Here is a 56,656-nt window from a genome sequence, read left to right as displayed (position 1 = left end):
AACAGCTGACTTTTTGAGAGCCCGCTCATGTCCCGTTCCGAAACCCTGTTCGCCAATGCCCAGAAACACATCCCCGGCGGCGTCAACTCGCCCGTTCGCGCCTTCAAGAGCGTGGGCGGCACCCCGCTGTTCTTCAAGCACGCGGAAGGCGCCTACGTCACCGACGAAGACGACAAGCGCTATGTCGATTATGTCGGTTCCTGGGGCCCGATGATCCTTGGCCACAGTCATCCGGACGTACTGGATGCGGTGCGCAAGCAGCTGGAACACGGCCTGTCCTACGGCGCACCGACCGCCATGGAAACCGAAATGGCCGATCTGGTGTGCTCCATCGTGCCGTCCATGGAAATGGTGCGCATGGTCAGCTCCGGCACCGAAGCCACCATGAGCGCCATTCGCCTGGCCCGGGGCTTTACCGGCCGCGACAGCATCATCAAGTTCGAGGGCTGCTACCACGGCCACTCCGACAGCCTGCTGGTCAAGGCCGGTTCCGGCGCCCTGACCCAAGGCGTTCCCAGCTCCGCCGGAGTACCGGCGGCCTTCGCCAAACACACCCTGACGCTGCCCTTCAACGACATCGCCGCCGTGGAGCAAATGCTTGCTGAAGTCGGCCAGGAAGTGGCCTGCATCATCGTCGAGCCAGTGGCCGGCAACATGAACTGCGTACCGCCGGCACCCGGCTTCCTCGAAGGCCTGCGCCGCCTCTGCGACCAGCACGGCGTGGTGCTGATTTTCGACGAAGTGATGACCGGCTTCCGCGTCGCCCTCGGCGGTGCCCAGGCTCACTACGGCGTGACACCGGACCTGTCGACCTTCGGCAAGATCATCGGCGGCGGCATGCCGGTGGGCTGCTTCGGCGGCAAGCGCAAGATCATGGAGCACATCGCGCCCCTGGGCCCGGTCTACCAGGCCGGCACGCTGTCCGGCAACCCGCTGGCCATGGCCGCTGGCCTGACCACCCTGCGCCTGATCAGTCGCCCGGGCTTCCATGCCGAACTGAGCGACTACACCAGCCGCCTGCTCGAAGGCTTGCAACAACGCGCGGATGCCGCGGGCATTCCGTTCGTCACCACCCAAGCCGGCGGCATGTTTGGCCTGTACTTCAGCGGCGCCGATGACATCGTCACCTTCGACGACGTGATGGCCAGCGACGCCAACCTGTTCAAGCGTTTCTTCCACCTGATGCTGGAAGGCGGCGTGTACCTGGCGCCGAGTGCCTTCGAGGCAGGTTTCACCTCGATCGCCCACGGCGAAGCCGAGTTGCAACTGACCCTGGATGCCGCCGAACGCGCATTTGCCGCCTTGAAATAAGTGCAAGCGGGCTGGCGTGGTGATCAACCGCGCCAGCGGGAGGCTTTACTCGAACTTTCCCTGCCAAGGGTACAAATGCCCAGCAAGGCGACGGATATCGCGGCCACGCAGCAGAAAAACGAGTAAAGACTTTGTAAGGTTGGCCCTGCTTATTTCATAATGCGCGCTTATTGGACCCCTTGCTGGGTCCGCGCGCCCCTCAGAGGTAAGTCGATTCCCATGAACCGCACCGGCCGCGCCCTGACACTGGGCTGCCTGTTGCTCCTTCAGCCCCTGCTCGCGCACGCACAAGCAGGCGGCAACTCGTTGTTGATCCCGGCGATGGGTCGCTGCACCCTCGATCCCCAGGCACAGGAACAGGCCGAGGCGCTGGCCGCGTGCCAGAAAGCCGCCGATGAAGGCGACGCCGAGGCGCAATACGAGTTGGGTGAGTTCTACTACGAAGGCAAAGGCGCGCCGCGTGACCTCAATCAAGCCCTGAGCTATTTCGAAAAAGCCTCCTTGCAAGGCCACGCTCAGGCGCAATTCAAACTCGGCACCATGTTCTTCCACGGTGAGGGCGTGCCGGCCAACAATGTCCAGGCCTATATCGTGCTGAAGATGGCTGCGGTCAACGGTGCCGAAGACGCGCTGGACACCGCCGATGAAGTCGCCGAGCACATGCAGCGCGACGAGCTGGAAGTCGCGACCCAGGTGCTGGGACAGATTTTCCGCAAATACCTGATGGAACTGCAAAGCGCCGATGGGCGCTCGCCTTTCTCGCCATTGCCGTAAAAGCCTGCATGCCCTTCGCTGGCAAGCCAGCGCCTACCGACACGAACCCGCCCCTTGCGAAGAAGTGGCCAGCCAGGCTTATTTTTCGGGCATCGGCATCGGGAACGGCATGACGTTGCTCACACCACGGGCTTCGCTGATCTTCGGCGTACCCAGGCGCTCCACTTCGTCGATGCGCACAATCGAATGCATCGGCACAAAGCTGCGCACCACGCCTTCGAATTGAGCCTTGAGCTTCTCTTCGCTCGGATCGACGACCACTTGCGTGCGCTCGCCAAAGACGAACTCTTCCACCTCCAGGAAACCCCACAGATCGCTCTGATAGATCTGCTTGGCGTACATTTCGAACACCTGGCCCTGGTTGAGGAAAATCACCTTGTAGATTGGGGCTTCACGTTTGGTCATGGTGGGCGGGCAACACATCGGGGGATAAAAATAGGGCGCGAACTATAGCATAGCTACCCGATGCACAACGCTAGGAACCTGTGGGCATGGCCCCTATAATGCGCGGTTGTTTGAATCACGTGAGACTGAGGTCCATGGCCAAGAAGCTTTACATCGAAACCCACGGTTGCCAGATGAACGAGTACGACAGCTCGCGCATGGTGGACCTCCTGGGTGAACATCAGGCCCTGGAAGTCACCGCACGTGCCGAAGACGCGGATGTCATCCTGCTCAATACCTGCTCGATTCGTGAGCGCGCCCAGGATCGGGTGTACTCCCAGCTGGGTCGCTGGCGCGAGCTGAAACTGGCCAATCCGGAGATGGTGATTGCCGTCGGCGGCTGCGTGGCCAGTCAGGAAGGCGCGGCCATCCGCGATCGCGCGCCCTATGTGGACGTGGTATTCGGCCCGCAGACCCTGCACCGCCTGCCGGAAATGATCGATGCCGCGCGCATCAGCAAGCTGCCGCAAGTGGATGTCTCGTTCCCGGAAATCGAAAAGTTCGACCATCTGCCCGAGCCGCGCATCGACGGCCCCAGTGCCTATGTCTCGGTCATGGAAGGCTGCAGCAAGTACTGCACCTTCTGCGTCGTGCCCTACACCCGGGGCGAAGAGGTCAGCCGGCCATTTGACGACGTGATTGCCGAAATCATCCACCTGGCGGAAAACGGCGTGCGCGAAGTCACCCTCCTTGGCCAGAACGTCAATGGCTACCGGGGCCAGACCCATGACGGTCGCCTGGCCGACCTGGCCGAGCTGATCCGCGTAGTTGCCGCGGTGGATGGCATCGAGCGGATTCGCTACACCACTTCGCACCCATTGGAATTCTCCGACAGTTTGATCCAGGCCCACGCCGAAGTGCCGGAACTGGTCAAGCACCTGCACCTGCCCGTGCAATCGGGCTCGGATCGGATTCTGGCGGCGATGAAACGCAATCACACGGCTCTGGAGTACAAGTCCAAGCTGCGCAAACTGCGAGCGGCGGTACCGGGAATCTGCATCAGCTCGGACTTTATCGTCGGTTTTCCTGGCGAGACGGAAAAAGACTTCCAGCAGACCATGAAGTTGATCGAAGACGTCGGTTTCGACTTCTCCTACTCCTTCGTCTACAGCCAGCGCCCGGGCACTCCGGCCGCCGACCTGGCCGACGACACGCCGGAAGCACTGAAGAAGGAGCGCCTGAACGCGCTGCAACACCGCCTGAACCAGCAAGGGTTTGAAATCAGCCGACAAATGGTCGGGTCGACCCAGCGCATCCTGGTGACCGACTACTCCAAGAAAGATCCGGGCGAATTGCAGGGCCGCACCGAGAACAATCGGATCGTCAACTTCCGTTGCGACGATCCCACCCTGATTGGCCAATTCGCCGACGTGCATATCGACTCGGCGCAACCCCACTCACTGCGCGGCTCGCTGTTATCGTAAGAACTGACTTGTGCAGAAGCCAGCTTGTGTAGGGGCTGGCTTGTGTAGGAGCTGGCTTGCCAGCGAAAAGACCTTAAGACCGCTTCGCCGACAAGCCGGCTCCTACGAAGAAAGCATCACCGGCCCACGCTCCGCATAAGAGCTTTCGCACCCAGGCCGCTGGCGTTATCCTTGAATCCATCTTAATTGCCGTTGGGCGGCTAAAAAACGACCTTGAACGCACCCATAGAACCTCATCGTTTCATCCTCGAGCCCTTCGAGGCTCGCCGCTTCGCCAATCTGTGCGGGCAATTCGACGAGCATTTGCGCTTGATCGAGCAGCGCCTGACGATCGAGATCCGCAATCGCGGCAATCAGTTCGAACTGATCGGCGAACCCAAGCACACCACCTCCGCGGAAAATCTTCTGCGCCGCCTCTATCGGGAAACCAAGGGAACCGAGCTGTCGCCGGACCTGGTGCACCTGTTCCTTCAGGAGTCCGCTGTGGAAGAGCTGGATAACCCGTCGGTGGCTGACGCCGCCATCGCCCTGCGTACCAAGAAAGGCATGATTCGCCCACGCGGCTTGAATCAGCAACGCTACGTCAAGGAGATCCTGGGCAACGACATCAACTTCGGCATCGGTCCGGCCGGCACCGGCAAGACCTACCTGGCCGTCGCTTGCGCGGTGGACGCCCTGGAACGCGAGCAGGTGCGGCGCATCCTGCTGGTGCGTCCGGCGGTGGAAGCCGGCGAGAAGCTCGGTTTCCTGCCAGGTGATCTGGCGCAAAAAATCGACCCTTACCTGCGCCCACTGTATGACGCGCTGTATGAAATGCTCGGCTTCGAACAAGTGGCCAAGCTGATCGAACGCCAGGTCATCGAGATCGCGCCCCTGGCCTACATGCGTGGCCGAACCCTGAACAACAGCTTCATCATCCTCGACGAAAGCCAGAACACCACCGTGGAACAAATGAAGATGTTCCTCACCCGGATCGGCTTCGGCTCCACCGCGGTGATCACCGGTGATATCACTCAGGTCGACCTGCCCAAGGGCACCAAGTCCGGCCTAGCCCAGGTGATCAAGGTGCTCCAGGATGTGCCCGGTATCAGCTTCACCCACTTCATGCCCAAGGACGTAGTGCGCCACCCGCTGGTGCAACGCATCGTCGAAGCCTATGAGCGCTTCGAGTTGCGAGCCGACGACGAGGCCGCCAAGGGTTCTGCCGACAGAGGCCAGCGCCACGATGCTTGAGCTCGATCTGCAGCGCGCCAGCCAACAGCCGGCCCCTAGCGACGAACAGTTCCGCCAGTGGTGCGAGCTGGCCCTGCGCCAGCGCACAGCCGACTCGGAAATGACCATCCGCCTGGTGGACGAAGCCGAAGGCCGCGAGCTGAATCACACCTGGCGTCACAAAGATTACGCCACCAATGTGTTGTCATTCCCTGCCGACGTGCCGGATGAGTTGCTGGATATCCCCTTGCTGGGGGATCTGGTGATCTGCATTCCGGTAGTCGAACGCGAGGCTGCCGAACAAGGCAAGGAACTTCAGGCCCACTGGGCCCATCTGGTGATTCACGGCTGCTTGCATCTGTTGGGTTACGACCATATAGATGATGACGAAGCCGAGGAAATGGAAGCACTGGAACGAACGTTGCTTGCAGAACTGGGTCATCCCGACCCGTATGCAGACGACGAAAGTTGATCAACAACCCCCTGTAACAACCAAGGATTCAGAGCAATCGCTATGAGCGAAGATCGATCGAGCAACGGGCAAAAGTCATGGCTGGGCAAACTGACCCAGGCTTTTGCCCATGAGCCGAAAAACCGCCAGGAGCTGCTGGAGCTGCTGCGCGAAGCCCATCAGAACAAATTGCTGGACAGCGAAGCGCTGGCCATCGTCGAAGGCGCCATCCAGGTGGCTGACCTGCAAGTCCGGGACATCATGGTGCCGCGCTCGCAGATGATCAGCATCAGGGCGACCCAGACACCCCGGGAGTTCCTGCCCGCGGTCATCGACTCCGCGCATTCGCGCTACCCGGTGATCGGCGAAAGCCATGACGACGTGATGGGCGTCCTGCTGGCCAAGGACCTGCTGCCGCTGATCCTCAAGGAGAACGGCGACAGCTTCAACATCAAGGACCTGCTGCGCCCGGCGACCTTCGTCCCCGAGTCCAAGCGCCTGAACGTGCTGCTGCGCGAGTTTCGCGCCAATCACAACCACATGGCCATCGTCATCGACGAGTACGGCGGCGTGGCCGGCCTGGTGACCATCGAAGACGTGCTGGAGCAGATCGTCGGCGACATCGAAGACGAGCATGATGTCGAGGAAGACAGCTACATCAAGCCCCTGCCCAGCGGCGACTTCCTGATCAAGGCGCTGACGCCGATCGAGAACTTCAACGAGTTCTTCGACAGCACCTTCTCCGATGACGAATTCGATACCGTCGGCGGACTGGTAATGAGTGCCTTCGGCCACTTGCCAAAACGCAACGAAATCACTGAAATCGGCGCCTATCGCTTCCGCGTGCTCAATGCCGACAGCCGGCGGATTCATCTGCTGCGCCTGACACCCGTTTCCCGCTAGGGGCCAGGGGCATCAGCTCTCCTGCACACAGAATCGTCGCCCCGAAACCGGAACCCCGGGCTCGGGGCGACGGCTCTCGGGGACAGGCTACTGAGCCGCACGGCGCGATGCCCAGCTAAATCCAACCCACCCATCTCCTCGTGCCCTGCCCGGTGCGAAACAGGAAAGAGCTGATGAAACGCCTCTTGCAGCGCTCAACCCGACCCGGCTGGCCCGGCAACCTGCTGGCCGTGGCAGCCGGTGCCATCACCACCCTGGCGCTGGCACCCTACAACATCTGGCCCCTGGCTCTGCTGGCGGTAGGGTTGTTCTATGCCGGCTTGCGAGAACTGACACCACGCCAGGCCCTGGGCCGGGGCTGGTGCTTCGGCTTCGGCCTGTTCGGCGCCGGTACCAGCTGGATCTACGTCAGCATCCATACCTACGGCGGTGCATCGGCCTTGCTCGCCGGCCTGCTGATGCTGGCTTTCATTGCCGCCATTGCCTGGTTCTTTGCCCTGCCCGCCTGGCTCTGGGCCCGCTGGCTGCGGCGCAATGAAGCACCGCTGGCGGATGCTCTGGCTTTCGCTGCCCTGTGGCTGGGCCAAGAGGCGTTTCGCGGCTGGTTCCTCACCGGTTTCCCCTGGCTTTACTCCGGCTACAGTCAGCTCGACGGCCCCCTGGCCGGACTCGCGCCAGTGGGCGGTATCTGGCTGATCTCCTTCTCCCTGGCCCTGACCGCCGCGCTGCTCTACAACCTGCCGCGCCTGATCAAGGCCGGGCGCAAAGGGTTCATTGTTGCCGGACTGCTACTGCTGGCCGCTCCCTGGGCCATCGGCCTGGCGCTCAAAGGCCATGCCTGGACCAGCCCGTCGGGAGAGCCCATGTCGGTCGCGGCCGTCCAGGGCAACATCGAACAAAGCATGAAATGGGACCCTGCCCAGCTCAACGCCCAACTGGCCCTGTACCGCGACATGAGCTTCAGCAGCAAGCGGGTGGACCTGCTGGTCTGGCCGGAAACCGCGGTTCCGGTGCTCAAGGAGTCCGCCGAAGGCTACCTGACGATGATGGGCAACTTTGCCGCAGACCGTCATTCCGCGCTGATTACCGGGGTTCCAGTGCGCCAGCTGGTGCGCCATGAAAAGCGCTACTTCAATGGCATTACCGTGACCGGCGAAGGCGACGGCACCTACCTGAAACAAAAGCTGGTGCCCTTCGGCGAGTACGTGCCCCTGCAGGAAGTGCTGCGCGGCCTGATCGACTTCTTCAACCTGCCGATGTCGGACTTTGCCCGTGGCCCGGCGGACCAGCCGTTGCTGCAAGCCAAGGGCTATCAGATTGCGCCGTTCATCTGCTACGAAGTGGTCTATCCCGAGTTCGCCGCCGGTCTTTCGGCCCGCAGCGACCTGCTGCTGACCATCAGCAACGACACCTGGTTCGGCACCTCCATCGGCCCCCTGCAGCATCTGCAGATGGCACAGATGCGGGCCCTGGAGGCAGGACGCTGGATGATCCGCGCCACCAACAACGGCGTCACCGGGCTGATCGACCCGTTCGGCAAGATCACCGTACAGATTCCACAGTTCGAGCGCGGCATCCTGTATGGCGAAGTGGTGCCCATGCACAATCTGACGCCTTACCTGAAATGGCGCTCATGGCCGCTGGTGGTGCTCTGCACTCTGCTGTTCGGTTGGGCCCTGCTGGCCAGTCGCATTGCCAAGACTGTGTGAAGCCCTTCCCCGGCCAGCCGGCTCCTGCGGGAGCCGGCGCGCCACTCAGCGATAGAAAAGTCGGTACCCGAGCTGTCCCACCGCCTCGTTAAGCAACTGGCCGCTCTGCCAGATCGACTTGAACTCTGGCATCCAACCGCTCAGCGGACGGGCGTTGTCCACCCCTAGAAAGCCCACCGGAGCCGGCACCACGTCAAATCCCGCGTGCTCGAAACTCCAGACGGCGCGAGGCATGTGCCAGGCTTGGGTCACCACCACCACGCGCCTGATGCCCAAGGGTTGCAAGACTTCGGCGCTGAACTGTGCATTCTCCCAGGTGGTGCGACTGCGACCTTCCTGCCAGCGTACCGTCACGCCAAAGTCATTGAGCAACGACTCGGCCATCAGCGCCGCTTCGGTGGGCGGCGTGCCGTAATGCAAGCCGCCACTGGTCAGCACCGGCAGCCCGGAAGCCTTGGCCAAACGCGCGGCATAGCGCTCACGCTCCAGCCCCACGCCGGTGGGCTGATCAGAACCCCAGGCCGGATCGCCGCGCTCGCGGCCTGAACCCAGGACCACAATCGCATCCGCCTGCTGGGCCAGGCTTGCCCACTGACTCTGGGACAAGGGAGGCAACTGTTCCAACCCGCGAGCCCCCCACTCCACCATCACCGGCAAGCTCATCAGCCAGAAACCGCCCAACCCCAGGACAAAACAGCAACGCGCCAGCCGCGGACGGGAGTGACGCAGGCACCAGGCGAACAGGAGCAACAGCAAAAGAATGCCGGGCGGCAACAGCAACTGCTTGATGAAATAACGAACAGGCATCGGGCATCTCCAAAAGATGCCCGAAGCCTAAAGGGCAAAGCCCTGCCGCAACAACCAACGCCGAGTACTTTTGCTCATGAACGCCTCGGCTACGACCGCATTCGCCCCAGGCGGAGCCCGGGGCCTACTTGCACTGATGTGATCGGACTTTCACTGACTCCTTGACGGGGGCCTGATCCTTCAACCAAATGATCTTGGCTGAACGAGGCATTTCCTGCTGCTGCCGATCACCCGGCATGCTGATCTGCATTTCATGCTGGCTGCGAGCCAGATAGGCCCGGATCAGTTCGAATTCAGCACTGCTTAGCCCCCGCAACTCCAACTCGACAGGCCGCTCATCACGCAGTCGATCCGCAGTCTTCAGTGCATCCAGGGCCAGAGCCAGTCGATTCAGCAGCCTTTCATACACCTCTGGTTCTGTAACTTTTCGCTGCGACTCAAGCATCCGTTCACCTCATCGAAGAATAAGACTCACTCCCCTTTTTGAGCTTAGTCGGACGACCGCAAGCGTCGCGCCGCCGCGACCAACGGCCCGGCCGAGCAATCAAGGTTTCCCTCGGCAGAGTGCGGTCATGTATGCTACGGCGCTTCCTGTAACTCCACTTCCAGCTCCATCGGGCACTGAAAATCGCCGTATTTGGCGTCATCGCTCCCCGTGGTTGCATTGAAGAGGATTAGGCCACCCCTATTCAGTACAAAAGTAGCCATGCACGAACACTATCAGCCCCGTGAAATCGAAGCCGCCGCCCAGTCGTTCTGGGACGAGCAAAAGTCCTTTGAAGTCAGTGAACAGCCAGGCAAGGAAACCTACTATTGCCTATCCATGTTCCCTTACCCCAGCGGCAAGCTACACATGGGGCACGTGCGCAACTACACCATCGGCGACGTGATCTCCCGCTACCAGCGCATGCAAGGCAAGAACGTCCTGCAACCCATGGGTTGGGACGCCTTCGGCATGCCGGCGGAAAACGCCGCGATGAAGAACAACGTGGCTCCCGCCAAGTGGACCTACGAAAACATCGCCTACATGAAGACCCAGCTACGCAGCCTGGGTTTGGCGGTGGACTGGTCCCGCGAGGTCACCACCTGCAAGCCGGACTACTACCGCTGGGAACAGTGGCTGTTCACCCGCCTGTTCGAAAAAGGCGTGATCTATCGCAAGAACGGCACCGTGAACTGGGACCCGGTCGACCAGACCGTACTGGCCAACGAGCAAGTGATCGACGGTCGCGGCTGGCGCTCCGGCGCGCTGATCGAGAAGCGCGAAATCCCGATGTACTACTTCAAGATCACCGCCTACGCGGATGAGCTGCTGGAGAGTCTGGACGAGCTGACCGGCTGGCCCGAGCAGGTCAAGACCATGCAACGCAACTGGATCGGCAAGTCCCGCGGCATGGAAGTGCAGTTCCCCTACGATCAGGCATCGATCGGCGAAACCGGCACCCTGAAGGTGTTCACCACCCGTCCGGACACCCTGATGGGCGCGACCTATGTCGCCGTCGCCGCCGAGCACCCGCTGGCCACCCTGGCCGCGCGGAACAACCCCGAGTTGCAGGCATTCATCGCCGAATGCAAAGGCGGCAGCGTCGCCGAAGCGGACATGGCGACCCAGGAGAAAAAAGGCCTGCCCACCTCGCTGTTCGTCGAACACCCGCTGACCGGTGAGAAGCTCCCGGTGTGGGTGGCCAACTATGTGCTGATGCACTACGGCGATGGCGCGGTCATGGCTGTCCCGGCTCACGACGAGCGCGATTTCGAATTCGCCAGCAAGTACGACCTGCCGATCAAGGCCGTGGTACGCACCAGCGCCGGCGATGAAACTCCGGCGCCATGGCAGGACGCTTACGGCGAGCACGGCGAACTGATCAACTCCGGCGAATTCGACGGCCTGGATTTCCCTGGCGCCTTCGACGCTATCGAAGCGGCCCTGCTGAAGAAAAACCTCGGTCAATCACGCACCCAGTTCCGCCTGCGGGACTGGGGCATCAGCCGCCAGCGCTACTGGGGCTGCCCGATCCCGATCATCCACTGCGACAGCTGCGGCGATGTGCCGGTGCCGGAAGACCAATTGCCGGTCGTGTTGCCGGAAGATGTGGTGCCGGACGGCGCCGGTTCGCCCCTGGCACGCATGCCCGAGTTCTACGAGTGCAGTTGCCCGAAATGCGGCGCACCGGCCAAGCGTGAAACCGACACCATGGACACCTTCGTCGAATCGTCGTGGTACTACGCTCGCTACGCGTCGCCGCACTTTGAAGGCGGCCTGGTGGAAAAATCGGCAGCCGACCACTGGCTGCCGGTGGACCAATACATCGGCGGTATCGAACACGCCATCCTGCACCTGCTCTACGCGCGTTTCTTCCACAAGCTGATGCGTGACGAAGGCCTGGTGAGCTCCAACGAGCCATTCAAGAACCTGCTGACCCAAGGCATGGTGATCGCCGAGACCTACTACCGTCGTGAAGCCAACGGTGCCTACACCTGGTTCAACCCGGCGGACGTCGAACTCGAACGCGACAGCAAGGCCAAGGTCATCAGCGCCAAGCTGATCGCTGACGGCCTGCCGGTGGAAATCGGCGGCACCGAGAAGATGGCCAAGTCGAAGAACAACGGCGTCGACCCACAGTCGATGATTGACCAGTTCGGCGCAGACACCTGCCGCCTGTTCATGATGTTCGCCTCGCCACCTGACATGAGCGCCGAATGGTCGGACTCCGGCGTCGAAGGTTCGCACCGTTTCCTCAAGCGCGTCTGGCGTCTGGCTCAAGCACATGTCACACAAGGCCTGCCGGGCAAACTGGACATCGCCAGCCTGAACGACGAGCAGAAAGCCATTCGCCGCTCGATCCACCAAGCCATCAAGCAGGCCAGCCACGACGTGGGCCAGAACCACAAATTCAACACCGCAATCGCCCAGGTGATGACGCTGATGAACGTGCTGGAAAAATCCCCGCAAGCTACCGAGCAGGACCGCGCACTGGTTCAGGAAGGTTTGGAAACCGTAACCTTGCTGTTGGCGCCGATCACCCCGCACATCAGCCACGAACTTTGGAATCGCCTGGGTCACGCCGACCCGGTGATCGACGCAGGCTGGCCGGTATTGGACGAGAGCGCTCTGGTTCAAGACAGCCTGCAACTGGTCATCCAGGTCAACGGCAAATTGCGCGGCCAGATCGAGATGCCAGCCAGCGCCAGCCGTGAAGAAGTCGAAGCCGCGGCTCGCAGCAACGAGAACGTGCTGCGCTTCACCGAAGGCCTGACCATCCGCAAGGTCATCGTGGTGCCGGGCAAACTGGTCAACATCGTCGCCAGCTAATTGGATCAGGCGCCCGATCCGGGATCGGGCGCCGAACAAAACCTCCAGGGCCACGAGGTGGCCCATTTGGTTTCAAGGGGAGCAATACATGATCAAACGTAACCTGCTGGTGATGGGTCTGGCCGTACTACTGAGCGCCTGTGGCTTCCAGTTGCGCGGAACGGGAACCCATGAGCTGAGCATCAAGGAACTCGACCTGAGCGCCCGGGATGCCTACGGCACCACCGTGAAAATGCTCCAGCAACAGTTGGAAAGCAGCGGTGTGCGGGTCCATGCCGGCGCGCCTTACAAACTGGTGCTGCTGAACGAGGAAAACTCCCAGCGTACCCTCAGTTACACAGGCGGTGGCAACTCGGCCGAATACGAGATCGGCACCACGCTCAGGTACGAAATCCTGACCCACGACAACCTGCATCTGCTCGAAGACAAACTGGAAGTGCAGAAAGTCTTCGTACATGACGGCAACAACATCACCGGCTCCGATCAGGAATCGTCTGAAACACGCAAGGAAATGCGCCGCGACCTGATCCAGCGCATGCTGGTCCGCCTGCAATTGCTGACCCCGGACCAGCTTGCTCAACTGCAGGCCACCGCCGAAGCCAAAGCCAAGGCCGAAGCCCAGGCTCTGGAAGCTGCACGCAAGGCTGAGGCGGAAACTCCGCAACAGTCCCCCCTGGAGCTGCCGAACCAGTAAGCCCTGTGGGGCGCTCACGCGCCCCCATTGGCCCCGCCTATGAAACTCGCACCCGCCCAACTCGGCAAACACCTGCAAGGTCCTCTCGCGCCGGTCTACGTGATCAGCGGCGATGATCCCCTGCTCTGCCAGGAAGCCGCCGATGCCATCCGCTCTGCCGTACGCCAGCAGGGTTTCGACGAGCGCCAGGTATTCAGTGCCGATGCCAGCTTCGACTGGGGCACCCTGCTGCAAGCCGGGGCCAGCATGTCGCTGTTTGCGGAAAAACGCCTGCTGGAACTGCGCCTGCCCTCGGGCAAGCCCGGAGACAAGGGCGCCGCAGCACTGATCGAATACTGTTCGCGTCCGGCCGAGGACACAGTGCTGCTGATCAGCCTGCCCAAGCTCGATGGCAGCGCACAGAAGACCAAGTGGGGCAAGGCCTTGGTGGAAGGTGCCCAGACCCAGTTCGTACAGATCTGGCCGGTGGACGCCAACCAGCTTCCACAGTGGATTCGTCAGCGACTGTCACAGGCCGGGCTGTCCGCCAGCCAGGACGCGGTGGAGCTGATCGCCGCGCGGGTCGAGGGCAACCTGCTGGCCGCCGCCCAGGAAATCGAAAAACTCAAGCTGATGGCCGAAGGTGGACAGATCACCGTCGAAACGGTCCAGGCCGCAGTGGCCGACAGTGCGCGTTTCGATGTGTTCGGGCTAGTGGATGCCGTTCTCAACGGTGAAGCCGCCCACGCCCTGCGCATGCTGGAAGGGTTGCGCGGTGAAGGCGTCGAACCTCCCGTGATTCTCTGGGCCCTGTCCCGAGAACTGCGGCTGCTGGCCAACCTGGCCCTGCAATTCAGCCAGGGCGTGCCATTGGACAAGGTGTTCAGCCAGGCCCGGCCTCCCGTCTGGGACAAACGCAAACCCCTGATGAGCAAGGCTCTGCAACGTTACTCTGCGCAGCGTTGGGGGCAATTGCTGCTGGATGCCCAGCGCATCGACGCGCAAATCAAGGGGCAGGCCAGCGGTTCGCCCTGGAGCGGCCTGAGCCGCCTGTCGCTGCTCATGGCCGGCCAACGCCTGGCCCTGCCGGCCGAGTAAGTACGCCGCTCATCTCCCACCAGGCAGCTGCATGCCCCGGAATGCTGGACAGCCGCCCCACTCTGGCCGATGATGCGCGCCGCAACCTCTCTACAAACCGCGAGTACAGAACCATGAGCAAGCCATCCAAGCATGGCCCCAACAAGGCCAAATCCATTGTCGCCCAGCCACTGTTCCGCAGCCGTCAGGAACGCCCGGCCAAGGGCAAAGGCAGCTACCGCCGCGAAGCCTTCCAGTCTAAAAGCTGGGAGGCTTCTTACTTTCTGGCCGCCTGAAGCCCTGAACCCCGTCGGCATGATAAGGTCTGCACCTGATAGTTATTCTCTCTGGACCTGTGCATGCCCTTTTGTCTTTCCCGTCGTTGGCACATGCGCCAACTGATCGCTGCCTCCAGCCTCGTTTTGCTCGTCGCCTGCGCGGAACAACCTACCGCCGCCGATGCCCAACCGCTGCCCACCCTCCAGGCAGCCCCCCTCGCCGCACCCGCTACTGTCGCACCGCTGACCGCCGACAATCTGGACATCCAGCCCGCCCAGACCTTCGATGAATGGCTGAACGCATTCCGTACCGAAGCCCTGAACGCCGGCATTCGCGCCGACGTCTTCGACCGGGCCTTCGCCGGTATCACCCCGGACATGAGCGTCATCAAGGCTGACCGCAGCCAGCCGGAGTTCACCCGCCCGGTCTGGGAATACCTGGATGGAGCCCTGTCTCCGGTCAGGGTACGCAAGGGCCAGGCCCTGCTGCTCCAGTACAGCTGCGGATTTCGGAGCACCGTGACCGGCCGTTTCGGTTGATCGTGACCGGTCATTTCGCTAACGCGTGACCGCTCATTTCGGTAGCAACGTGACCGATTTTCCGCCTGTTCCGAAACAGGTGGTCACGGCTTACCGAAATCGCCGGTCACGACTTAGCGAAAGCCTTCCCCTTCGTTGCGCATGACCTGATGCGCCGCCATCCTCGACCGATTTCGGGAGAGGAAGATGGCGGCGCCGCGAGTAGCCATGCGAAACATCAAAGAATGTCTGCGCCTCAAGTTTGAGGCCGGCTTGTCCCACGAGAAGATTGCCCGTGCCTTGCAGCTGTCCAAGGGCGTGGTTAGCAAGTACATCGCGGCGGCGCGGGTGGCCGGGCTGGACTGGCCGGCGCTGGTGGCCATGGACGAGGCCGCGCTGGCGGCCGCCTTGTTTGCACCGACGTCGACGAACAAGCCGCGCGGTGAGCGAGTGCTGCCCGATGTGCTGAGCATCCACCGCGAGTTGCGACGCAAGGGCGTGACCTTGCAGCTGCTGTGGGAGGAATATCTCGCCGCGCATGCGGGCCAGCCGACCTACCGCTACACCCAGTTCGTCGAGCACTACCGGCGCTACGCCCAGACGCTCAAACGTTCGATGCGTCAGCTGCACCGTGCGGGCGAGAAGCTATTCATCGACTATGCCGGGCCGACGCTGCCGGTGGTCGACCCGGCCACCGGCGAAGTGCGCCGGGCGCACATCTTCGTCGCCGCCCTGGGCGCCTCGAATTACACCTATGCCTGCGCGACGCCAGGCGAAACCCAGGTGGACTGGCTGACCTCGCTGGGCCAGGCTCTGACCTACTTTGGCGGCGTGCCGGAAATGGTTGTGCCGGACAATCCGCGCGCCCTGGTCGCCCAGCCGGATCGCTACGAGCCGGGCCTGAACCGGGCCACGCTGGAGTGCGCGCGTCATTACCAGACGGTGATCCTGCCGGCACGGCCACGCAAGCCTCAGGACAAGGCCAAGGCCGAGGTGGCGGTGCAGGTGGTCGAGCGCTGGATCATGGCGCGGCTGCGCCATCGGCAGTTCTTCAGCCTGCATGCGCTTAACCAGGCCATCGCCGAGCTGCTGGAGGATCTGAATCGGCGCCCGTTCAAGCGGCTCGATGGCTGCCGGCGCGACTGGTTCGAGCGCCTGGATCGCCCGGCCTTGCGAGCGCTGCCGGTGCATCCCTACGAGGTCGCCACCTTCAAGCGCTGCAAGGTCAGCATCGACTACCACATCGAGGTCAATGGCAGCTTCTACAGCGTGCCCTCCGCCCTGGCCCGGCAGAACGTGGACGTGCGACTGACGGCACACACCCTGGAAGTGCTGCATGGCAACCGGCGGGTGGCCAGCCACCTGCTGCTGGGGCGACGCGGCGCTTACAGTACCCAGCGCGAGCACATGCCCGCGGCGCACCAGGCGCATCGCGAATGGACGCCACAACGCCTGCTCGACTGGGGCGCGCGGATCGGCCCCTACACGCGCCAACTGATCGATCACCAACTGACCCACAAGCCGCACCCGGAGATGGGCTACCGCGCCTGCCTCGGCCTGCTCTCGCTGGCCCGGCGCTATGGCAATGCACGCCTGGAAGCCGCTGCCGAACGTGCCGTACACCTGCGCGCCTTCACCGGGCGCAGCGTGCGCAACCTGCTCCAGCAAGGCCTGGATCAACAGCCGCTGCCCCAGCGTGCCGCCGAAACGACCTTACCCGGCGACCACGAGAACGTCCGTGGCGCCGACTACTACCAACCCCCGCAACAGGAGCTGTTCGATGATGCCGCAACACACCCTGAATCAACTGCACCAGCTACGCCTGGACGGCATGGCCCGCGCCCTGGAAGAGCAATGGACGCTGCCGGCCAGCCACAGCCTGAGCTTCGATGAACGCCTCGGCCTACTGCTCGACCGCGAACTGGCCTGGCGTGACAACCAGCGCCTGGTACGGCTGCGCAAGAAGGCCAAGCTCAAGTACGCCAACGCCTGCCTGGAAGATCTCGACCGCCGCACCGGACGCGCCCTGGACGAGCGTCTGATCGCCACCCTGGCCAGTGGCGACTGGATCCGCCAGCAGCACAACCTGCTGCTGACCGGCCCGACCGGTGCCGGCAAAACCTGGCTGGCCTGCGCCCTGGGCAACCAGGCCTGCCGCCAGGGCTATAGCACCCTGTACCTGCGCACCCCGCGCCTGCTGGAACAACTGCGCATCGCTCATGGCGACGGCAGCTTCGGCCGTACCCTGCAACAGCTGGCAAAGGTCGACGTCCTGGTGCTGGACGACTGGGCGCTAGCCCCGCTGGAGGAAGGAGCCCGGCATGACCTGCTGGAGGTGATCGACGACCGCGCTGGCAGCCGCTCCACCATCCTGACGAGCCAACTGCCCATCGAGCACTGGCACGGCTGGATCAACGACCCGACCCTGGCCGATGCCATCCTCGACCGCCTGGTGCACAACGCCTACCGACTGACGATGAAAGGCGAGTCGCTGCGCCGAAAAAAAGCCGAGGAACAAGCCGCATCGTGACCGATGCGATTACAATCCAGAACCCGCGCAACCGGGGTGGAAGCACCGGTCACGTATTAGCGAAACGCTCGGTCACGTTCACCGAAATCCGCATACAGCGACATCCTGCAACGCATCGAACAGCGCTATGGCGTGGATCGCCAGGCATTGGTAGCGGTCTGGGGCATGGAGAGCAATTTCGGCGACTTCCAGGGCAACAAGTCGGTGATCCGCTCCCTGGCCACCCTGGCTTATGAAGGACGCCGCCCGGCCTTCGCCAACAGCCAGTTGATTGCCGCCTTACAGATCATCCAGCACGGCGACATCCAGCCAGAGAAGATGCTTGGCTCCTGGGCCGGCGCCATGGGCCAGACCCAGTTCATTCCGACCACCTACAACACCCATGCCGTGGACTTCGACGGCGACGGTCGCCGAGATATCTGGAACAGCCCGGCCGACGCCCTGGCCTCCACAGCCCATTACCTGCAGAGCTCAGGCTGGCAAAAAGGCCAGCCCTGGGGCGTTGAGGTCCAGCTCAAGAGCGGCTTCGACTACGCCTTGGCCGACGCCTCCACCCGCAAGACCATGGGCGAGTGGCTGAGCCTGGGCATGACAACGAGCAACGGCAAGGCATTGCCATACGGTTCCGAGCAATTGTCTGCCTCATTGCTGTTGCCTGCGGGCTACCGAGGGCCGGCGTTCCTGATTCTGGATAACTTCCGGGCCGTGCTCAAATACAACAACTCATCGTCCTACGCCCTCGCAGTCAATCTGCTGTCCGAACGGTTTGGCGGCGCTGGCCAGATCGACGGCAGTTGGCCCAAGGACGATCTGCCCCTGAGCCGCTCCGAACGCATCGAATTGCAGACCCTGCTCAGCACCCACCAATATGAAGCCGGCAACCCCGACGGCATCATCGGCGCCAATACCCGCAAGGCCATTCGCAGTGCCCAACAGGCACTGGGCTGGCCCGCAGATGGCTACCCGACCCACAAATTGCTGGAAAGCCTGCGCAGCCGCTAGATAGGCATTGGCGAAGGAGCTGGCTCCTTCGCACGCGCCTTACTTGAACACCACATCCTGAGCCAGGGTCAACTCCCTGGCCCCTGCATCCAGCTTGACCAGCGCCCCGATCGGCAAGGTCAGGTTCGGATCGCAATGACCGCTGCGCCATCCCGCCAGCACCGGAATCCGCAAGGGCTCGAAGACCTGCTTGAGCAACGCGCACAACGCGGTGAAATCCACACCGGCCACATCCCCGACCAAGACCCCGCGCAGCCCCTCCAGCTTGCCGGCCAGGCGCAGGTGATTGAGCAAGCGGTCGATGCGGTACAGCGGCTCGTTGACGTCTTCGATAAACAGAATCACGCCGCCGGTGTTGATTTCGTAAGGCGTGCCCAAGGTACTGGCAATCAGTGACAGGTTGCCACCCACCAGCGGCCCTTGGGCGATTCCCGGCTCCACCGTGGTCAAGGGAAAAGCTACCGGATGGGGGAGCAGGCTGCCGCTCTTGACCTGTCCTCTGAGCATGTTGAAAAACGCCGCCTCGGTTGGCGCCTGCTTGCCGCCCAGCAGGTCGGCGTTGAGCATGGGTCCGTGAAAGCTGACAAAGCCCGCATGGCGATTGATCGCCAGGTGCAGGGCAGTGATGTCGCTGTAGCCGACAAATGGCTTGGGATTGCGTCGCAACAGCTCGAAGTCGATCTTGTCCAGCAAGCGCGGGCTGCCATAGCCCCCGCGCAAACACACAATGGCGTCGATTTCGCTATCGGCAAAAGCCCCGTGCAAGTCATCGAGACGGACCTGATCACTGCCTGCCAGGTAGCCATCCTGTTGACCTACGCCAGGGAAGATCCGCAGCGTATAGCCCCTGGAACGCATCCATTGGCAGGCTTTTTCGGTATCCAGAGCAGCAGGACCGGCGGGGGCGATAAGACCAATGACGCCTTCCGCCGTCAATGCCGGCACCGGCAGATGAGCGTGAAGGGCAGCAGTGGGTTGGATGGGCATGCAGATTCTCCCTGTGTGAATTCACCCCAGCACAGTAGCCATGAATGCCACTAAACAGAAGAGGGGAAATCACCCACGGAGAATACAAGGGAGGCGCAGCGCAGAAAGCGTGCCAAACCGCGGCAAAATTGCCCGCAAGGCCTGAACCTTGCGGGCGGGGGACATCAGGAAACCAGGCCTTCCTTGGCCAGCTTCGCTTGTTCGTCGGCGTGATACGAGGAACGTACCAGCGGGCCGGAAGCGACGTTCTTGAAGCCCATCTTGTACCCTTCCTCGGCGAACCAGGCGAAGGTGTCCGGGTGCACGAAGCGTTGCACCGGCAGGTGGTTGCGCGACGGCTGCAGGTACTGGCCGAGAGTCAGCATATCGATGTCGTGCTCGCGCATGCGCTTCATGACTTCGATGACTTCATCGTCGGTTTCGCCCAGGCCCAGCATCAGGCCGGACTTGGTCGGCACATGGGGTACCAGTTGCTTGAACTTCTGCAGCAGGGTCAGCGACCACTGGTAGTCCGAGCCTGGACGCGCCGCCTTGTAAAGGCGTGGCACGGTTTCCAGGTTGTGGTTGAACACATCCGGCGGCGTGGCGGCGGTAATTTCCAGGGCGATGTCCATGCGACCACGATAATCGGGAACCAGGGTTTCCAACTGAACGTTAGGCGACAGTTTGCGAATCTCGCGAATGCAGTCGGCAAAATGCTGGGCACCGCCATCACGCAGGTCATCACGGTCTACCGAGGTGATCACCACGTACTTCAGGCGCAGGTCGGCGATGGCCACCGCCAGGTTCATCGGCTCATCGACATCCAACGGTTTTGGACGGCCGTGGCCAACGTCACAGAAGGGGCAGCGACGGGTGCAGATGTCGCCCATGATCATGAAGGTCGCGGTACCGCCGGAGAAACATTCGCCCAGGTTCGGGCAGGACGCCTCTTCGCAGACGCTGTGCAGCTTGTGCTTGCGCAGCAACTGCTTGATCCGGTCGACTTCCGGCGAGACTGGAATACGTACGCGAATCCAGTCCGGCTTCTTCGGCAGCTCGGTGGTCGGAATGATCTTCACCGGAATGCGCGCGACCTTTTCCGCACCGCGCAATTTGACGCCGGTTTCAACTTTCGGACGGGCCGCCCGCTCGGATACATCCAGCGTCGGGATCAGGGTTTCAACAGCGTCTTGCGCAGTAGTCATATCAGTCGATTCCGCCCGTTAGGGTCGTCTGCTCAGCATAGTCGAGGTGTTTGACGAGCTGCGCACGCAGCCGGGCACTTACCTCGGCAAATTCAATCGGCCCTGCATGGTCGCTCAGTTGGGTCATCGCCAACCCGGCATAGCCACAGGGGTTAATCCGTCGAAACGGCTGCAAGTCCATGTCCACGTTCAAGGCCAGGCCGTGAAAGGAGCATCCGTGGCGGATACGCAGACCCAGCGAGGCAATCTTCGCCCCGTCGACGTAGACCCCCGGTGCATCGGGCTTGGCCGCCGCCGGCACGCCATAGCTGGCCAGCAACTCCACCAGGCATTGCTCCATGCGGCTGACCAGGTCACGCACGCCGAATCCCAGCCTGCGTACATCCAGCAGCAAGTAGGCCACCAACTGGCCTGGGCCGTGATACGTCACCTGCCCGCCGCGGTCGGCCTGCACCACCGGAATATCTCCCGGCAGCAGCAGATGCTCGGCCTTGCCCGCCTGACCCTGGGTAAACACCGGAGGATGCTGCACCAGCCAGACTTCGTCCGGTGCGCTGGTGCCGCGTTCATTGGTAAAGCGCTGCATGGCCTGCCAGACCGGTTCGTAGGCCATCAGGCCAAGCTCACGAAAGCCCAGCGTCTGCGGCATCACAGCACCATGTGGACGACACCGGTAGCACGCAGGGCACTATTGATATCACGCAGTTGGTCTTCGCCGGTGGCGGTGATGTGCAGTTGTACCGTGGTGTACTTGCCGTTGCTGCTCTGACGCTCGGCCAGGGACTTGATGTCCAGAGTGGCGTACTTGGCAAGGATCTCGATCACGGTGTCCTTGAAGCCGACAACCGTGTCACCGATCACCTTGATCGGATAGTCATCGACGGGAAATTCAATCTTGTGCGACTTAACGTCAGTGTCTGTCATGGCAGTAACGGCCTCGTAAGCCGGACGACGGACATGGCCCTCGATCCACTTCGGAGCGAGGGCCATGCAGGTCGACAATATCAGTTGAACAAGCCGTAGAAGAATAGGCGGATGCTATCCCACATGCGGCGGAAGATACCACCTTCGTCGACCGCTTCCAGAGCGATCAGGTCGGCGCTGTGCACCACCTTATCGTCCAGCTTCACTTCGACTTTACCAATCACGTCACCCTTGGCGATCGGCGCGACCAGGTGCGGGTTCATGGTCATGCTGGCCGCCAGCTTTTTCAATTGGCCTTTAGGCATGGTCATGGTCAGATCTTCGGCCAGACCGGCCTTGACCTGATGAGTGGTGCCTTTCCAGACCTGGGCCTGGGCCAGCTCGGTGCCCTTCTGGTAGAAGGTCTGGGTTTCGAAGAAGCGGAAGCCATAGGTCAGCAGCTTCTGGGTTTCGGCGGCGCGGGCCTGTTCGCTGTTGGTGCCGAACACCACGGCGATCAGGCGCATGCCATCACGCACAGCAGAAGACACCATGCAGTAGCCAGCCTCGTCAGTGTGGCCGGTTTTCAGACCGTCGACGGTCTTGTCGCGCCACAGCAAGAGGTTGCGGTTGGGCTGCTTGATGCCGTTCCAGAAGAACTCTTTCTGCGAGTAGATGGCGTAGTGGGCCGGGTCTTCGTGGATGATCGCCCGCGCCAGCACCGCCATGTCGTGAGCCGACGAATAGTGCTCAGGATTCGGCAGACCGGTAGGATTCATGAAGTGGCTGTTGCTCATGCCCAGGTCGGCCGCGGTCTTGTTCATCATGTCGGCAAAGGCGTCTTCGCTGCCGGCGATGTGCTCGGAAACCGCGACGCTGGCGTCGTTACCCGACTGGATGATGATCCCGTGCAGCAGGTCGCTGACGGTGACTTGCGAGCCCACCTTGATGAACATCCGCGAACCGCCGGTACGCCAGGCGTTCTCGCTGACGGTCACCGGATCGTTCTCGCCGATCTGACCGCGACGGATCTCCAGGGTCGCGATGTACGCGGTCATCAGCTTGGTCAGGCTGGCCGGTGGCAGGCGCTGGTCACCATTGTTCTCCACCAGCACGTTACCGCTGCTGGCGTCCATGAGCACATAGGATTTGGCGGCCAGTTGCGGTGGCGACGGCATCGCTTCGACCGCCCAGGCGGCGGGCGTGATGATCAGCGGGACAAGCAGGCACAGGCGTTTGGCAAAGGTGGTGATGTTCATCCGTCTCTCGAAGTTGCTAATGGAAACTTGCCCGGGAGGGCAAAACTATTTCAGACAGCCTTCTAACAGGGCTGTCGCGTGTGCAGTTGTTCACTCACTGACCCTTGCCGGGCTTTTGTTGTTCGTCGAGCCAACAACCAGGGCCCGCCCCCCAATACCGCAAGCGGACCTTCAATCTTCAATATTCCTACTCGGCAGTGACCACGCTGGGCTGCCCAAGGTTGGCCAAGCGCACGCTGTTCTGTGCTTGCTGGGCCTCACCCGGCGTGCCAAATGGCCCCAGGCGGACCCGATGCAGCGTCTGCTGGTTGCGCACGATCGAGCTGATGAACACCGGAGCGCTCACCATGCTGCTCAACTTCGACCTCAACAGCTCGGCAGCATCGGGGTTAGCGAACGCGCCCACCTGCAAATACTGGCCCGAAGCCGCTGCAGGAGCGTTCTTCACTTGTACCGGAACCACTGCGGCCGCGTGCTGCTGGGGCGGCGGGGTCCATTGCTCGACTGTGCCGGTGGAAGCCGTGACCACCGGCGCGCTATTTTGCGCCACTTGCGGCTCGTTGAGCATCAACGGCGCCGGACGGCCACGCTGAGCCCACCACTGCTGCGGATCGATGCCCTCGACCTTGACCCGGGCGGTGCCGGTTTCGGCATAGCCGAGTTTCTTCGCCGCCGCGTAGGACAGGTCGATGATCCGGTCGGAATAGAACGGACCGCGGTCGTTAACCCGCAGGATCACGCTGCGGTTGTTGTCCAGATTGGTGACCTTGACGTAGCTGGGCAATGGCAGGGTTTTGTGTGCGGCACTCATGCCATACAGGTCATAGACCTCGCCATTGGCAGTGTTCTGGCCATGGAACTTGGTGCCGTACCAGGAGGCCGTGCCGGAAGCCACGTAGTTCTTCGACTCCTGGATGGGGAAGTAGGTCTTGCCCAGCACCGTGTACGGATTGGCCTTGTAAGGGCCGGTATGCAAGGTCGGGGTCGCATCGGGGATCCGCGAAACGTCTACATCCCACCAAGGCGCGCCATCCTTGTGGGCACGGTTGACGTCCAGCCCAGGCATGGAGCGCACGCCATTCGAGGATTTCTGCTGCGGCGAGCGGCTCGTCGAGCAACTGACCACCAGCAAGGACAACGCGGCAAAAGCCACCAGCTTCAGGGGTTTGCGGATTGGCATTGCCAGCATTACTTGACGCCCCGTGCTTGGACCAGCTGTTCAGACAACTGATGTACGGCCATGGCATACATCACGCTGCGGTTATAGCGAGTGATCGCGTAAAAATTCTTCAGGCCCATCCAATATTCCGGGCCATTGTCACCTTCCAGGCGGAAAGCGGTGACCGGCATATCATCGCGCAGCGCATCATGACTCGACCAGCCCAGGGCTCGCAACTCCCCCACCGTCTTGGTCGGTTCGATCCCCGTGGTCAGGCCTTCGTCCACGCGATCGCCACGCACATCGGCGCGACTGACCACCGGCTCGCCGGCGACCCAGCCATGGCGCTTGAAGTAACTGGCCACGCTACCAATGGCATCGTCCGGGTTGGTCCAGATATTGATGTGCCCATCGCCGTCAAAATCCACCGCATAGGCGCGAAAACTGCTGGGCATGAACTGCGGCAGCCCCATGGCCCCGGCGTAGGACCCCTTGAGGCTCAGCGGATCGAGCTGCTCTTCGCGGGCCAGCAGCAGGAACTCGCGCAACTCCTTGCGGAAGAACTCGGCCCGCGGCGGATAATCGAAACCCAGGGTCGATAATGCGTCGATTACACGGTAATTCCCGGTATTTCGACCGAAAAAGGTTTCAACCCCAATGATCGACACTATGACCTGGGCCGGCACGCCGTATTCCTGTTCAGCGCGGGCCAGGACCGCCTCGTGCTGACGCCAGAAGTCCACTCCGCGGGCAATGCGCGCGTCGGTGATGAACATCGGCCGGTATTCCTTCCACTGCTTGACCCGCTCGGCAGGCCGCGAAATGGCGTCAAGAATCGACTGCTTGCGCTCGGCCTCGCGGAACACGCCCATCAGCTGTTCCCCGGCGAAACCATAGTCCCGAGTCATTTCGCCAACGAATTCGGCCACTTGCGGCGAACCTTCGTAATCACCGGCGAACGCGGTTTGCGCTGCACCCAGGATGCCTACCAGACCGACCCACGGCGCATACCGAGCGGCCCAGCCACGCATTGCTTGCATTGAATTCTTCACCTTAATCAAACCTGCGCGATCCACTTGCGATGGGTATGGATCGACATCAAAACCCCAAACGCTGACAGTAGTGTCACCAGCGAAGTTCCTCCGTAGCTAATGAACGGCAACGGCACGCCCACCACCGGCAACAAGCCACTGACCATACCGATGTTGACGAAAACGTAAACAAAAAACGTCATGGTCAGGCTGCCTGCGAGCAACTTGCCGAACAGTGTCTGCGCCTGGGCAGTGATCACCAGCCCGCGCCCGATCAACAGCAGGTAGATCAGCAGCAGCGCACAGATGCCCACCAGGCCGAACTCCTCCCCCATGACCGCAATGATGAAGTCGGTGTGGCTCTCCGGCAGAAAGTCCAGGTGCGACTGGGTACCCAGCAACCAGCCCTTGCCGAAAACCCCACCGGAACCGATCGCCGCCTTGGACTGGATGATGTTCCAGCCAGTGCCCAGGGGGTCGCTTTCAGGGTCGAGGAACGTCAGGATCCGCTGCTTCTGGTAGTCATGCATGATGAAGAACCACATGGCGATCGCCACTGGCACCGCGGCCGCCAGCACGCTGAGGATCCAGCGCCAGCGCAGGCCGCCCATGAACAGTACGAAAGTGCCGCCGGCCAGGATCAGCAAGGCCGTCCCCAGGTCCGGTTGGCGCACGATCAGGATGAACGGAATGCCGATCAGGATCAGGCTGATCCCCACATGCTTGAGATGCGGCGGCAGCGTGCGCTTGGACAGGTACCAGGCGATGGTCGCCGGCATGATGATCTTCATGAACTCCGACGGCTGGAAGCGGATCACCCCGGGAATGTTGATCCAGCGGGTAGCCCCCATGGCGTTGTGGCCCATGACGTCCACCACCACCAGCAACACCACGCCGAACACATAAGCCAGGGGCACCCAGCGCGCCATGAATCGCGGCTCGAACTGGGCGATGACAATCATCGACACCAGGCCGATACCAAAGGACGTGGCCTGCTTGGCCAAAAGATCCCAGCTCTTGCCGCTGGCCGAATACAGCACGAACAGGCTACCGGCGGCCAGCGTCAGCAGCAGCACCAGCAACGGGCCGTCGATATGCAGGCGCTGCAGCAGCGTCGCGCGGCGACGCATCACATCCTCACTGGAGAGGATGCGGTCAAAATTACTCTTCACGGGCCGTAGCCTCCGCGCTGATAGGGCTGGCGAACTCGGGCTTGAGCTGGCCATCCTGGCCGAGAAGCCAGGCGTCCATCACCTGACGCACCACCGGAGCGGCGACCCCAGAACCCGACTCACCGTTCTCGACCATGACCGAAACCACGATTTTCGGGTTTTCCGCCGGGGCGAAACCGACAAACAGGGCGTGGTCGCGGTGCCGTTCCTGAACCTTGGAGCGGTCATACTTCTCGCCCTGCTTGATGGCCACCACCTGGGCCGTACCACTCTTGCCGGCAATGCGATAAGGCGATCCGATTGCAGCCTTGCGCGCCGTGCCCCGGGCACCGTGCATCACCTGCTGCATGCCGTGATTGACCTTCAGCCAATCCGACTGATCGCGCAGGACGATGTCCGGCATCGGATTGTGATCCACCGGCTTCTCGCCTTCGATGCTCTTGGCCAGGTGCGGCCGGTTCCACTTGCCCTTGCTGGCAACCAGCGCAGTGGCCTGGGCCAGTTGCAACGGCGTGGACTGCATGTAGCCCTGGCCGATCCCGAGGATCAGGGTCTCCCCCGGGAACCAGGCCTGGCGCCGGGTCGCGCGCTTCCATTCACGAGTCGGCATCAACCCTGGCGACTCCTCGAACATGTCCAGGGAGACCTTCTGGCCGATCCCGAACTTGCTCAGGTAGGCCGAGAGCCGATCGATGCCCAGCTTGTGGGCCAGGTCGTAGAAATAGGTGTCATTGGACCGCATGATCGCGGTATCCAGGTCGACATAACCGTCACCGGTACGGTTCCAGTTACGGTACTTGTGGTCGTAGTTGGGCAACTGGTAGTAACCCGGGTCGTAGACGCGGGACGAGGCCGTCACCACCCCGGCATCCAGCCCGGCAATGGCTACCGCGGGCTTGATGGTCGAGCCCGGTGGATACAGGCCGCGCAGCACCCGGTTGAACAGTGGCCGGTCGATCGAGTCACGCAACTCGGCATAGGCCTTGAAGCTGATGCCGGTGACGAACAGATTGGGATCAAAGCTCGGCTGGCTGACCATCGCCAGCACTTCACCGGTGTTCGGATCCAGCGCCACCACCGCACCACGGCGCCCGCCCAAGGCCAGCTCCGCAGCTTCCTGCAGTTTGATGTCCAGGCTCAGGACAATGTCCTTGCCGGGAATCGGATCGGTGCGCTTGAGTACCCGCAGCACCCGCCCACGAGCGTTGGTTTCCACCTCTTCATAGCCTACCTGGCCGTGCAGTTCCGGCTCGTAGAAGCGCTCGATGCCGGTCTTGCCGATGTGGTGGGTGCCGCTGTAGTTCACCGGGTCCAGGGACTTCAGCTCTTTCTCGTTGATCCGCCCCATGTAGCCCACGGAATGCGCAAAGTGCGCGCCCTGAGGGTAATGCCGGACCAATTGGGCCACCACTTCCACCCCGGGCAGACGGAACTGGTTCACCGCGATTCGGGCGATCTGCTCTTCGGTCAGCTCGAACAGGATCGGCACCGGCTCGAAGGGACGCCGCCCCTGCTTCATGCGCTTTTCGAACAGCACGCGATCTTCCGGAGTCAGCTCCAGCACCTCGACGATCACATCGAGGACCTGCTGCCAGTCACCGGAACGCTCCCGGGTCATGCTCAGACTGAAGCTGGGCCGGTTATCAGCCACCACCACGCCGTTGCGGTCGAAAATCAGCCCGCGAGTCGGAGGAATCGGCTGCACATGCACCCGATTGTTCTCTGAAAGCGTGGAGTGATAGTCGTACTGGATCACCTGCAGGTAATACAGCCGGGCAATCAGCACGCCAATCAGGCAGATCACCATAATGGCGCCGAACACGACCCGGCCACGCACCAGACGGGCGTCTTTTTCGTGGTCCTTGATACGGATCGGCTGGGACATGAGGGGCGCGGGCTACTTGTGGTAAGGGTGCCCGGACAGCACGGTCCAGGCGCGATACAGCTGTTCACCGATAAGAATCCGCACCAGCGGATGCGGCAGGGTCAGCGGCGACAGCGACCAGCGCTGATCGGCTCGCGCACAAACTTCCGGCGCCAACCCTTCCGGGCCGCCGACCATGAAGTTCACCGTGCGCGAATCGAGGCGCCAGCGATCCAGTTCCACCGCCAGTTGCTCGGTGCTCCAGGGCTTGCCATGGACCTCAAGGGTGACGATGCGCTCGTTATGCCCGACCTTGGCCAGCATGGCCTCGCCTTCCTGACGGATGAAGCGAGCCACGTCGGCGTTCTTGCCCCGGGTATTGAGCGGAATTTCCACCAGTTCCAGCGCCAGTTCGGAGGGCAGACGCTTGGCATATTCGTGCCAACCCTCTTCCACCCACTTGGGCATGCGTGAACCGACAGCAATCAGACGCAGGCGCACAGCCGTCCCTTATTGCTGGTCTTTGTTGAGCTTGGTGAAGTGCTCGTGGCCATGCTCCGGGCTGTGGTGCTTGCCATCGGCCGCGCGGCTCTGCTCGGCGCCCTGCCACAGGCGCTCCAGGTCGTAGAACTGACGAGCCGAGGCGGTCATCATGTGCACGATCACGTCGTCCAGGTCCAGCAGCACCCAGTCGCTATCGCCCTTGCCTTCTTCACCCAGTGGGCGCACGCCCTGGGCCTTGACCATTTCGCGGACCTTTTCCAGCATCGCGCCGATCTGGCGGTTGGAAGTACCGGTGGCGATGATCATGTAGTCAGTGATGCTCTGCTTGTCGCGAACATCGATCACCAGGACGTCCTGGGCCTTGACGTCTTCCAGCGCGGCAACAGCCACCTTGACCAGATCTTCGCCTTTCATTACTTGGTTAGTCATATAAAACTCGTTCAGCTCGTATGTTTGGAACGCCGCTCAGCACAGGCCGGCAGCGTTCCTTCAGTTCGGCGCACGGTAAAGTCCGTGAGCATCGATATAGGCCAGGACCGCGTCAGGCACCAGGAAACGTACCGACTTACCGCTGGCCAGCAGTTGACGGATCTGGGTGGCGGACACCGCAAGCGGCGTCTGCCAGACGAATGCAATGTGTCCCCCCGGCCCTTGCAGGGCCAGTGGGTCGCTCACCGAGCGCGCGGCCAGAAGGTTGCGCAAGGCATCCGGAGGCTCGCTGTCGGCATCCGGGCGTTGCAGCACCAGGATGTGGCAATGCTGGAGTAATTCTTCCCAACGATGCCAGGTGGGCAGGCCGCAAAACGCGTCCCAGCCCAGTAACAGAAACAACTGGTCATCCGCGGCCAACTCGGCCCGCATCTGCTCCAGGGTGTCGATGGTGTAGGACGGTTTGTCCCGCTTCAGCTCACGGTCGTCCACCACCAAGGGAGAAACGCCCGCCACCGCACACTCGACCATCGCCAGACGATCGAGCGCCGACACCTGCGGTGTATCCCGATGCGGCGGCCTGGCACTAGGCGTCAGGCGCAGCTCATCGAGTTGCATGGATTCCGCCACCTCCAGTGCGCCACGCAAGTGGCCGATATGCACTGGATCGAAGGTGCCGCCCAGCAGACCGATACGTTTGCCCATCAAGTGCGCACGTGACCGTCGCCGAAGACTACGTATTTTTCACTGGTCAGGCCTTCCAGGCCCACTGGGCCACGGGCATGCAGCTTGTCGGTGGAGATACCGATCTCCGCGCCCAGGCCGTATTCAAAGCCGTCGGCAAAGCGCGTCGAGGCGTTGACCATGACCGAACTGGAATCCACTTCGTTGAGGAAGCGACGGGCATCACTGAAGTTCTCGGTGACGATCGAGTCGGTATGGTGCGAGCCATAGGTATTGATGTGCTCGATGGCCTGCTCCAGGTTGTCCAGCACCCGGATCGAGAGAATCGGCGCGGTGTACTCGGTGCGCCAGTCTTCTTCGGTGGCTTGCAGCACGTCGGCCCCCAGGATCGCGCGGGTTTGCGCGCAGCCGCGCAGTTCGACGCCCTTGTCGCGATAGATCGCGGCCAGCGGCGGCAATACACGTTCGGCAATGGCGGCGTGAACCAGCAGGGTTTCCATGGTGTTGCACGGGGCGTAGCGCTGGGTCTTGGCGTTGTCGGCAATGCGGATCGCCTTGTCCAGGTCCGCCGCCACATCGATGTACACGTGGCAGACGCCGTCCAGGTGCTTGATCACCGGCACCTTGGCGTCACGGCTGACCCGCTCGATGAGGCTCTTGCCGCCACGGGGCACGATCACGTCGACAAATTCGGGCATGGTGATCAGCGCACCCACCGCAGCGCGGTCGGTGGTTTCCACCACCTGCACCACGTGGGGCGGCAGGTCGGCCGCCGCCAGGCCCTGCTGAATGCAGGTGGCGATGGCACGGTTGGAATGGATCGCCTCGGAACCGCCACGCAGGATGGTGGCGTTGCCCGACTTCAGGCACAGGCTGGCAGCATCGATGGTCACGTTCGGACGCGATTCGTAGATGATGCCGATCACCCCCAGGGGCACGCGCATCTTGCCCACCTGAATGCCCGAAGGCAGGTAGCGCATATCGCGGATTTCACCGATGGGGTCAGGCAGCTTGGCCACTTGGCGCAAGCCTTCGATCATCTCGTCGATACGCACGGGCGTCAGCGCCAGACGATCCAGCAGAGCCGGCTCCAGACCATTGGCCCGGCCGTTGGCCAGGTCCTGCTCGTTGGCCGCAGTCAGCTCCGGTCGCGCCGCGTCCAAGGCATCGGCAGCCGCCAGCAGCGCACGATTCTTCTGCGCGGTGGTGGCACGGGCGATCACCCGGGAAGCTTGGCGGGCAGAGCGACCCAAACGGGTCATGTAGTCAAGAACGGACTCAGTCATGGTCTGGTGTGGTCTTGGCAAAGAGGAAAGCGGCTGATTATAGCTGTCGCGCCCGTTCACGGACAGCGGTCACGGGCGGATGGTCGAAATGGAGTGTAAATACTTGTGCTTCAGCCTGAATTAAGCCTGGAGTTGTTACCATTGCGTCACTTTTTTTCGCCATAACCCTCGCCGCCATGCCCATTCCAACCTCCGCGCAGCCGCCCAAAGCCTTGCCTGACGGCTTTTTCGACCGTGATGCACAGTTGCTCGCTCGTGAACTGCTGGGCAAAGTCATCCGCCACAAGGTTGGCGAACTCTGGTTGTCCGCGCGCATCATCGAAACCGAAGCCTATTACTGCGAGGAAAAAGGCAGTCACGCCTCCCTCGGCTACACAGAAAAGCGTAAGGCTTTGTTTCTGGATGGCGGCCACATCTATATGTACTACGCCCGCGGCGGCGACTCGCTGAACTTCAGCGCCCAGGGCCCCGGCAACGCGGTGCTGATCAAGTCCGGCTACCCCTGGGTCGACTCGCTCTCCGGCCCGGCCAGCCTGGCGCAAATGCAATTGAACAACCCGGACGCCAGCGGTCATCCGCGCCCTGCGCAAAAGCTCTGCGCCGGCCAGACCCTGCTGTGCAAGGCCATGGGCCTCAAAGTCGCGAATTGGGATGCAAAACGTTTCGACCATGAAATCCTGTTCGTCGAGGACGTCGGCAGTAGAGTGCCGCACATCATCCAGACCACGCGCCTGGGCATTCCCCATGGCCGTGACGAACACCTGATGTACCGTTTCGTCGATGCCGCCTTCGCCCCCTACTGCACTCGGAACCCGCTGCGACGCGGTCAGGTCGAAGGGTGCGACTACCTGATCCTCGGCTGAAGCAACGACATCCGCCTCCCCACCGCCATCCACAATGGAGTTGAATTTATGGGCCCATGGCTCGACAGCGTGACTGCCTGGCTGACCACCCACCCGCAATGGCTGGCCGCCGCCGTGTTCATCGTCGCCTGCGTGGAATGCCTGGCCATTGCCGGCCTGATTGTCCCAGGCACGGTGCTGCTGTTCGCGATTGCCGTGCTGGCCGGCAACGGCGCGCTGTCACTGGGGGAAACCCTGCTGCTGGGCCTGTTTGGCGGCCTGTTCGGGGATCTGGTGTCCTACCTGCTGGGACGCCACTTTCACCAAAGCATCCGCCGCCTGCCGGGCCTGCGGCAGCATCCGGAATGGATCAGCGGCGCCGAGAACTACTTCCAGCGCTACGGCATCGCCAGTCTGTTGGTGGGACGCTTCATCGGTCCTCTGCGCCCCATGCTCCCCATGGTGGCGGGCATGTTCGACATGCCCTTCCCGCGTTTCATGGCCGTCAGCCTGCTGGCCGCGGCGGGCTGGTCGGTGGCATACCTGCTGCCGGGCTGGGCCACCGGTGCGGCGATCCGCCTGCCGCTGCCCGAAGGTTTCTGGCCACAAGCGGGTGTCGTCGCCGGCGGCCTGGCGCTGCTGATCGGCTTGAGCATCACCAGCAGCCTGCGCCGCCACCGCCGGGCGACCCTGCTGATGTCCGGTGCCAGCCTGCTGGCTCTGGCCGGGCTGTTCATCGGCTATCCCTATCTCAGCGCATTCGACCAGGGGCTGATCGCGCTGGTGCAGGAACACCGGGACCCGACCCTGGACAAGATCATGGTGATGATCACTCAGGTCGGCGAGTTTCGCGCCATGTTCATCACCAGCGCCGTGTTGACCCTGCTGCTTCTGGCCCTGCGGCAATGGCGCCACGCGGTATTCGCTGGCGTGACGCTGATGTGCACCGCCCTGGCCAATACCGGCAGCAAATGGTTTTTCGCCCGCCTGCGACCTGAAGTCCTGAGCGATCCGCTCACCAGCTACAGCATGCCCAGCGGCCACGCCTCGGGCTCCTTTGCGCTGTTCCTGACCTTGGCGGTGTTGGCCGGACGTGGCCAGCCGCCGCGGATGCGCCTGACCTGGCTACTGCTGGGTTGCCTGCCGGCGGCCTCGATAGCCCTGTCGCGGGTATACCTGGGGGCTCACTGGCCCAGCGACATCCTCGCTGGCGCGATGCTCGCGACCTGCGTCTGTGCCGCCAGCCTGACCCTGATTCAATGGCAGGCCCCGCTCAAGCCGATGCCGGCCAGGGCCTGGTGGATAGTACTGCCGGTGATGCTGCTGATGTGCGGCTTCATGGCCACCCGGCATTTGCCTCACGCGCTGTTGCGCTACGCCTATTAACGAATCGCAGGGCCGCCTGCAGCGACCGCTCATGGTGCCAGCTCAGGCGAACAGCTCGCCCTGCAGTTCGTCTAGCAATTGCTGGATGGCATCGAGCCGCTGCTGCGGATCATCCAGTTGCAGCAGGTCGATCTTGTCCTGCTCGGAGAAGGGCAGCAGGTAGGCCAGTTGATTGGCCAGGGACAATTGCCCCTCGGCCTCGCTGCCCATGTCCAGCGCCTCCACCATCGGATGCTCGGCCAAGGCCTTGAGCAGGGCGATCAGGTCGGCGTCCTCCTCCTTCAGCGGCTGCTCGCTGGCCTCTTGCAGCCACTGGACCTGGGCCACGGTCAATTGATCCTTCTGCACTTCACTGCTGAGCACGCGAAAACGCCGGCCACCCTTGACCCTGATGCCCAGCAATCCATTGTCCTGCTGGTGGAAATCGGTGATCAGCGCCTCACAGCCCACTAGGGCATAGCCGGGCGCTGCTGGGCCGACCTCCTCGCCCTCGAGAATGCATACCACCCCGAAACCGCAGCCCTGCTTCATGCAACGGCCGATCATGTCCAGGTAGCGCGCCTCGAAAATCTGCAGATCGAGGATGCAGTCGGGAAACAACACGGTATTCAAGGGAAACAGTGCCAGGCTCATACACCCATCCTCAAACCAGCAAAGACACCGCCAACGGCAGCAGCACCGCCGTGGCCACGCCCATCAGACTCATCGCCAGCGCCGCAAAGGCGCCGCACTCCTCACTTTCCTGCAACGCCACCGAAGTGCCCACGGCGTGGGCGGTCATGCCCAGCGCCATGCCCCGCGCCTCGGGGCCATGCACCCCCAGGCGATCGAGAATGGCCGGACCGAAGATCGCCCCGATCACCCCGGTGATCAACACGAACACCGCCGCCAGCGCCGCCACCCCGCCGATCTGCTCGGCCACCAGCATGGCGATAGGCGAAGTCACCGACTTGGGCGCCATGGTCATGAGGATCATGTGCTCGGCGCCAAACCACCCTCCCAGCACTACCCCCAGACTGGTAGCCAACACCCCACCCACCACCAGCGTAGTGAAGATTGGCCAGAACAATTGACGAATGCGCCGCAGGTTGAGGTACAGCGGCACCGCCAGGGCCACCGTGGCCGGGCCCAGCAGAATGCTCAGGATCTCGGTGCTCTTGCGGTACTCGGCGTAACTCAGGCCACAGCCGAGCAACACACCAATCACCAACAGCATGGATACCAGCACCGGCTGCAGGAACATCCAGCGGGTCTTTTCGAACGCTGCCAGCACCAGTTGATAGGCCGCCAGAGTGATGCCGATGCCGAACAACGGGTGATGGATCACCGCCGCCCAGGCACCTTGCCAATCGAAGATCATTGGCTGTCCTCCCGGCGAGCCTGGCGCTTGACCAGACGCTGCATCAGCACGCCGACAAAGGCCATGGAAATGATCAGCGACAACACCAGCGCACCACTGATGGCCCAGAAGTCCGCGGCGATATCCCGGGCATAGACCATCACGCCCACGGCAGGCGGCACCAGCAGCAGCGGCAGATAACGCAGCAGGCTGCTGGCTGCCTGGCTCAACGGCTCTCCCACTTCACCGCGCAGCACAAGGAAAACCAGGAGCAGCAACAGGCCGATGATCGGCCCGGGAAGCACGGGCAACAGCAGGTGATTGAGCGCCGTGCCGAGCAATTGGAACAGCACCAGCCATGTCAAACCGCGTAACAACATACCGCCTCTCCAGCCAGATCCCGTTGCGCATTATAAGCACGCAGCCGCTATGAACCGGCATTCGCCAAAAGCATGGATGTTTACCGGGAAGGATCGCCATGATGATCTAAAGTGGATATTCCGGAGCGCAAAGTACTGCGTCCAATACTCAAAAAACGTTGATCCAAGGAGAGTCTCAATGCCTTATGTTCCTGTTGCAGAGCTCAAAGATTATGTCGGGAAGGAACTCGGACGCTCCCAGTGGCTCACCATTGACCAGGAGCGAATCAACCTGTTTGCCGAAGCCACCGGCGACTTCCAGTTCATTCACGTCGATCCGGTCAAAGCGGCCAAAACCCCATTTGGCACCACCATTGCCCACGGTTTCCTGACCCTGTCGCTGATCCCCAAACTGATGGAAGACATCCTCGTGCTGCCCGAAGGCCTGAAGATGGTGGTCAACTATGGTCTGGACAGCGTGCGCTTCATCCAGCCGGTGAAAGTCGACTCCAAGGTACGGCTCAAGGTCGAACTGACCGAGGTCACCGAGAAAAAACCCGGTCAATGGCTGCTCAAGGCCACCGCCACCCTGGAGATCGACGGCGAGGAAAAACCCGCCTACATCGCCGAGCCCCTGTCGCTCTGCTTCGTCTGAAACGCTCCTGATGCGAAACAGCTCACGCTGTTTCGCTCAACCTCTCTATATATAAGTCACACCGCTGCGGCATACTCGGTCCCCTAATTATCCGGAACCCGTTATGCGCCCACTTGTACCCCTGGTTTTGACCCTTTTGCTCAGCGCTTGCGGAGACGGCGAATCGCTATTGCCGCCCGACGCTCGACTGCCGGACGGCGGACGCTATCGTGGCGACCTGGTCAATGGATTGCTCCAGGGACAGGGACGCATCGACTACCCCAACGGCAGCTGGTACGCCGGCCAGTTCGACAAGGGCCAATGGCACGGCCAGGGGGAATGGCACGGCAGCAATGGCGAGGTCTATCGCGGCCAGTTCCAGCAGGGCCTGTTCCATGGCCAAGGCACCCTGACCACCAAGGACAGCAGCTACAGCGGCGGCTTCAAGCTCGGCCGCCGGGACGGCGAAGGCACCCTCAAAGAAAACGGCATGACCTATCGCGGCGAGTTCAAGGCCGACCTGTACTCGGGCCTGGGTCGCCTGGAGCTGGAAGACGGCAGCCAGTATCAGGGGCAGTTCGCCAAGGGCAAACCCAACGGTGAAGGCCAGCGCAGCGATGGCAACGGCAACCAGTTCACCGGCCACTTCGTCGACGGCCAACTGGAGGGCAACGGCACCTTCAACAGCGCCGAGGGCGACATCTACGTCGGCGGTTTCAAACACAATCAGCTCAACGGCAAGGGCCGTTACGAAAACTCCGACGGCGACGTGTGGATCGGCCAGTTCAAGGAAGGCGCCCTGGGCGGCAAGGGCGAGTTGATCGGTGCCGATGGCAGCCACTATATCGGCGGCTTCAGCGACTGGCGCTTCAGCGGCGAGGGGCGCCTCAACCTCAGTGACGGCAGCTTCTACATTGGCGGCTTCGACAGCGACAACTATCAAGGCCGTGGCGTGCTGGTGCTGCGCGATGGCAGCGTGCAAAGCGGCGTGTGGAACAACGGCCTGCGGGTTCGTGACGCCGACGGCAAGCTCTTGCCCGACCCACTGGAAAGCGCCCTGCTGGTCCAGGGTCACTTGCTGCAGAAAGCCCTGGACGAGGTGCCCGCCTCCACTCCAGGCATCAAGCTCTACAGCCTGACCCTGGCCGGCGACGGCAAGCAAAGCGTGTTCCTGCGTGAAGCCGATTACGTCAGCAACATGCTCGCCAGCCGCTTCGGTGCCTATGGCCAGATCCGCCTGGTGAACCACCGCGACCACATGACGAACCGGCCGATGGCCACTCGGGAAAACCTGCGCCGCGCCGCCCAGACCCTGGCCGAACGCAGCAGCCCCGACGACCTGGTGTTCATCTACCTCACCAGTCACGGCACCAGTGAACACGAACTGGTGCTGGATCAACCGCGCCTGGAGCTGGCGGACCTGCCCGCCGATGAGCTGGCCAGCGTCCTGGCCCCATTGAAAAATCGCGACAAGATCATCGTCATCTCGTCCTGCTATTCCGGCGGTTTCATCCCCGCGCTGAAGGATGAACGGACCCTGATCATGACCGCCTCCCAGGCCGACCGAGTGTCCTTCGGCTGTTCGGAAGAAGCCGACTTCACCTATTTCGGCGACGCGCTGTTCGCCCAGGCTCTGAACCAGACGGACGATCTGGAGCATGCCTTCAAACTGGCCAGGGCCACCGTCGCCGAGCGCGAACAGGCAGATGGCTTCGAAGCGTCGGAACCACAAATCTGGGCCCCAAAGGGGGTCATTGCCCACTGGCAACAACTGCGTAGACAGCAGGCACGAAAAGCGCTGCAAAGTGTCTCTATAGGCAGCAAGGAAGCACAGAGCAACTAAGCTGGAATCGTATCAAGGGGGAATGACCATGTACTTGACGCCTCAGCACATCCTGCTCGCCGGCGCCTCCGGACTGACCGGAGAGCAACTGCTCGATCGCCTGCTCAACGAGCCCACCATCATTCGTGTTCTGGCACCCAGTAGACGCCCGCTAAGCAAGCACCCACGCCTGGAAAACCCGGTCGGCGATCCGCAGGTATTCCTGCCACAGCTGAGCGGCAAGGTGGAAATTGCCTTCTGCTGCCTGGGCACCACCATCAAGCAGGCCGGCTCCGAAGCGGCCTTCCGCGCGGTGGACCTGGATCTGGTGGTGGCCTTCGGCAAGCGCGCCCGGGAACTCGGGGCACGACACCTGATAGTGATCAGTGCGCTGGGCGCCGATCCCAAGTCATCGATTTTCTACAACCGGGTCAAAGGTGAAATGGAAGAAGCCCTGAAACAGCAGGGCTGGCCACAACTGACCATTTGCCGGCCGTCATTGCTGCTGGGTGATCGTATCGAGCCGCGCCTGGGCGAGCAGCTGGCCGGGCCACTGTCTCGACTGATCCCCGGGAAATACCGCGGCATCGAAGCCTGCCAGCTGGCCCGGGCCATGTGGCGCCTGGCGCTTGAAGAGCAGAACGGCACGCGAGTCGTCGAGTCCGACGAGCTGCGCAAACTGGGTAAATGAATCGTTCGTCGGCAAGCCGCTCCTGCGCGTACCTGTAGGAGCCGGCTTGCCGGCGAAGCACTACAACCCGCCCGTCGCCTGAAACCCCACCCCCAGTACCGTCAGTACCGACAGCGGCAACAGCAGGGTATCGAGCACAGCGCTAGCCGGCAGATCCACCCCCGGATAGCTAGGTGCCTCGGCGCCAAAGCGGTCCATGGCGCAGCAGCCTCCCTGCATCGCATACAGGTCCAGGCGCGTCCCCGAATACACCACCGGCGCGCCCGGTTGCACGGCATTCAAGGTCCGCACCGTGGCGCATCCTGCCAGTTGCAGGACCGCCAGCAGGATCAACAGGGATTTATTCATCGCTGCTCAAATGATGCTCGCCCCAGCGCGGCAACATGTCCTGGGGAATGTTCAGCAGATTGAGAATCCGCGCCACCACGAAATCCACCAGGTCATCGATGGTCTGCGGCTGGTGATAGAAGCCCGGCGACGCCGGCAGGATGGTCACCCCCATATTGGACAGCTTGAGCATGTGCTCCAGATGAATACTGGAATACGGCGCCTCGCGCGGCACCAGGATCAACTGCCGGCGCTCCTTGAGGGTCACGTCCGCCGCGCGCTCGATCAGGTTGTTGCAGGCCCCGGTGGCAATCGCCGACAAGGTGCCGGTGGAACAGGGCACCACCACCATCGCTGCCGGCGAACCGGAACCCGAGGCCACCGGCGACATCCAATCTTCCTTGCCGTAAACCCGGATCTGCCCCGCCGCCGCACCGGTGTACTCGGTGAGGAAGGCCTGCATCAACTGTGGCTTGGGTGGCAGGCTGACATCGGTTTCCGTGGCCATGACCAGTTGCGCGGCCTTGGAGATCAGGAAGTGCACTTCCCGATCCTCGCGCACCAGACAATCGAGCAGGCGCAAACCATACTGGGCGCCGGAGGCGCCGGTCATGGCCAGGGTGATGCGTTCCGGACCGTTGCTCATTGCAGGGCCTCGGCCAGTTTACCGTGCAGCCCGCCGAAACCACCGTTGCTCATGATCACCACCTGGGTGCCGGGTTTGGCCTGGCTCTTCACCCGTTCGATGATGCCCTCCAGGGAATCGCTGACGATCGACGGCACCGAACACAGGGCCGCCGTGGCCGCCAGGTCCCAGCCCAGGTTGGCCGGTGCGTACCAGATCACCTGATCGGCCTGGTTGACGCTTTCCGGCAGGCCATCACGATGCGCGCCGAGCTTCATGGAGTTGGAGCGCGGCTCGATGATGGCGATCACCGGGGCATCGCCGACCCGCTTGCGCAGGCCGTCCAGGGTGGTGGCAATGGCCGTCGGGTGGTGAGCGAAGTCGTCATAGATGGTCACACCGTGCACTTGCGCAACCTTCTCCATGCGCCGCTTCACGCTCTTGAACGCACTCAGTCCGGCAATCCCCATGGACGGCACCACGCCGACATGTCGCGCGGCGGCCAGGGTTGCCAGGGCGTTGGCCACGTTGTGCTGCCCGGTCAGTTCCCACTCCACCACGCCTTGGCTTACGCCTTCGAACATCACCTCAAAGGCCGAACCATCGGCACTGAGCAGTTTGACCTGCCATTGTCCGCCGGCACCGGTGGTCTGCACCGGAGTCCAGCAGCCCATCTCGATCACCCGCTGCAACGCCGGCTCGGTGGTGGGATGAATCACCAGGCCTTCGCTGGGAATGGTCCGCACCAGGTGATGGAACTGCCGTTCGATGGCAGCCAGATCCGGAAAGATATCCGCGTGATCGAACTCAAGGTTATTGAGGATCGCGGTGCGCGGGCGGTAATGGACGAACTTCGAGCGCTTGTCGAAGAAAGCGCTGTCGTATTCATCGGCTTCGATCACGAAGAACGGCGTGCCGCCCAGGCGCGCCGACACCGCGAAGTTCTGCGGCACGCCGCCGATCAGGAAGCCCGGGCTCATGCCGGCATGCTCCAGCACCCAGGCCAGCATGCTGCTGGTGGTCGTCTTGCCGTGGGTGCCGGCCACGGCCAGCACCCAGCGCCCTTGCAGCACATGATCGGCCAGCCACTGCGGACCGGACACATAGGGCAGGCCCTTGTTCAGTACATATTCCACCGCCGGATTGCCCCGGGACATGGCATTGCCGATCACCACCAGGTCCGGCGCAGGGTCCAGTTGGGCAGGATCGTAGCCTTGAGTCAGTTCGATGCCCTGGGCCTGCAGCTGGGTGCTCATCGGCGGATAGACGTTGGCGTCGGAGCCCGTTACGCGGTGGCCCAGCTCTTTGGCCAGAACCGCCATCGACCCCATGAAAGTGCCGCAGATACCGAGAATATGAATGTGCATAGTCGACCTCGAAAAACATCGGCGCAGGTTAGCCTAGAGGGCTGCAAATCGCACCCATTAGCTGAGCGGGTGGTTGTCGCCCCCTGCCGGCGCAGGCATCAAGGCCGTAGCCCTGTGCCAGCGACCAGGGGCCGGGCTTAGCGCGCGATGCCGTGCTTGCGCAGCTTTCTATAAAGGGTGTTGCGGCTGACTCCCAACTGCTCGGCGGTGTGGGTCATGTGCCAGCGCTGCTGCTCCAGAGCCGCCAGCAACGCTACCCGCTCGGCATCCTCCAGGGGACGCTCCTGCACCTCGGCAACCGGCTCGCTCACCGGCGCCGGGCGGCTGTGGCGGATCAACGGCGGCAGGTCTTCCAGAGCAATGCGACCGTTTTCGCACAGGGCCGCCAAGGTCCGCAGCACGTTGCGCAACTGGCGCACGTTGCCTGGCCATGAATAGCCCAGCAGGGCCTGGCGCGCGCCGTCGTCCAGCACCACGGGCTGCTCGCCCGCCTCCTCAGCCAGGAGAAAATCCAGCAACCGGGACTTGTCGCTGCGATCGCGCAGGGCCGGCAAGGCGATCTCCAGACCATTGAGCCGGTAATACAGGTCCTCGCGAAAACTGCCGTCACGCACCCGTTCCAGCAGGTCCCGGTGGGTGGCGCTGATGATGCGCACGTTGACCGCCTGGGGCTCACCGCCAATGGGCACCACCAGACGATCCTCCAGCACCCGTAGCAAGCGGGTCTGCAAGGCCAGGGGCATATCGCCGATTTCATCCAGGAACAGGGTGCCGCCATCGGCCTGCTGCAACTTGCCGCGCATGCCCTCCTTGCGCGCCCCGGTAAAACTGCCGCCGCGATAGCCGAACAACTCGCTCTCGATCAGGCTCTCCGGAATCGCCGCGCAGTTGAGCGCGACAAAAGCCTTGTCCGCCCGGGCGCTGCCCTGATGCACCGCCTTGGCGAAAGCCTCCTTGCCGGAGCCAGTCTCGCCGTTGATCAACAGCGGCACATCCCGTTCGAATACCCGCGAGGCCCGGCGAAAATCGTTCTGCAGCCCCTCATCACCCAGGCAAATGCCCGCTGGACGCGAAGGCGCAATGGCCACTGGCGCCCGCGATACCGATGGCGAGGCCGGCTGCGGCTGGCCGCGCAACAGGGCAAACAGGCGCCGCCCGTCCCGAGTGCGCAAGGGCCAACTGGCGCTGGCATTGATGCTGGCGCGACTGAGCAACTCATCCAGCGAGCAGTCAAAAAAGCTCTCCACCGGCTTGCCCAGCAGCCCCCCGCGAATATGCCCCAGCAGGTTCAGGGCACTCTGGTTCACCGCACAGATCCGGCCTTCACCATCGAACGCCAGCAGCCCTTCGCTGAACAGCCCCACCGACTCGGCCTGCAGATGAAAGCGCAACAGCCACTGGTTCTCGAAATAGCGCAGGAAATAGCAGCTCTCGATCATCTTCGCCGAGAGATTGACCAGGGCCATGGTGTGGAACTGGCTCTGCCGGGAAACATCCTGGCGCGCCGAAGACACATCCAGCACCGCCAGCAACTCGCCATGGGGATCGAACACCGGGCTCGCCGAGCAGGTCAGGCCCGTGTGCCGGCCGCGGAAATGCTCACCCTGGTGAATGGTCAGCGACTGGCGCTCCACCAGGCAGGTGCCGATGCCATTGGTGCCTTCCCGGGCCTCGCTCCAGTCGGCACCGAGCCAGAGACCGGCATGCTCGAAGATCTTGCGCTCGCTGGGGGCGGTAATGCAGTTGAGGATCACCCCGCGAGCGTCGGTCAGCAGCACCGCATGTCCGGCGCCGGACAACTGCTGATGCAGGTTGGTCATCTCGGTACCGGCAATCTGCAGCACATCCTGCAGGCGCTCGCGGCTCTCCAGCAGACGACCATGCTCCAGCACCGTGGGCGCCATGGCCTGGGCCGGGTCGAGATGATAGTCCTCAAGGCAGCGCAGCCAGGAACGGGCGATGGAAGGATCGCTGCCCGGCCCCTGCAGATGGGCCTTGCCCTGGGCAACGGTGAGCACCTGCTGGGCATGTCGGCTCAAGTGATTACTACTGTGCATTTCTTATTATTCTCCTGCTGCGCTGGCACGCTCAGACGAAATACCCTCGCCACTGCCGGGCCGCAATCGACCATGAAGGAGGAACGCTTATCAGATTTGTCCGACAAGATTCGACACGCGAACCAGCATCCTCCAGCCGCTGCTCCATTGCAATGCCGGCCTGACCCACAGGTCACAGGTTGTGCCAGCAAGGTTACAAACTGTCACTCAACCCTGTACCGCTTCCGTCACAACGCCCCGCCACAGCCCACTCGAAACATCCGTAAACCCTTGATGCACATGGTCCCCACCACGCTGGCCCGACCTTTGCTCTACGCTTGATATGCGCTAAAGCGCGTCCTCCCCCATAAGCATAAGAAGCCAGGAGATACCCACCATGCGTTACGCACACCCCGGTACTGAAGGCGCCATCGTTTCGTTCAAGAGCAAGTACGGCAACTACATCAACGGCGAATTCGTCGCGCCGATCAAAGGCCAGTACTTCACCAATACCTCGCCGGTCAATGGCCAGCCGATTGCCGAATTCCCCCGCTCCACCGCCGAAGACATCGACAAGGCGCTGGACGCCGCCCATGCCGCCGCCGATGCCTGGGGCGCCACCTCGGTACAGGCTCGCTCGCTGATCCTGCTGAAGATCGCCGACCGCATCGAACAGAACCTGGAACTGCTGGCCATCACCGAAACCTGGGACAACGGCAAGGCCGTGCGCGAAACCCTGAACGCCGACATCCCCCTGGCCGCCGACCACTTCCGCTACTTCGCCGGTTGCCTGCGGGCCCAGGAAGGCAGCGCCGCGGAAATCGACGGCAACACCGTGGCCTATCACATCCATGAACCCCTGGGCGTGGTCGGACAGATCATCCCGTGGAACTTCCCGATCCTGATGGCCGCCTGGAAACTCGCCCCGGCCCTGGCCGCCGGCAACTGCGTGGTGCTCAAGCCCGCCGAGCAGACGCCGCTGGGCATCACCGTGCTGCTGGAAGTGATCGGCGACCTGCTGCCGCCGGGTGTGCTCAACGTGGTGCAAGGTTTTGGCCGCGAAGCCGGCGAAGCCCTGGCCACCAGCAAGCGCATCGCCAAGATCGCCTTCACCGGCTCGACTCCGGTGGGCTCGCACATCATGAAATGCGCCGCCGAGAACATCATTCCGTCCACCGTGGAACTGGGCGGCAAGTCGCCGAACATCTTCTTCGAAGACATCATGCAGGCCGAACCCAAGTTCATCGAAAAGGCCGCCGAAGGCCTGGTGCTGGCGTTCTTCAACCAGGGTGAAGTCTGCACCTGCCCGTCCCGCGCCCTGGTGCAGGAGTCGATCTACGACGAATTCATGCAAGTGGTGATGAAGAAGGTCGAGCAGATCAAGCGCGGCGACCCGCTGGACACCGACACCATGGTCGGCGCCCAGGCCTCCGAGCAGCAGTTCGACAAGATCCTCTCCTACCTCGACATCGCCAAGAACGAAGGCGCGCAGCTGCTCACCGGCGGCAAGGTGGAAAAACTCGCAGGCGACCTGTCCAGCGGTTACTACATCCAGCCGACCCTGCTCAAGGGCACCAACAAGATGCGCGTGTTCCAGGAAGAGATCTTTGGCCCGGTGGTCAGCGTCACCACCTTCAAGGACGAAGCCGAAGCGCTGGCAATCGCCAACGACACCGAGTTCGGCCTGGGCGCCGGGGTCTGGACCCGCGACATCAACCGCGCCTACCGCATGGGCCGCGGGATCAAGGCTGGCCGCGTATGGACCAACTGCTACCACCTGTACCCGGCCCACGCCGCGTTCGGTGGCTACAAGAAGTCCGGGGTTGGCCGTGAAACCCACAAGATGATGCTCGACCATTACCAGCAGACCAAGAACCTGCTGGTGAGCTACGACATCAACCCACTGGGCTTCTTCTGATCGATCCTCCCGGCGACCCAGGTCGCCGGGAGGCCTTTTCGCGGCCCTGCCGCACCTGTTCACCTGCTCTGATCCGGTGCCGAAGGCTGGCCGGACGGGACACTGCTGTCGGAAGTTCTGCGCCAAACCAGTCGTGCACAGACCCTGCTTGAAAAACAATAACAAGGGACAAACGCAATGGATCAGATCGGCAACTACGTGCTCTACCTCATCATGCTCTGCGCCGTACTCGGCGCCTTCGCCGCCATCTACGACAGCGAGCGAGGCCTGGGCAAGGAATTCATGGAAGGCATCCACGCCACCGGCTACATCTTCGTGCCGGCCGCAGGGATCATGGCTTCCATCCCCTATCTCACCGTGGTCATCGAAACCGTCTTCGGCCCCTTCTTCAACTCCCTGGGCGCCGACCCGGCCCTGGCGGCGACCATGATCATCGCCTCGGACATGGGCGGCTATCAGCTGGCCTCGGCCCTGGCCGCGAGCAAGGAAGCCCTGGTGATGGCATTGATCACTGGCTTCATGGGCGGCGCCACCATCGTCTTCTCGATTCCCATGGGCCTGGCGATGCTCGACAAGCGCGACCACAAATACATGGCCCTGGGGATCATGTCCGGCATCCTCACCATCCCCGTCGGGGTGATGATCGCCAGCCTGATCCTGGCCTTCAGCAACCCGGTGGTACGCGAACTGGTCAGCACCAACGGCGAAGCCAGCTACCAACTGGCCATGGGCCTGGGCAGCATCTTCGCCAACCTGCTGCCAATCCTGATCTTCGTCGTGGCCCTGGCCCTGGGCCTGCGCTTCTTGCCGGACATGATGATCAAGGGCTTCATCATCTTCGGCCGGGCCATGGACGCGGCGATCAAGCTGGTGCTGGTGTTCTCCATCGTCGAGTACTTCACCGGAGCCTTCTCCGCGGTGTTCGGCAGCTGGGGGTTCCACCCGATCATCGCCGACGCCCAGGACCAGACCCGCGCCCTGGAAACCGCCGGCTACATCGGCATCATGCTGGCCGGCGCCTTCCCCATGGTCTACCTGCTGCGCAAATACCTGGGCAAGCCGTTGGAAAACCTCGGTGGCAAGATCGGCCTCAGCGCCGTGGGCAGTGCCGGCATGCTGGCGACCATCGCCAATATCCTCGCCATGTTCCGCCTGGTGCGCCTGATGCCGCCCAAGGACAAGGTGGTGAACATCGCCTTCGGGGTCTGCGCTGCCTTCCTGCTGGGGGACCATCTGTCGTTCACCGCCAACTTCCAGCCGACCATCATCCTGCCGGTGCTGATCGGCAAGATCAGCGCCGGTTTCGTCGCTGTCGGCCTGGCCTACTGGCTGTCGGTGCCCAAGGCGCTGCAACTGGAAGCCGAGGATCGGGCAGCGGGGATCATCGCTCCGGGCGAGTACCTGGGCGGCACCGCGCTGGACACTCCGGAACCCGCGGGCCAGAAGGCCACCGCCTGACTTCGGCGCGGCGAGGAACGCCAGCATGCAAGCCATCACGGGCGGCACATCGGTGTTGCTGCTGGGGCTGGACTTCGGCTCCACCACCAGCAGCGCGCTGATCGCCCAGGCCAGCCTGAGCAGCCATTGCGTCACCGGACGCATGGCCCTCAACGAGCCCCGGGTGCTGTTTCGCGGCGAGCCGGTGTTTACCCCGTTCAAGGACCGGATCATCGATGAAACGGCGATCCAGGGTCTGATCCAATGCTGGCTTGAGCAAGCCGGCGTGCGCCCGGAACAGCTGTTTTCCGCGGGCGTGATCATTACCGGCCTGGCGGCGCGGCGGCACAACGCCCAGGCCCTGACACGCCGGGTCGAGCAACTGATCGGCAATGTGCTGATCTCCCGCGCCGACGACGGTGGGCTGGAGTCCTGGCTGGCATTCATGGGCAGCTGTTCGACCCTGAGCCGCTTTTATCCACAGCAACCGCTGCTCAACCTGGATATCGGCGGCGGCACTACCAACGCTGCCTGGGGCCTGGATGGCAATGTCCTGGCCAGCGGCTGCCACTTCATCGGCGCCCGGCACTTGCAGTTCGAGCCGGGCAGTTATCGCCTCAGTGCGCTGTCGGAATTCGGCCGGGCGCTGCTCGATCACCTGCAGATCCACAAGACTGTTGGCCAGCCGCTCGACAACCCGGAGCGGGATGCAGTGGTCAACTGGTACGTCGACGCCCTGGTCGCCATCGCCGAAGGTGATCGCACCTTTTTTACCGGCACGCTGGGGCAACTGACCGAGCAACTGCCGTTGATCCTCCCCGAACACGCTGCCAACCCGGCCCTGACCTTTTCCGGTGGCGTGGGTGAGTTGCTCTATCGTCACCTGCAAGGCGAACCCATGCCTGGCACCACCTGTTACGGCGACCTGGGCATCGATCTGGCCCTGGCCATCGCCCGCCACCCACGACTGATCCGGGATGCCAGCCGCCTGGTGCCGGAAAACCGCGGCCGGGCCACGGTCTACGGCCTGACCCTGCACAACACCGAAATCTCCGGCAGCACCCTGTTCCTGCCCCGGCCCGAAGTGCTGCCGCTCAAGGACCTGCCCATCGTCGCCCGCCTGCCCATGGACGCCTCGCGGCAACAGCTGGACGACGCCCTGGCCCTGGCCTTGAGCAGCCGCGACGGTGCCTGCCTGCAACTGCTCGACGGCGGCCAGGCGCCGGGCCTGGAGCAAATCCGTCAATTGGGCGCCCTGTTGTCCCGCGCCCTGAGCGCGGCACGCCCCGCCCCTCAATGGCCGCTGGTGCTGCTGCTGGAAAGCAACGTCGGCAAGGTCCTGGGCAACTACGCCACGGATTGGGGGCGCAGTTCTTGCAACCTGATCGTCATCGATGAAGTGCGCGAGCGTTCGGCGCATTTCATCAATCTGGGAACACCCCATCAGCACATCGTGCCCGTCGCCTTTTACGGCGTGCACTAGAAGCCGATGCCAGCCAAGGAGCGTCTTGCCATGCCACTCACCGAACTGCAGCACATCCGCCTTCCAGCCGCCCCGGCCGAGCGCGGCTACAGCACCCGGGTGCTGGATCGCGAGATCGCCTTCTGCAGCCTCAAGGCGGTGCTCGGCGCCGCCGACATCAGCAAGGCCGGCGACCGCGTGGCAGGGCTGGCCGCCGTGGACGAGATCACCCGCGAAGCGGCGCGCAAGGTGCTCTCGGAGCTGACCCTGGCGCACTATTTCGAGCATCCGCTGACCGATCGCCACGGGCGCATCGACAGCGTCATGCAGGTCAACTACGACATCGACCACCAAGTCTTCAGCGAGATTGCCGAACTGACGCTCGGCGCCCTGAAAGATCGCCTGCTGCGCAGCCACGGCACCGAAATACGCCGCATCGGCACGGCCATGACCGGAGTGATGGCCGCGGCCCTGGCCAAGCTGCTGGACGTGCATGAACTGATCCTGCTGTCGAAAAAGCTCAAGAGCGGCGCGGCGGCCAAGGCCCGCACCCTGGTAGGCCTGCCCGGCACCCTGTCATCGCGCTTGCAGCCCAACCATCCCACCGACAACCTCAGCGGCATCACCCTGCTGGTCTACACCGGGCTGAGCATGGGCTCGGGGGATGCGTTGATTGGCCTCAATCCGGCCATCGACACCGTGGAGAACATCAGCGCCACCCTGCACCACCTGGACACATTGCGCCAGGAAACCGGGGCGCCGACGCAGATCTGCGTGCTCTCCCACATCAAGACCCAACTGGCCTGCCTCGACCAGGGCGCGCCGGTGGAGATCATGTTCCAGAGCCTGGCTGGCACCGAACGCACCCTGACCGATGAATTCGATGTCACCGTGCAGTTGCTCGACCAGGCCTGGCAGACCATGGCCGAGCGCGGCCCGCTGCGAGGCGTGGCGGAAAATTTCATGTACTTCGAGACCGGCCAGGGCAGCGAGCTGACCTACGGCAAGCACGAAGGCATCGACATGACCACCTGTGAGGCCCTGTGCTACGGGCTGGCCCGGCGTTATCGGCCGTACATGGTGAACAACGTCACCGGCTTCATCGGCCCGGAAACCCACCTCGACAACTTCGAGATGACCTATTCCTGCCTGCAGGACCAGTTCATGGGCAAGCTGCTGGGCCTGCCCATGGGCATGGCGCCCTGCTACACCCTGCACTCGCAAGTGACCCTGGAAGGCCAGCAGATGGCCACCGAGCTGCTGACCGCCGCCGGTGCCAACTTCTTCATGGACGTATACCTGAGCACCGACCGCATGCTCGCCTACTTCGACACCAGCGCCCACGACAACCAGACCCTGCGCGAAGTCCACGACCTGAAGCCGGCCCCGGAGTACCTGCGCTGGGCCCTGGGCAGGGGGATTTTCCAGGAGGATGCCCACGGCAACGTCGAGCGCGGGCCGAACTGGGGCAACCCGAGGATCTTCTGCAAGTCGGACATCGACTTCCAGCGCCTGCTGGAGTCCACCCCGGCCACCTACGGCTTCGACAACGCCGGACCGCGCCCGGCCAACAGGGTGTCGCGCACGGTGCGGGCCAACCTGGCGGTGGCCCGGGAAGCGATCTACGTCGACCTGCGCCCTGCCGAAATCGCCGCCATTCCCCTGCGCGAGCTGCGCACCGCGGCCCCGGACAAGCTGGCGCATCTGCAAGACCCGGAGCTGGGGGCACGGCTGACCGAGGAGGTGCTGCGGCGCCTGCAAGCGGAATACAACGATGTGCAGATCGTGATTTCCGACGGCCTCAGCGCCGAAGCCATCCACCACAACATTCCCCAACTGCTACCGGTGCTGCTGGACGGCCTGCAAAGCCGCGAGCTGCGCATCGGCCAGCCGATCCTCGCCCCCTATGGCCGGGTCAAGCTGGCGGAGTCGGTGGGCGAAGCCCTGCAACCACAACTGATCATCGTGCTGATCGGCGAACGGCCCGGCGGCGATGCCCTGGCCTCGCGCAGCATGTCCGCCTACCTGGGCTACCGCCTGCCGGACGACCAGGCCCGCGCCGCCGCCGCGCAATTCAGCGGCAACCCGGACATTCGCTACGAATACACGGTGATCTCGAACATCTACAGCGGTGGCCTGCCACCGCTGGAAGGCGGCAGCCTGGTGGCGGAAAAGGCCTTTGCCATCCTCCAGCACAGGGCTGCCGGCAACCGCCTGGAAAACCTGCTGAAGAAGGTGGCATCCTGATGACCCGCCAGCACTCGGCAACGCCCCTATATCGTTGAAACGGAGACTGAGATGGCCCAATTTTCCCACAGCGTAGGTTCTCAGACCTATCGCTTCGACAGCCTCAAGGAAGTCATGGCCAAGGCCAGTCCGGCCCGCTCCGGCGACTTTCTGGCCGGGGTTGCCGCCCTCAACGACGGCGAGCGGGTCGCCGCCCAGATGACCCTGGCGGATATCCCCCTAAAGCACTTTCTCGAAGAGGTGCTGATTCCCTACGAAACCGACGAAGTCACCCGGCTGATCATCGACAGCCATGACAAACAGGCCTTCGCCACGGTCAGCCACCTGACCGTGGGCGGCTTTCGCGACTGGCTGCTCAGCGACGCCGCCGACGAGCAAAGCCTTCGGGCCCTGGCCCCGGGCCTGACCCCGGAAATGGCCGCCGCGGTGTCGAAGATCATGCGCGTGCAGGACCTGGTCCTGGTGGCGCAGAAGATTCGCGTGGTGACAAAGTTTCGCGGCACCCTGGGCCTGCGCGGGCGCCTGTCCACCCGCCTGCAGCCCAACCATCCCACCGATGAGCCTGCGGGCATTGCCGCGAGCATTCTCGACGGCCTGTTGTACGGCAACGGCGACGCGATGATCGGCATCAACCCGGCCACCGACAGCATCGCCTCGATCTGCGCCATGCTGGAAATGCTCGACGCCATCATCCAGCGCTATGAAATCCCGACCCAGGCCTGCGTGCTGACCCACGTCACCACCTCCATCGAGGCGATCAACCGCGGTGTGCCCCTGGACCTGGTGTTCCAGTCGATCGCCGGCACCGAAGCGGCCAACGCCAGTTTCGGCATCAACCTCAATGTGCTCAAGGAAGGCTACGAAGCGGGCCTGAGCCTGAACCGCGGCACCCTCGGGCAGAACCTGATGTACTTCGAAACCGGCCAGGGCAGCGCCTTGTCGGCCAACGCCCACTTCGGCGTCGACCAGCAGACCTGCGAAACCCGCGCCTACGCCGTGGCCCGGCATTTCAAGCCGTTCCTGGTGAACACCGTGGTCGGCTTCATCGGCCCGGAATACCTGTACAACGGCAAGCAGATCATCCGCGCCGGTCTGGAAGACCACTTCTGCGGCAAGCTGCTGGGCGTGCCCATGGGTTGCGACATCTGCTACACCAACCACGCCGAGGCCGACCAGGACGACATGGACACCCTGCTGACCCTGCTGGGCGTGGCCGGGATCAACTTCATCATGGGTATCCCCGGTTCCGACGACATCATGCTCAACTACCAGACCACGTCGTTCCACGACGCGCTCTACGCCCGCCAGACCCTCGGCCTGAAACCCGCCCCCGAATTCGAGCAGTGGCTGGCCAGGACCGGCATCTTCACCCAGGCCGATGGCAAGGTGCATTTCGGCAACAACCTGCCGCCGGCGTTCCGCCAGGCATTGGCGCAGTTGGGATAAGGAACAGGCTCATGCAAAAACATCCGAGCGACTCGCAAAACCCCTGGCTGGAACTGCGCCGCCTGACCCCGGCCCGCATTGCCCTGGGCCGCACCGGCACCAGCCTGCCCACCGGCGCCCAGCTGGACTTCCAGTTCGCCCATGCCCAGGCCCGGGATGCGGTGCACCTGCCTTTCGACCACGCCGGCCTGAGCGCCCAATTGGCCGAGCGCGGTCGTGACAGCCTGCTGGTGCACAGCGCCGCCACGGATCGCCACAGTTACCTGCAACGCCCTGATCTGGGGCGTCGGCTCAGTGATGAATCGGCCCAGAGCCTGCGCGACTACGCCAGCGCCCATCCCGGCGGGGTCGACCTGGCGGTGGTGGTGGCGGACGGTCTGTCGGCGCTGGCGGTGCATCGCCACACCCTGCCATTCCTGGCGCGCATGGAGGAACAGACCGCCGCCGAAGGCTGGTCGCTGTCGCCATTGATCCTGGTGGAACAGGGCCGGGTAGCGGTAGCCGACGAGATTGGCGAACTGCTGGGCGCGAAGATGACCGTGATCCTGATCGGTGAGCGTCCCGGGCTCAGTTCTCCCGATAGCCTGGGGTTGTACTTCACCTACCAGCCGAAAGTCGGGCTCACCGACGCCTATCGCAACTGCATCTCCAACGTGCGCCTGGAAGGCCTGAGCTATGGCATGGCCGCCCATCGCCTGCTGTACTTGATGCGCGAAGCCTGTCGCCGGCAATTGTCGGGGGTAAACCTCAAAGACGAAGCGCAAGTGCAGACCCTGGACAGCGACTCAACGGCAGACATGAAGGGCAACTTCCTTCTGGGGCCGCCCCAGGCGTGATTTTGCGAGACGATTGCGCTTTTTAAGCGCTTTGGGCAGCATCGGGACACGGCTGCCCGAGTCATCCAACCTGTGCCGTCACATCCACTTGAAGTTGAGAGCTACCCATGCGGATTACTCAAGCAACCCTCGAGCACCTGGATCTGTTGACCCCGCTTTTCGTCAAATACCGTGAGTTCTATGGCGCTCTGCCTTATCCGGACTCGTCCCGGGCCTTTCTGGAAAAGCGCCTGCGACGCAAGGAATCGGTGATCTACCTGGCCCTGGCCGATGATGACAGCAGCAAGTTACTGGGCTTTTGCCAGCTGTACCCGAGCTTTTCTTCGCTGTCCCTCAAGCGTGTATGGATTCTCAACGACATCTACGTCGCCGAAGACGCCCGCCGCCAGCTGGTGGCCGACAACCTGATGCGCACCGCGAAGAAAATGGCCAAGGAATCCAATGCCGTGCGGCTACGGGTTTCCACCAGCAGCAACAACGCCGTGGCACAGAAAACCTATGAGTCCATGGGGTTTCGCGAAGACACCGAATTCAAGAACTACATATTGCCGCTGAGCGATGACTGACCCACAAAAAAGCGGCCTCAGGGCCGCTTTATCTGCTCCGGCGAACATCAAATCCTCTGCGTTTGCTCCCCCTCGCAAACCGAAACGCCCGGCTACAATCTGAACGCGCATTTCACCTGTCAGTCTTTATAATGCCGAACTTTTCGGATCGTAAGAAAAGCTACATCCCCTTGTAGTCCCTTTCTTCGAGTCATCGCACAGGCCTGCAGAACCAGGCTGTCACCACAGGTGCCCCCCCATGGATTTCAACCCGATCGACCTAATCCTTCATCTCGACGTTTATCTCGACATGCTGGTGACCAACTACGGGCCCTGGATCTACGCCATCCTGTTCCTGGTGATTTTCTGCGAAACCGGCCTGGTGGTGACGCCGTTCCTGCCTGGCGACTCCCTGCTGTTCATCGCCGGCGCAGTCGCGGCGGGCGGCGGCATGGACCCGGTGCTGCTGGGCGGCCTGCTGATGCTGGCGGCAATCCTTGGCGACAGCACCAACTACGTGATCGGGCGAACGGCGGGCGAACGCCTGTTCAGCAACCCCAACTCGAAGATCTTCCGCCGCGACTACCTGCAGAAAACCCACGACTTCTATGAGAAGCACGGCGGTAAGACCGTGACCCTGGCGCGCTTCCTGCCGATCATCCGCACCTTCGCGCCCTTCGTCGCCGGCGTGGCCCGCATGCCTTACCCGCGGTTCTTTGCCTTCAGCGTGGCCGGCACCATTCTCTGGGTCGGCGGCCTGGTGACCCTGGGCTACTTCTTCGGCAACGTGCCGTTCATCAAGAAAAACCTTTCGTTGCTGGTGGTGGCCATCATCCTCCTGTCCCTGGTGCCGATGATCATTGGCGTGCTGCGCAGCCGCATGGCCCGCAGCGCTGAAAAAGTCGAAACCCGCTAAATCGCATGTGGTCCCTCAGCGCCTGGCGCCGCAAGCGCCGGCTGGCCAAGCATCCGGTCAGCGATGACACCTGGCAGCGGGTACGCCAGCAACTACCCTTCCTCGACGGCATCAGCGCCGCCGAGGACCAGTGGCTACGGGAAGCCAGCGTGCTGTTCCTGGACGACAAGCACCTCACCACCCTGCCCGGGGTGGAACTGCATCAGGAGCAGCGCCTGCTGCTGGCAGCCCAGGCGCAACTGCCGCTGCTGCACCTGGGCGACCTGAACTGGTACCAGGGCTTCCACGAAATCATTCTCTACCCCGACGATTTCCTCAGCCCTCAGCGCCACCGCGATGCCAGCGGCATCGAGCATGAGTGGGATGGCGAACACAGTGGCGAAGCCTGGCAGCAGGGACCGATCATCCTCGCCTGGCCCGGAGTGCAAGCCAGCGGCGGCTGGGAAGCCTACAACCTGGTGATCCACGAACTGGCCCACAAACTGGACATGCTCAACGGCGATGCCAACGGCCTGCCGCCGCTGCACAGCGACATGCGGGTCAGCGACTGGGCCCAGGTGATGCAAAGCGCCTACGACGACCTCAACCGTCAACTCGACCACGACCCGGACGCCGAAACCGCCATCGACCCCTACGCGGCGGAAAACCCGGCCGAGTTCTTCGCCGTCACCAGCGAATACTTCTTCAGTGCCCCAGACTTGCTGGCGGCGGCCTATCCGAAAGTCTATGCACAGTTGCAGCTGTTTTATCGGCAGAATCCATTGGCCCGGCTACAGCAACTTCAAGCTGAAGACCCGGTCTATCAAACGCATCACTAATGTCCTGTCGCGCCGATACGTTGTTCATCTGAAGGGCAGTTGAAAGACTACTGCAGCGCCTACCGACCGATGGCAAAACCGTCGGTCGCACGGCTCGCCCGAATATGTCTGCGAGACAGTACAACCAAGGTTCTACGACCCTTGGCACGTAGCAACGGTTGCGGAGTGTGTCTATAATCGCCGCCACTTTTTGGTCAATCCGGCCAAGTCATTTGGTCAACTAACGGGGGCAACGCCCAATGAGCTACAGCAAGATTCCGGCGGGCAAAGACCTGCCGAACGACATCTACGTCGCTATCGAAATCCCGGCCAACCACGCGCCGATCAAGTACGAAATCGACAAAGACAGCGACTGCCTGTTCGTTGACCGTTTCATGGCCACCCCGATGTTCTACCCGGCCAACTACGGCTTCATCCCCAACACCCTGGCTGACGACGGCGACCCCCTCGACGTGCTGGTCGTGACCCCTTACCCAGTAGCGCCAGGCTCGGTGATCCGTGCCCGTCCAGTGGGCATCCTGAACATGACCGACGACGGCGGCGGCGATGCCAAGGTGATCGCGGTACCTCACGACAAGCTGTCCCAGCTGTATGTCGACGTGAAGGAATACACCGACCTGCCAGCCCTGCTGCTGGAGCAGATCAAGCACTTCTTCGAAAACTACAAAGACCTGGAAAAAGGCAAGTGGGTGAAGATCGACGGTTGGGGCAACGCTGACGCGGCCCGCGCCGAGATCCTGAAGTCGGTTGCGGCCTATAAAGGCTGAGAAGCAGCTGCAAGCTTCTAGCGACAAGCTTCAAGAGAAAGCCCCGGTTATCCGGGGTTTTTTTATGCTCGCACACCGCAGCATCACCTGTAGGAGCCGGCTACCGGCGACAGGCCTCGTCTGGCAATCACGCATCCGGCAACACATTTCCCGCACTTTCTGCAGCTTCAAGGGCTCTGGATCGCGCTTCGCACTGGGAATTGCCAGCGAATGTGCGTATGCTGCGCCCCACATTTGCGCATCGACCCTCCCTGCGGTCAGATCGCCCGACGAAGCGGATGACTTTCCCGCCCAGTCCCACAGCCAGCCGCAAGAGCTGGGTGTACGTTTTGAAGGCTGGTGCGGTTTACCAAAAATGAACCAAGCCAGTCCCCGAGAAGCCGGCCACAAGCCGGCTTTTTAATTACCGGTCTCCCACTAAAAGCTTCCTGACGGCCTGGCGATTGACTGTGGAGTGCCCGGCCAAACGACGTGACAAAAAGGCAATAATAATGAAGCTGTGCTCTCGCTAAGCAGGACGTTTCTTAATCGCTGAAAAAACGAAGAATGGAAGCCCAAGATGGCCTTGCCAGGGCCCCCAGTAAAGCGAAGCGCGTGCGTCAATGAATCCATTGTTATTGAGATCGTCAATAATATCCCAGCCAAAGTTCTGAAAACAAAGCGAGCCTTCGTTGGAGACTGGATTGCCGTGATATTCGGGAGGCAAATGGTGTTCAACCTGCCCATCAGCACGTAGTGAGGCACGCACCCTCGTCACCTGCTGGTCAAAGAAGAAGGGAATTGTAAATACCAACATGCCTCCGTCATCTAATACACGCGCACACTCTCGGAAGGCTTGATGATAGTTAGGGATGTGCTCGAAGACGTCTTGAGTTACAACCAGATCAAAACTTTTTGCGGCAAAAGACAATTGCGTCAAATCCTCATGACGCACAAGACGCGGATATCCCTTGTAGTGCAGAGACTTTTGCCCTAGTTTTTTATCGTCACCCAAGTATTCGCTACCGGTAACTTTGTCAAAAAGACGCTCGATAACAGGATAGCTGGGAGTAGTACGCTCGGCGCAATATACGCGTTTATAGTTCGCTCCTTGTTCCCCTTCGAGCAATCGGCGTAGGTAATCGATTACTGCACGCATACGGCTGTTCAGACCGCAAACTTGGCAGGCAGCAGTTTCTGTCCACGCTGGATGCACTGAGCCTGCGGCATTAGTTGCACAGTAGTGCCAGGTAAGTTGCATATCGGTAACTGTACCACAGGCAGCACAGTACGCCCGTAATGTAGTTGGGTGACGCGAGGGCAACATACAGTCGTCTATCGTATCGAGTACGCCGAAGAGCTCGTTTAAGTGTTTTGACTGCGAGTCGAAGGCCGACTTGCTGATGAAGCTGCCTAGCCAAATAGATGGATAAAAGCAATCGTGGTTCATGCGACTCTCACTGTTAACTGAAGTATTAGGTATCGACTTTTTACGTGCGTTCACGCTGGCGTTTGTAGAACTCAAAAATCGAGATTTCGCTGTTGCCCGAAAAATCATCTTCGACGTGAAGCGGACTTAGATCGAAATCCAGCTGCCAGCGGCACTCCATCACTTGGCGGATTGGTAGCTGACTTGCACGATGGCATGAGCCAAGATGTGAAAATGCCGGCCCAACAACCCTTAACGCATCATCAAGAAACTCAAGGGCGCCGGCATGAATCTCCTCGATCTCTGTAAAATGACGTTGCGCTAAACCAGGCGACTTGTAGCGCGGAGCGCCGGCGGCATCGAAACCGAGAAGCTGGCCATGAGGTGCCGTTAGCACTGCTTCAAATAACAGCGAATATTGATATAAGGGAACATCGGAACGGAAGGGGTCAATAAAGTCGCCGAAGCAACCTTTAGCGAACTGACCAAGACTATCTACGCACCTAGCCTTGTCGGTCGTGACAAAGTAGTAACCA

54 protein-coding genes and 2 pseudogenes (2 of these 56 cut by a window edge) are annotated in these 56,656 nt (G+C 62.3%); 31 read left to right on the top strand and 25 right to left on the bottom strand.

All coding sequences use genetic code 11. The features are described 5' to 3' along the window. From thiE to BLV47_RS02960, 3 genes are all read left to right on the top strand, one after another. Positions 1-9, top strand: partial view of a thiamine phosphate synthase gene (gene thiE, locus BLV47_RS02970; RefSeq protein ID WP_092309698.1) — the 3' end only. Its footprint begins 615 nt before the window's first position; only the last 9 of its 624 coding nucleotides appear in the window; its start codon lies beyond the left edge, outside the window; it ends in the stop codon at positions 7-9. An 18-nt stretch (positions 10-27) separates the two neighbouring features. Further along, positions 28-1,311, top strand: coding sequence for a glutamate-1-semialdehyde 2,1-aminomutase (gene hemL / locus BLV47_RS02965; RefSeq protein ID WP_092309695.1), 1,284 nt, complete (start codon positions 28-30; stop codon positions 1,309-1,311). Positions 1,312-1,530: 219 nt separating this feature from the next. Continuing rightward, entirely contained in the window at positions 1,531-2,085 is a 555-nt protein-coding gene (locus BLV47_RS02960; RefSeq protein WP_016965755.1) for a tetratricopeptide repeat protein, read from the top strand. A gap of 78 nt (positions 2,086-2,163) precedes the next feature. Here the strand turns inward: BLV47_RS02960 and BLV47_RS02955 are convergent, their stop codons facing one another. Then, positions 2,164-2,490, bottom strand: coding sequence for a DUF1820 family protein (locus tag BLV47_RS02955; RefSeq protein ID WP_007927079.1), 327 nt, complete (start codon positions 2,488-2,490; stop codon positions 2,164-2,166). A gap of 134 nt (positions 2,491-2,624) precedes the next feature. On the opposite strand from BLV47_RS02955, the gene miaB reads away from it, so the two are divergent. The 5 genes from miaB (at position 2,625) to lnt (ending at position 8,228) form a co-directional block, all read left to right on the top strand. Next, entirely contained in the window at positions 2,625-3,953 is a 1,329-nt protein-coding gene (gene miaB, locus BLV47_RS02950) for a tRNA (N6-isopentenyl adenosine(37)-C2)-methylthiotransferase MiaB (RefSeq protein WP_167365620.1), read from the top strand. 213 nt (positions 3,954-4,166) lie between these two features. Next, on the top strand, positions 4,167-5,186 hold the full coding sequence (locus BLV47_RS02945) for a PhoH family protein (RefSeq protein ID WP_092309688.1): 1,020 nt from the start codon (positions 4,167-4,169) through the stop codon (positions 5,184-5,186). Beyond that, positions 5,179-5,637: an rRNA maturation RNase YbeY gene (gene ybeY, locus BLV47_RS02940; protein WP_060844718.1), complete on the top strand. Its 459-nt coding sequence runs from the start codon at positions 5,179-5,181 to the stop codon at positions 5,635-5,637. The genes BLV47_RS02945 and ybeY overlap by 8 nt, the downstream gene beginning before the upstream one ends. A gap of 42 nt (positions 5,638-5,679) precedes the next feature. Then, a complete protein-coding gene (locus BLV47_RS02935; protein WP_092309686.1) occupies positions 5,680-6,519 on the top strand; it encodes an HlyC/CorC family transporter in 840 nt (279 codons plus the stop codon). 185 nt (positions 6,520-6,704) lie between these two features. Next, the gene (gene lnt / locus BLV47_RS02930; protein ID WP_092317028.1) at positions 6,705-8,228 is read left to right on the top strand and encodes an apolipoprotein N-acyltransferase; all 1,524 of its coding nucleotides are present in this window, start codon (positions 6,705-6,707) and stop codon (positions 8,226-8,228) included. Between the two features lie 45 nt (positions 8,229-8,273). Here the strand turns inward: lnt and BLV47_RS02925 are convergent, their stop codons facing one another. Together BLV47_RS02925 and BLV47_RS02920 are read right to left on the bottom strand one after the other, a co-directional pair. Further along, positions 8,274-9,035 (bottom strand): YdcF family protein, encoded by a 762-nt coding sequence (locus BLV47_RS02925; protein ID WP_092309683.1) that lies wholly within the window; start codon positions 9,033-9,035, stop codon positions 8,274-8,276. A gap of 124 nt (positions 9,036-9,159) precedes the next feature. Then, entirely contained in the window at positions 9,160-9,480 is a 321-nt protein-coding gene (locus tag BLV47_RS02920) for a hypothetical protein (RefSeq protein ID WP_092309680.1), read from the bottom strand. 261 nt (positions 9,481-9,741) lie between these two features. Here BLV47_RS02920 and leuS point away from each other — a divergent pair, with 261 nt between their 5' ends. The 8 genes and pseudogenes from leuS to BLV47_RS02880 form a co-directional block, all read left to right on the top strand. Next, positions 9,742-12,348 (top strand): leucine--tRNA ligase, encoded by a 2,607-nt coding sequence (leuS, locus tag BLV47_RS02915; RefSeq protein ID WP_092309677.1) that lies wholly within the window; start codon positions 9,742-9,744, stop codon positions 12,346-12,348. A gap of 88 nt (positions 12,349-12,436) precedes the next feature. Further along, positions 12,437-13,042 (top strand): LPS-assembly lipoprotein LptE, encoded by a 606-nt coding sequence (locus BLV47_RS02910; protein ID WP_092309674.1) that lies wholly within the window; start codon positions 12,437-12,439, stop codon positions 13,040-13,042. Positions 13,043-13,081: 39 nt separating this feature from the next. Beyond that, the gene (gene holA, locus BLV47_RS02905; protein WP_092309671.1) at positions 13,082-14,119 is read left to right on the top strand and encodes a DNA polymerase III subunit delta; all 1,038 of its coding nucleotides are present in this window, start codon (positions 13,082-13,084) and stop codon (positions 14,117-14,119) included. A 113-nt stretch (positions 14,120-14,232) separates the two neighbouring features. Next, a complete protein-coding gene (gene arfA, locus BLV47_RS02900; protein WP_015637164.1) occupies positions 14,233-14,394 on the top strand; it encodes an alternative ribosome rescue factor ArfA in 162 nt (53 codons plus the stop codon). A gap of 63 nt (positions 14,395-14,457) precedes the next feature. Beyond that, positions 14,458-14,877: pseudogene (locus tag BLV47_RS02895) on the top strand (lytic murein transglycosylase); the annotation flags it as partial. Positions 14,878-15,102: 225 nt separating this feature from the next. Then, on the top strand, positions 15,103-16,788 hold the full coding sequence (gene istA / locus BLV47_RS02890; RefSeq protein WP_062838241.1) for an IS21 family transposase: 1,686 nt from the start codon (positions 15,103-15,105) through the stop codon (positions 16,786-16,788). Continuing rightward, positions 16,676-17,425, top strand: coding sequence for an IS21-like element IS1474 family helper ATPase IstB (gene istB, locus BLV47_RS02885; RefSeq protein WP_062838242.1), 750 nt, complete (start codon positions 16,676-16,678; stop codon positions 17,423-17,425). The genes istA and istB overlap by 113 nt, the downstream gene beginning before the upstream one ends. A gap of 81 nt (positions 17,426-17,506) precedes the next feature. Then, positions 17,507-18,427 (top strand): annotated as a pseudogene (locus tag BLV47_RS02880) (lytic murein transglycosylase); the annotation flags it as partial. Positions 18,428-18,466: 39 nt separating this feature from the next. On the opposite strand, the gene BLV47_RS02875 reads toward BLV47_RS02880, so the two are convergent. From BLV47_RS02875 to BLV47_RS02815, 13 genes are all read right to left on the bottom strand, one after another. Then, entirely contained in the window at positions 18,467-19,414 is a 948-nt protein-coding gene (locus BLV47_RS02875; protein WP_092309667.1) for a S66 peptidase family protein, read from the bottom strand. 164 nt (positions 19,415-19,578) lie between these two features. Next, positions 19,579-20,601 carry a lipoyl synthase gene (lipA, locus tag BLV47_RS02870; RefSeq protein WP_092309664.1) on the bottom strand — a complete coding sequence of 341 codons (1,023 nt, stop codon included), beginning with the start codon at positions 20,599-20,601 and terminating at the stop codon, positions 19,579-19,581. A 1-nt stretch (position 20,602) separates the two neighbouring features. Further along, positions 20,603-21,250, bottom strand: a complete 648-nt coding sequence (lipB, locus tag BLV47_RS02865; protein ID WP_047306229.1) for a lipoyl(octanoyl) transferase LipB — start codon at positions 21,248-21,250, stop codon at positions 20,603-20,605. Then, on the bottom strand, positions 21,250-21,525 hold the full coding sequence (locus BLV47_RS02860; RefSeq protein WP_025129297.1) for a DUF493 domain-containing protein: 276 nt from the start codon (positions 21,523-21,525) through the stop codon (positions 21,250-21,252). The genes lipB and BLV47_RS02860 overlap by 1 nt, the downstream gene beginning before the upstream one ends. A gap of 80 nt (positions 21,526-21,605) precedes the next feature. Next, positions 21,606-22,763, bottom strand: a complete 1,158-nt coding sequence (locus BLV47_RS02855; RefSeq protein WP_092309661.1) for a D-alanyl-D-alanine carboxypeptidase family protein — start codon at positions 22,761-22,763, stop codon at positions 21,606-21,608. A gap of 187 nt (positions 22,764-22,950) precedes the next feature. Beyond that, the gene (locus BLV47_RS02850) at positions 22,951-23,952 is read right to left on the bottom strand and encodes a septal ring lytic transglycosylase RlpA family protein (protein WP_092309658.1); all 1,002 of its coding nucleotides are present in this window, start codon (positions 23,950-23,952) and stop codon (positions 22,951-22,953) included. Then, complete coding sequence (gene mltB, locus BLV47_RS02845; RefSeq protein ID WP_177431312.1) at positions 23,952-24,974, bottom strand: lytic murein transglycosylase B; 1,023 nt, start codon at positions 24,972-24,974, stop codon at positions 23,952-23,954. The genes BLV47_RS02850 and mltB overlap by 1 nt, the downstream gene beginning before the upstream one ends. 5 nt (positions 24,975-24,979) lie before the next feature. After that, positions 24,980-26,083 (bottom strand): rod shape-determining protein RodA, encoded by a 1,104-nt coding sequence (rodA, locus tag BLV47_RS02840; RefSeq protein ID WP_047306242.1) that lies wholly within the window; start codon positions 26,081-26,083, stop codon positions 24,980-24,982. 31 nt (positions 26,084-26,114) lie between these two features. Then, complete coding sequence (gene mrdA, locus BLV47_RS02835; RefSeq protein WP_092309652.1) at positions 26,115-28,010, bottom strand: penicillin-binding protein 2; 1,896 nt, start codon at positions 28,008-28,010, stop codon at positions 26,115-26,117. Between the two features lie 12 nt (positions 28,011-28,022). Further along, the gene (gene rlmH / locus BLV47_RS02830) at positions 28,023-28,490 is read right to left on the bottom strand and encodes a 23S rRNA (pseudouridine(1915)-N(3))-methyltransferase RlmH (protein ID WP_011063671.1); all 468 of its coding nucleotides are present in this window, start codon (positions 28,488-28,490) and stop codon (positions 28,023-28,025) included. A 9-nt stretch (positions 28,491-28,499) separates the two neighbouring features. Continuing rightward, positions 28,500-28,922 carry a ribosome silencing factor gene (rsfS, locus tag BLV47_RS02825; RefSeq protein ID WP_015637171.1) on the bottom strand — a complete coding sequence of 141 codons (423 nt, stop codon included), beginning with the start codon at positions 28,920-28,922 and terminating at the stop codon, positions 28,500-28,502. Positions 28,923-28,982: 60 nt separating this feature from the next. Then, positions 28,983-29,627 (bottom strand): nicotinate-nucleotide adenylyltransferase, encoded by a 645-nt coding sequence (gene nadD, locus BLV47_RS02820; RefSeq protein WP_092309649.1) that lies wholly within the window; start codon positions 29,625-29,627, stop codon positions 28,983-28,985. Further along, complete coding sequence (locus BLV47_RS02815; protein WP_092309646.1) at positions 29,627-30,892, bottom strand: glutamate-5-semialdehyde dehydrogenase; 1,266 nt, start codon at positions 30,890-30,892, stop codon at positions 29,627-29,629. The genes nadD and BLV47_RS02815 overlap by 1 nt, the downstream gene beginning before the upstream one ends. Before the next feature lie 176 nt (positions 30,893-31,068). Between BLV47_RS02815 and BLV47_RS02810 the strand changes: the two genes are divergently transcribed. Further along, positions 31,069-31,755: a DNA-3-methyladenine glycosylase gene (locus BLV47_RS02810; protein WP_092309643.1), complete on the top strand. Its 687-nt coding sequence runs from the start codon at positions 31,069-31,071 to the stop codon at positions 31,753-31,755. A 48-nt stretch (positions 31,756-31,803) separates the two neighbouring features. Further along, on the top strand, positions 31,804-33,120 hold the full coding sequence (locus BLV47_RS02805) for a bifunctional DedA family/phosphatase PAP2 family protein (RefSeq protein ID WP_092309640.1): 1,317 nt from the start codon (positions 31,804-31,806) through the stop codon (positions 33,118-33,120). A gap of 42 nt (positions 33,121-33,162) precedes the next feature. On the opposite strand, the gene BLV47_RS02800 is transcribed toward BLV47_RS02805, so the two are convergent. The 3 genes from BLV47_RS02800 to BLV47_RS02790 are packed head-to-tail and all read right to left on the bottom strand — an operon-like array spanning position 33,163 to position 34,839. Continuing rightward, entirely contained in the window at positions 33,163-33,753 is a 591-nt protein-coding gene (locus BLV47_RS02800; protein ID WP_060841263.1) for an LON peptidase substrate-binding domain-containing protein, read from the bottom strand. Positions 33,754-33,763: 10 nt separating this feature from the next. Next, positions 33,764-34,480 carry an LrgB family protein gene (locus tag BLV47_RS02795; protein ID WP_092309636.1) on the bottom strand — a complete coding sequence of 239 codons (717 nt, stop codon included), beginning with the start codon at positions 34,478-34,480 and terminating at the stop codon, positions 33,764-33,766. After that, the gene (locus tag BLV47_RS02790) at positions 34,477-34,839 is read right to left on the bottom strand and encodes a CidA/LrgA family protein (protein WP_092309633.1); all 363 of its coding nucleotides are present in this window, start codon (positions 34,837-34,839) and stop codon (positions 34,477-34,479) included. The genes BLV47_RS02795 and BLV47_RS02790 overlap by 4 nt, the downstream gene beginning before the upstream one ends. A gap of 178 nt (positions 34,840-35,017) precedes the next feature. On the opposite strand from BLV47_RS02790, the gene BLV47_RS02785 reads away from it, so the two are divergent. The 3 genes from BLV47_RS02785 to BLV47_RS02775 all read left to right on the top strand — a co-directional run bounded on the left by BLV47_RS02785 (position 35,018) and on the right by BLV47_RS02775 (position 37,965). After that, positions 35,018-35,473 carry a MaoC family dehydratase gene (locus BLV47_RS02785; RefSeq protein WP_092309630.1) on the top strand — a complete coding sequence of 152 codons (456 nt, stop codon included), beginning with the start codon at positions 35,018-35,020 and terminating at the stop codon, positions 35,471-35,473. Between the two features lie 103 nt (positions 35,474-35,576). Then, positions 35,577-37,295 (top strand): C13 family peptidase, encoded by a 1,719-nt coding sequence (locus tag BLV47_RS02780; RefSeq protein WP_092309626.1) that lies wholly within the window; start codon positions 35,577-35,579, stop codon positions 37,293-37,295. 28 nt (positions 37,296-37,323) lie between these two features. Then, on the top strand, positions 37,324-37,965 hold the full coding sequence (locus BLV47_RS02775; RefSeq protein WP_092317025.1) for an oxidoreductase: 642 nt from the start codon (positions 37,324-37,326) through the stop codon (positions 37,963-37,965). Positions 37,966-38,025: 60 nt separating this feature from the next. On the opposite strand, the gene BLV47_RS02770 is transcribed toward BLV47_RS02775, so the two are convergent. The 4 genes from BLV47_RS02770 to BLV47_RS02755 form a co-directional block, all read right to left on the bottom strand. After that, complete coding sequence (locus tag BLV47_RS02770) at positions 38,026-38,313, bottom strand: YceK/YidQ family lipoprotein (RefSeq protein ID WP_092309623.1); 288 nt, start codon at positions 38,311-38,313, stop codon at positions 38,026-38,028. Then, positions 38,306-38,938, bottom strand: coding sequence for a flavin prenyltransferase UbiX (gene ubiX, locus BLV47_RS02765; protein ID WP_016966094.1), 633 nt, complete (start codon positions 38,936-38,938; stop codon positions 38,306-38,308). The genes BLV47_RS02770 and ubiX overlap by 8 nt, the downstream gene beginning before the upstream one ends. Next, positions 38,935-40,284, bottom strand: a complete 1,350-nt coding sequence (gene mpl, locus BLV47_RS02760; protein WP_092309620.1) for a UDP-N-acetylmuramate:L-alanyl-gamma-D-glutamyl-meso-diaminopimelate ligase — start codon at positions 40,282-40,284, stop codon at positions 38,935-38,937. Before mpl ends, ubiX begins: the two co-directional genes overlap by 4 nt. 137 nt (positions 40,285-40,421) lie before the next feature. Further along, on the bottom strand, positions 40,422-42,341 hold the full coding sequence (locus BLV47_RS02755; RefSeq protein ID WP_092309617.1) for a sigma-54-dependent Fis family transcriptional regulator: 1,920 nt from the start codon (positions 42,339-42,341) through the stop codon (positions 40,422-40,424). Between the two features lie 376 nt (positions 42,342-42,717). Here BLV47_RS02755 and exaC point away from each other — a divergent pair, with 376 nt between their 5' ends. The 10 genes from exaC to ppa all read left to right on the top strand — a co-directional run bounded on the left by exaC (position 42,718) and on the right by ppa (position 54,712). Next, on the top strand, positions 42,718-44,238 hold the full coding sequence (gene exaC / locus BLV47_RS02750) for an acetaldehyde dehydrogenase ExaC (protein WP_092309614.1): 1,521 nt from the start codon (positions 42,718-42,720) through the stop codon (positions 44,236-44,238). Positions 44,239-44,415: 177 nt separating this feature from the next. Beyond that, positions 44,416-45,696, top strand: a complete 1,281-nt coding sequence (gene eutH / locus BLV47_RS02745; RefSeq protein WP_092309611.1) for an ethanolamine utilization protein EutH — start codon at positions 44,416-44,418, stop codon at positions 45,694-45,696. Between the two features lie 25 nt (positions 45,697-45,721). Then, entirely contained in the window at positions 45,722-47,158 is a 1,437-nt protein-coding gene (locus tag BLV47_RS02740) for an ethanolamine ammonia-lyase reactivating factor EutA (protein ID WP_092309608.1), read from the top strand. Positions 47,159-47,188: 30 nt separating this feature from the next. Beyond that, complete coding sequence (locus BLV47_RS02735) at positions 47,189-49,384, top strand: ethanolamine ammonia-lyase (protein ID WP_092309605.1); 2,196 nt, start codon at positions 47,189-47,191, stop codon at positions 49,382-49,384. A 51-nt stretch (positions 49,385-49,435) separates the two neighbouring features. Beyond that, positions 49,436-50,830, top strand: a complete 1,395-nt coding sequence (locus BLV47_RS02730; protein WP_092309602.1) for an ethanolamine ammonia-lyase subunit EutB — start codon at positions 49,436-49,438, stop codon at positions 50,828-50,830. An 11-nt stretch (positions 50,831-50,841) separates the two neighbouring features. Next, entirely contained in the window at positions 50,842-51,666 is an 825-nt protein-coding gene (eutC, locus tag BLV47_RS02725; RefSeq protein ID WP_092309599.1) for an ethanolamine ammonia-lyase subunit EutC, read from the top strand. A gap of 107 nt (positions 51,667-51,773) precedes the next feature. Further along, a complete protein-coding gene (locus tag BLV47_RS02720) occupies positions 51,774-52,232 on the top strand; it encodes a GNAT family N-acetyltransferase (protein WP_016966085.1) in 459 nt (152 codons plus the stop codon). Positions 52,233-52,470: 238 nt separating this feature from the next. After that, a complete protein-coding gene (locus BLV47_RS02715) occupies positions 52,471-53,127 on the top strand; it encodes a DedA family protein (RefSeq protein ID WP_092309596.1) in 657 nt (218 codons plus the stop codon). 5 nt (positions 53,128-53,132) lie between these two features. Beyond that, positions 53,133-53,945 (top strand): M90 family metallopeptidase, encoded by an 813-nt coding sequence (locus BLV47_RS02710; protein WP_092309593.1) that lies wholly within the window; start codon positions 53,133-53,135, stop codon positions 53,943-53,945. Between the two features lie 239 nt (positions 53,946-54,184). Further along, positions 54,185-54,712 carry an inorganic diphosphatase gene (gene ppa, locus BLV47_RS02705; RefSeq protein ID WP_011063696.1) on the top strand — a complete coding sequence of 176 codons (528 nt, stop codon included), beginning with the start codon at positions 54,185-54,187 and terminating at the stop codon, positions 54,710-54,712. Between the two features lie 508 nt (positions 54,713-55,220). Here the strand turns inward: ppa and BLV47_RS02695 are convergent. Both BLV47_RS02695 and BLV47_RS02690 read right to left on the bottom strand, forming a co-directional pair. Continuing rightward, positions 55,221-56,195: a class I SAM-dependent methyltransferase gene (locus BLV47_RS02695; RefSeq protein WP_167365619.1), complete on the bottom strand. Its 975-nt coding sequence runs from the start codon at positions 56,193-56,195 to the stop codon at positions 55,221-55,223. Next, positions 56,182-56,656, bottom strand: the final stretch of a protein-coding gene (locus BLV47_RS02690) for an HAD-IA family hydrolase (protein WP_092309584.1). It continues 2,438 nt past the right edge of the window; the window shows 475 of its 2,913 coding nt (coding positions 2,439-2,913); its start codon lies beyond the right edge, outside the window; its stop codon occupies positions 56,182-56,184. The genes BLV47_RS02695 and BLV47_RS02690 overlap by 14 nt, the downstream gene beginning before the upstream one ends.

The sequence above is a fragment of the Pseudomonas saponiphila genome (assembly GCF_900105185.1).
Classification (GTDB): Bacteria; Pseudomonadota; Gammaproteobacteria; order Pseudomonadales; family Pseudomonadaceae; genus Aquipseudomonas; species Aquipseudomonas saponiphila.
Note: the sequence above shows the minus strand (reverse complement) of the source record. Positions and strands in the feature narration are given on the sequence as shown.

Coding starts and splice junctions, on each gene's coding strand:
- hemL (WP_092309695.1), top strand. CDS start 28: ATGTCCCGTTCCGAAACCCTGTTCGCCAATGCCCAGAAACACATCCCC.
- BLV47_RS02960 (WP_016965755.1), top strand. CDS start 1,531: ATGAACCGCACCGGCCGCGCCCTGACACTGGGCTGCCTGTTGCTCCTT.
- BLV47_RS02955 (WP_007927079.1), bottom strand. CDS start 2,490: ATGACCAAACGTGAAGCCCCAATCTACAAGGTGATTTTCCTCAACCAG.
- miaB (WP_167365620.1), top strand. CDS start 2,625: ATGGCCAAGAAGCTTTACATCGAAACCCACGGTTGCCAGATGAACGAG.
- ybeY (WP_060844718.1), top strand. CDS start 5,179: ATGCTTGAGCTCGATCTGCAGCGCGCCAGCCAACAGCCGGCCCCTAGC.
- BLV47_RS02935 (WP_092309686.1), top strand. CDS start 5,680: ATGAGCGAAGATCGATCGAGCAACGGGCAAAAGTCATGGCTGGGCAAA.
- BLV47_RS02925 (WP_092309683.1), bottom strand. CDS start 9,035: ATGCCTGTTCGTTATTTCATCAAGCAGTTGCTGTTGCCGCCCGGCATT.
- BLV47_RS02920 (WP_092309680.1), bottom strand. CDS start 9,480: ATGCTTGAGTCGCAGCGAAAAGTTACAGAACCAGAGGTGTATGAAAGG.
- leuS (WP_092309677.1), top strand. CDS start 9,742: ATGCACGAACACTATCAGCCCCGTGAAATCGAAGCCGCCGCCCAGTCG.
- BLV47_RS02910 (WP_092309674.1), top strand. CDS start 12,437: ATGATCAAACGTAACCTGCTGGTGATGGGTCTGGCCGTACTACTGAGC.
- holA (WP_092309671.1), top strand. CDS start 13,082: ATGAAACTCGCACCCGCCCAACTCGGCAAACACCTGCAAGGTCCTCTC.
- arfA (WP_015637164.1), top strand. CDS start 14,233: ATGAGCAAGCCATCCAAGCATGGCCCCAACAAGGCCAAATCCATTGTC.
- istA (WP_062838241.1), top strand. CDS start 15,103: ATGGCGGCGCCGCGAGTAGCCATGCGAAACATCAAAGAATGTCTGCGC.
- istB (WP_062838242.1), top strand. CDS start 16,676: ATGATGCCGCAACACACCCTGAATCAACTGCACCAGCTACGCCTGGAC.
- BLV47_RS02875 (WP_092309667.1), bottom strand. CDS start 19,414: ATGCCCATCCAACCCACTGCTGCCCTTCACGCTCATCTGCCGGTGCCG.
- lipA (WP_092309664.1), bottom strand. CDS start 20,601: ATGACTACTGCGCAAGACGCTGTTGAAACCCTGATCCCGACGCTGGAT.
- lipB (WP_047306229.1), bottom strand. CDS start 21,250: ATGCCGCAGACGCTGGGCTTTCGTGAGCTTGGCCTGATGGCCTACGAA.
- BLV47_RS02860 (WP_025129297.1), bottom strand. CDS start 21,525: ATGACAGACACTGACGTTAAGTCGCACAAGATTGAATTTCCCGTCGAT.
- BLV47_RS02855 (WP_092309661.1), bottom strand. CDS start 22,763: ATGAACATCACCACCTTTGCCAAACGCCTGTGCCTGCTTGTCCCGCTG.
- BLV47_RS02850 (WP_092309658.1), bottom strand. CDS start 23,952: ATGCTGGCAATGCCAATCCGCAAACCCCTGAAGCTGGTGGCTTTTGCC.
- rodA (WP_047306242.1), bottom strand. CDS start 26,083: ATGCGTCGCCGCGCGACGCTGCTGCAGCGCCTGCATATCGACGGCCCG.
- mrdA (WP_092309652.1), bottom strand. CDS start 28,010: ATGTCCCAGCCGATCCGTATCAAGGACCACGAAAAAGACGCCCGTCTG.
- rsfS (WP_015637171.1), bottom strand. CDS start 28,922: ATGACTAACCAAGTAATGAAAGGCGAAGATCTGGTCAAGGTGGCTGTT.
- nadD (WP_092309649.1), bottom strand. CDS start 29,627: ATGGGCAAACGTATCGGTCTGCTGGGCGGCACCTTCGATCCAGTGCAT.
- BLV47_RS02815 (WP_092309646.1), bottom strand. CDS start 30,892: ATGACTGAGTCCGTTCTTGACTACATGACCCGTTTGGGTCGCTCTGCC.
- BLV47_RS02810 (WP_092309643.1), top strand. CDS start 31,069: ATGCCCATTCCAACCTCCGCGCAGCCGCCCAAAGCCTTGCCTGACGGC.
- BLV47_RS02805 (WP_092309640.1), top strand. CDS start 31,804: ATGGGCCCATGGCTCGACAGCGTGACTGCCTGGCTGACCACCCACCCG.
- BLV47_RS02800 (WP_060841263.1), bottom strand. CDS start 33,753: ATGAGCCTGGCACTGTTTCCCTTGAATACCGTGTTGTTTCCCGACTGC.
- BLV47_RS02795 (WP_092309636.1), bottom strand. CDS start 34,480: ATGATCTTCGATTGGCAAGGTGCCTGGGCGGCGGTGATCCATCACCCG.
- BLV47_RS02790 (WP_092309633.1), bottom strand. CDS start 34,839: ATGTTGTTACGCGGTTTGACATGGCTGGTGCTGTTCCAATTGCTCGGC.
- BLV47_RS02785 (WP_092309630.1), top strand. CDS start 35,018: ATGCCTTATGTTCCTGTTGCAGAGCTCAAAGATTATGTCGGGAAGGAA.
- BLV47_RS02780 (WP_092309626.1), top strand. CDS start 35,577: ATGCGCCCACTTGTACCCCTGGTTTTGACCCTTTTGCTCAGCGCTTGC.
- BLV47_RS02775 (WP_092317025.1), top strand. CDS start 37,324: ATGTACTTGACGCCTCAGCACATCCTGCTCGCCGGCGCCTCCGGACTG.
- BLV47_RS02770 (WP_092309623.1), bottom strand. CDS start 38,313: ATGAATAAATCCCTGTTGATCCTGCTGGCGGTCCTGCAACTGGCAGGA.
- ubiX (WP_016966094.1), bottom strand. CDS start 38,938: ATGAGCAACGGTCCGGAACGCATCACCCTGGCCATGACCGGCGCCTCC.
- mpl (WP_092309620.1), bottom strand. CDS start 40,284: ATGCACATTCATATTCTCGGTATCTGCGGCACTTTCATGGGGTCGATG.
- BLV47_RS02755 (WP_092309617.1), bottom strand. CDS start 42,341: ATGCACAGTAGTAATCACTTGAGCCGACATGCCCAGCAGGTGCTCACC.
- exaC (WP_092309614.1), top strand. CDS start 42,718: ATGCGTTACGCACACCCCGGTACTGAAGGCGCCATCGTTTCGTTCAAG.
- eutH (WP_092309611.1), top strand. CDS start 44,416: ATGGATCAGATCGGCAACTACGTGCTCTACCTCATCATGCTCTGCGCC.
- BLV47_RS02740 (WP_092309608.1), top strand. CDS start 45,722: ATGCAAGCCATCACGGGCGGCACATCGGTGTTGCTGCTGGGGCTGGAC.
- BLV47_RS02735 (WP_092309605.1), top strand. CDS start 47,189: ATGCCACTCACCGAACTGCAGCACATCCGCCTTCCAGCCGCCCCGGCC.
- BLV47_RS02730 (WP_092309602.1), top strand. CDS start 49,436: ATGGCCCAATTTTCCCACAGCGTAGGTTCTCAGACCTATCGCTTCGAC.
- eutC (WP_092309599.1), top strand. CDS start 50,842: ATGCAAAAACATCCGAGCGACTCGCAAAACCCCTGGCTGGAACTGCGC.
- BLV47_RS02720 (WP_016966085.1), top strand. CDS start 51,774: ATGCGGATTACTCAAGCAACCCTCGAGCACCTGGATCTGTTGACCCCG.
- BLV47_RS02715 (WP_092309596.1), top strand. CDS start 52,471: ATGGATTTCAACCCGATCGACCTAATCCTTCATCTCGACGTTTATCTC.
- BLV47_RS02710 (WP_092309593.1), top strand. CDS start 53,133: ATGTGGTCCCTCAGCGCCTGGCGCCGCAAGCGCCGGCTGGCCAAGCAT.
- ppa (WP_011063696.1), top strand. CDS start 54,185: ATGAGCTACAGCAAGATTCCGGCGGGCAAAGACCTGCCGAACGACATC.